General features: G+C 41.6%; 35 protein-coding genes and 1 other annotated feature. Of the genes, 15 read left to right on the top strand and 20 right to left on the bottom strand.

What is annotated here, in order from left to right; genetic code table 11:
• Positions 1-523: 523 nt before the first annotated feature.
• Entirely contained in the window at positions 524-1,468 is a 945-nt protein-coding gene (locus tag ACUW85_RS08780; RefSeq protein WP_149315300.1) for an aldo/keto reductase, read from the bottom strand.
• 117 nt (positions 1,469-1,585) lie between these two features.
• A complete protein-coding gene (locus ACUW85_RS08775; protein ID WP_182023605.1) occupies positions 1,586-2,398 on the bottom strand; it encodes a DUF1189 family protein in 813 nt (270 codons plus the stop codon).
• A gap of 156 nt (positions 2,399-2,554) precedes the next feature.
• Between ACUW85_RS08775 and proC the strand changes: the two genes are divergently transcribed.
• Together proC and ACUW85_RS08765 are read left to right on the top strand one after the other, a co-directional pair.
• Positions 2,555-3,364, top strand: coding sequence for a pyrroline-5-carboxylate reductase (gene proC, locus ACUW85_RS08770; protein ID WP_048728337.1), 810 nt, complete (start codon positions 2,555-2,557; stop codon positions 3,362-3,364).
• Between the two features lie 120 nt (positions 3,365-3,484).
• Entirely contained in the window at positions 3,485-4,576 is a 1,092-nt protein-coding gene (locus ACUW85_RS08765) for an FUSC family protein (RefSeq protein ID WP_048728339.1), read from the top strand.
• A 407-nt stretch (positions 4,577-4,983) separates the two neighbouring features.
• Here ACUW85_RS08765 and pulA read toward each other — a convergent pair whose 3' ends face one another.
• Positions 4,984-6,972 carry a type I pullulanase gene (gene pulA / locus ACUW85_RS08760; protein WP_149358784.1) on the bottom strand — a complete coding sequence of 663 codons (1,989 nt, stop codon included), beginning with the start codon at positions 6,970-6,972 and terminating at the stop codon, positions 4,984-4,986.
• 220 nt (positions 6,973-7,192) lie between these two features.
• Positions 7,193-8,476, bottom strand: a complete 1,284-nt coding sequence (locus ACUW85_RS08755) for a hypothetical protein (RefSeq protein ID WP_048728345.1) — start codon at positions 8,474-8,476, stop codon at positions 7,193-7,195.
• 190 nt (positions 8,477-8,666) lie between these two features.
• Here ACUW85_RS08755 and ntdP point away from each other — a divergent pair, with 190 nt between their 5' ends.
• Entirely contained in the window at positions 8,667-9,209 is a 543-nt protein-coding gene (gene ntdP / locus ACUW85_RS08750; protein ID WP_003141245.1) for a nucleoside tri-diphosphate phosphatase, read from the top strand.
• Positions 9,210-9,384: 175 nt separating this feature from the next.
• Here ntdP and mutY read toward each other — a convergent pair whose 3' ends face one another.
• On the bottom strand, positions 9,385-10,623 hold the full coding sequence (mutY, locus tag ACUW85_RS08745) for an A/G-specific adenine glycosylase (protein ID WP_149358783.1): 1,239 nt from the start codon (positions 10,621-10,623) through the stop codon (positions 9,385-9,387).
• 60 nt (positions 10,624-10,683) lie between these two features.
• Complete coding sequence (gene recX / locus ACUW85_RS08740; protein WP_048728351.1) at positions 10,684-11,841, bottom strand: recombination regulator RecX; 1,158 nt, start codon at positions 11,839-11,841, stop codon at positions 10,684-10,686.
• A 166-nt stretch (positions 11,842-12,007) separates the two neighbouring features.
• Here recX and ACUW85_RS08735 point away from each other — a divergent pair, with 166 nt between their 5' ends.
• Positions 12,008-12,205: a hypothetical protein gene (locus ACUW85_RS08735; protein WP_048728354.1), complete on the top strand. Its 198-nt coding sequence runs from the start codon at positions 12,008-12,010 to the stop codon at positions 12,203-12,205.
• 49 nt (positions 12,206-12,254) lie between these two features.
• Positions 12,255-12,503: a DUF2922 domain-containing protein gene (locus ACUW85_RS08730; protein WP_048728356.1), complete on the top strand. Its 249-nt coding sequence runs from the start codon at positions 12,255-12,257 to the stop codon at positions 12,501-12,503.
• A 567-nt stretch (positions 12,504-13,070) separates the two neighbouring features.
• Here the strand turns inward: ACUW85_RS08730 and ACUW85_RS08725 are convergent.
• The 3 genes from ACUW85_RS08725 to galE all read right to left on the bottom strand — a co-directional run bounded on the left by ACUW85_RS08725 (position 13,071) and on the right by galE (position 15,696).
• A complete protein-coding gene (locus tag ACUW85_RS08725; protein WP_003141237.1) occupies positions 13,071-13,325 on the bottom strand; it encodes a helix-turn-helix domain-containing protein in 255 nt (84 codons plus the stop codon).
• Between the two features lie 181 nt (positions 13,326-13,506).
• Positions 13,507-14,148 carry a LysM peptidoglycan-binding domain-containing protein gene (locus tag ACUW85_RS08720; protein ID WP_048728358.1) on the bottom strand — a complete coding sequence of 214 codons (642 nt, stop codon included), beginning with the start codon at positions 14,146-14,148 and terminating at the stop codon, positions 13,507-13,509.
• 531 nt (positions 14,149-14,679) lie between these two features.
• On the bottom strand, positions 14,680-15,696 hold the full coding sequence (galE, locus tag ACUW85_RS08715; protein WP_048728362.1) for a UDP-glucose 4-epimerase GalE: 1,017 nt from the start codon (positions 15,694-15,696) through the stop codon (positions 14,680-14,682).
• A gap of 687 nt (positions 15,697-16,383) precedes the next feature.
• Here galE and ACUW85_RS08710 point away from each other — a divergent pair.
• Together ACUW85_RS08710 and ACUW85_RS08705 are read left to right on the top strand one after the other, a co-directional pair.
• Positions 16,384-17,250, top strand: coding sequence for a prephenate dehydrogenase (locus tag ACUW85_RS08710; protein ID WP_182023604.1), 867 nt, complete (start codon positions 16,384-16,386; stop codon positions 17,248-17,250).
• Positions 17,251-17,582: 332 nt separating this feature from the next.
• The gene (locus ACUW85_RS08705; protein WP_048728368.1) at positions 17,583-19,220 is read left to right on the top strand and encodes a peptide ABC transporter substrate-binding protein; all 1,638 of its coding nucleotides are present in this window, start codon (positions 17,583-17,585) and stop codon (positions 19,218-19,220) included.
• Between the two features lie 120 nt (positions 19,221-19,340).
• Here the strand turns inward: ACUW85_RS08705 and ACUW85_RS08700 are convergent, their stop codons facing one another.
• Positions 19,341-20,495, bottom strand: a complete 1,155-nt coding sequence (locus ACUW85_RS08700; RefSeq protein WP_048728371.1) for an NAD(P)-dependent malic enzyme — start codon at positions 20,493-20,495, stop codon at positions 19,341-19,343.
• Positions 20,496-20,521: 26 nt separating this feature from the next.
• Positions 20,522-21,835 carry a 2-hydroxycarboxylate transporter family protein gene (locus ACUW85_RS08695; RefSeq protein WP_048728374.1) on the bottom strand — a complete coding sequence of 438 codons (1,314 nt, stop codon included), beginning with the start codon at positions 21,833-21,835 and terminating at the stop codon, positions 20,522-20,524.
• 186 nt (positions 21,836-22,021) lie between these two features.
• Between ACUW85_RS08695 and ACUW85_RS08690 the strand changes: the two genes are divergently transcribed.
• Complete coding sequence (locus ACUW85_RS08690; RefSeq protein WP_154837986.1) at positions 22,022-23,530, top strand: Spo0B domain-containing protein; 1,509 nt, start codon at positions 22,022-22,024, stop codon at positions 23,528-23,530.
• Positions 23,520-24,203, top strand: a complete 684-nt coding sequence (locus ACUW85_RS08685; protein ID WP_048728381.1) for a response regulator — start codon at positions 23,520-23,522, stop codon at positions 24,201-24,203. The genes ACUW85_RS08690 and ACUW85_RS08685 overlap by 11 nt, the downstream gene beginning before the upstream one ends.
• A 385-nt stretch (positions 24,204-24,588) precedes the next feature.
• On the opposite strand, the gene ACUW85_RS08680 is transcribed toward ACUW85_RS08685, so the two are convergent.
• From ACUW85_RS08680 to ACUW85_RS08650, 7 genes are all read right to left on the bottom strand, one after another.
• The gene (locus ACUW85_RS08680; protein ID WP_048728383.1) at positions 24,589-25,902 is read right to left on the bottom strand and encodes an LLM class flavin-dependent oxidoreductase; all 1,314 of its coding nucleotides are present in this window, start codon (positions 25,900-25,902) and stop codon (positions 24,589-24,591) included.
• A gap of 59 nt (positions 25,903-25,961) precedes the next feature.
• The gene (locus tag ACUW85_RS08675) at positions 25,962-26,771 is read right to left on the bottom strand and encodes a transporter substrate-binding domain-containing protein (protein WP_048728386.1); all 810 of its coding nucleotides are present in this window, start codon (positions 26,769-26,771) and stop codon (positions 25,962-25,964) included.
• 14 nt (positions 26,772-26,785) lie between these two features.
• Positions 26,786-27,457, bottom strand: a complete 672-nt coding sequence (locus tag ACUW85_RS08670) for an amino acid ABC transporter permease (RefSeq protein WP_048728389.1) — start codon at positions 27,455-27,457, stop codon at positions 26,786-26,788.
• Position 27,458: 1 nt separating this feature from the next.
• Positions 27,459-28,232 (bottom strand): amino acid ABC transporter ATP-binding protein, encoded by a 774-nt coding sequence (locus ACUW85_RS08665; RefSeq protein WP_107069897.1) that lies wholly within the window; start codon positions 28,230-28,232, stop codon positions 27,459-27,461.
• 752 nt (positions 28,233-28,984) lie between these two features.
• Positions 28,985-30,277: an LLM class flavin-dependent oxidoreductase gene (locus ACUW85_RS08660; protein WP_149256433.1), complete on the bottom strand. Its 1,293-nt coding sequence runs from the start codon at positions 30,275-30,277 to the stop codon at positions 28,985-28,987.
• Between the two features lies 1 nt (position 30,278).
• Positions 30,279-30,566: a glutaredoxin family protein gene (locus ACUW85_RS08655; protein ID WP_149256432.1), complete on the bottom strand. Its 288-nt coding sequence runs from the start codon at positions 30,564-30,566 to the stop codon at positions 30,279-30,281.
• 2 nt (positions 30,567-30,568) lie between these two features.
• Positions 30,569-31,561 carry an MsnO8 family LLM class oxidoreductase gene (locus ACUW85_RS08650; protein WP_149256431.1) on the bottom strand — a complete coding sequence of 331 codons (993 nt, stop codon included), beginning with the start codon at positions 31,559-31,561 and terminating at the stop codon, positions 30,569-30,571.
• A gap of 89 nt (positions 31,562-31,650) precedes the next feature.
• Positions 31,651-31,883 (bottom strand) — a binding site (T-box leader).
• Between the two features lie 605 nt (positions 31,884-32,488).
• Between ACUW85_RS08650 and ACUW85_RS08645 the strand changes: the two genes are divergently transcribed.
• Positions 32,489-34,000, top strand: coding sequence for an FAD/NAD(P)-binding protein (locus tag ACUW85_RS08645; protein ID WP_182023603.1), 1,512 nt, complete (start codon positions 32,489-32,491; stop codon positions 33,998-34,000).
• Between the two features lie 136 nt (positions 34,001-34,136).
• On the opposite strand, the gene ACUW85_RS08640 is transcribed toward ACUW85_RS08645, so the two are convergent.
• The gene (locus ACUW85_RS08640; RefSeq protein ID WP_286162728.1) at positions 34,137-34,337 is read right to left on the bottom strand and encodes a pyridine nucleotide-disulfide oxidoreductase; all 201 of its coding nucleotides are present in this window, start codon (positions 34,335-34,337) and stop codon (positions 34,137-34,139) included.
• A gap of 116 nt (positions 34,338-34,453) precedes the next feature.
• Here ACUW85_RS08640 and ACUW85_RS08635 point away from each other — a divergent pair, with 116 nt between their 5' ends.
• Positions 34,454-35,503: an ornithine cyclodeaminase family protein gene (locus tag ACUW85_RS08635; RefSeq protein WP_149315287.1), complete on the top strand. Its 1,050-nt coding sequence runs from the start codon at positions 34,454-34,456 to the stop codon at positions 35,501-35,503.
• Between the two features lie 152 nt (positions 35,504-35,655).
• On the opposite strand, the gene ACUW85_RS08630 is transcribed toward ACUW85_RS08635, so the two are convergent.
• Complete coding sequence (locus ACUW85_RS08630) at positions 35,656-37,602, bottom strand: heavy metal translocating P-type ATPase (RefSeq protein ID WP_182023602.1); 1,947 nt, start codon at positions 37,600-37,602, stop codon at positions 35,656-35,658.
• Between the two features lie 186 nt (positions 37,603-37,788).
• Here ACUW85_RS08630 and ACUW85_RS08625 point away from each other — a divergent pair, with 186 nt between their 5' ends.
• From ACUW85_RS08625 to ACUW85_RS08610, 4 genes are all read left to right on the top strand, one after another.
• Positions 37,789-38,013, top strand: a complete 225-nt coding sequence (locus ACUW85_RS08625) for a DUF2829 domain-containing protein (RefSeq protein WP_182023601.1) — start codon at positions 37,789-37,791, stop codon at positions 38,011-38,013.
• A 41-nt stretch (positions 38,014-38,054) separates the two neighbouring features.
• Positions 38,055-38,834 (top strand): 3-oxoacyl-ACP reductase, encoded by a 780-nt coding sequence (locus ACUW85_RS08620; protein ID WP_182023600.1) that lies wholly within the window; start codon positions 38,055-38,057, stop codon positions 38,832-38,834.
• Between the two features lie 139 nt (positions 38,835-38,973).
• Positions 38,974-39,522, top strand: a complete 549-nt coding sequence (locus ACUW85_RS08615; RefSeq protein WP_182023599.1) for a QueT transporter family protein — start codon at positions 38,974-38,976, stop codon at positions 39,520-39,522.
• A gap of 112 nt (positions 39,523-39,634) precedes the next feature.
• The gene (locus ACUW85_RS08610; protein WP_182023598.1) at positions 39,635-40,288 is read left to right on the top strand and encodes an SDR family oxidoreductase; all 654 of its coding nucleotides are present in this window, start codon (positions 39,635-39,637) and stop codon (positions 40,286-40,288) included.
• The last annotated feature ends 172 nt before the right edge of the window (positions 40,289-40,460 follow it).

Genomic DNA, 40,460 nt, shown 5'->3' with positions numbered 1-40,460 from the left:
GTAGTTCTCACTACTTTTAATTGTTGGAATCAAATGATTCCATACACAATTTTTGGTTTGTCTTCTTTGTTCAGTTTTCAAAGGTCTATTTCGTCACCTTGCAGCAACTCGTATATCATATCATCTTCATTCAAGAATTGTCAAGGGAAACTTTTAAAAAGTTTTTCAACACTTTGTTGAATACTTGTTTCCTTAATGAAGCGACTTGGCTATCTTACCTTACTAGTTGACGTCTTGTCAACAAGTAATTTAAGAAATATTTTTGTTTGTTTTGAGAGCTAAAATAGCGCTCCCGACAACTACTTAACAATACCATGATATAAATCAGAATGTCAATAAGTATTTTTCAAAAATATTTGCTCGAAATGTCCCTCTCAGAACTATTTCCGTAACAAGAATTATAGCAAGTATTCTATTTCTATACAAGCGCAAATTAAATAAAAATCCAAAAAAATTGTTTATTCAAATAATAAAAGAACGCCAACCCTTGATAGATTTGCGTTCTTTTATTATTTTATGCATTTTACGGCAGTCTATTTCCTGCACTCTGATAGATTTCATACCATTCTTGACGGGTAAATTGAATATCGCTCGCTTTGGCATAATTTAAAATCCGGTCGATATTGGTAGTTCCTAAGACAACTTGAGTATTCCCTGGAATTCTGAGTAACCATGCAATAGCTGCAGCTTCATTGTCTAGACCATAACGACCCCCGATTTCGCTTAGCTTATCATTCAAGCCTTTATAGGAAGGATCGCTGAATATTACCCCATTTTCTCCTTGAATTGGTGACCACGCTTGGATTGCCATATCGTGCAGCCTTGCATAATCGATTAGTTCCCCACCACGGTTCACCCCTTCGTCAGCTTTGGTATTTACACTGAAACCATAATCAAGCGCCAGTGTGTGGGCTGGAGATAATTGGATTTGGTTAGCAACTAAATCTTGTTTGACATATTTCTTCAATAGATCAACTTGAATTGGCGTATGATTACTTACACCGAAGTGGCGAACTTTACCGCTCGTTTCCAATATATCGAAGGCTTTCGCAATTTCTTCTGGTTCCCATAGAGCATCGTTACGGTGTAATAGTAGAATATCTAGATAGTCTGTTTGTAGTCTCTCTAAAGATTCATCTACTGAGTGTAAGATATGTTCTTTTGATAAGTCGAAGAAGTTTTGTTCATTGTTGTTATAGGTACCTGGAAGGTAAATCCCTACTTTAGATTGCAGAATGATATTTTCTCTTGGGATGTCTAAGCCAGCAAAGGCTTGGCCGAATAATTTTTCCGCCCCACCTCTTTCTCTTGCGTAAATGTCTGCGTGGTCGAAGAAGGTTAAACCTGCGTCATAGGATTGTTGGATTAAGTCTTGGACTTCTTCTACTGATTTACCTTCAATCCGCATACAACCTACTGCTAGATTGGGTGCTGTTAAACCATTTTGCCCTAATGAGATATGTTTCATATATTTACCTCCGATTCAGTTTAAGAAAACGTTTTCTTGTTACTGGTAAAATTATACTTGTTTTCTGGTCAAATGGAAACAAAAGCATCTGTTCCATCGAAATATCTGGTCCCAGACTTAAATGGTGTCTGTTCGGATAAATTTTGTTTGTCGGTAGGATAGGCAGAGCATGATAATCGTTCCAACCCATAAGATGGGGATCATCACACTGACACTTGTGGTATAAAAGCCGACAATAATAGCGATAATTGCAGGTAATCCCATGGCGGTTGCGACCATGCCTAAACAGTATTGGAAGGAGAATAAGTCATGGAATTTGTTTTTTTGTAAAATATTCAACCGTGAAACAATAATCGTTAAGCCCCCTAAACCAAGAATAAAGATGGTCAGCTGACGGGTCATGACCAGGATCTGCTTACTTTGGGTATTCACTTCCGTTTGATAGCTGACCCGTAAACTTTCGATAAAAGTCGCATTATCAGTCATATAGTCATTCAAGTCTAATGGTAGATTAGCTGTATAGCGCGTATCTTGGTCTGTTTGATAAACGAATTGGTCTGACAGGATCAAGAGTGACTTGTCATTCCCCTTTAAGTAGCCGTCTAAATTATCCGCACTGGGGAAAATGACTACTTGTAATTGGACACCGTCAATAACGATGTCCGACTGGTCTGATTGAAAGGCGCCATTGTCATAGGTAAAATTCGATAATTCGCTGACTGTTTCTTCTGGGATAATGGTCTGTAATTCTTCAAAGGCATTATTAACTGTCCCGTCTTCAACGGGCTCGAAACTTCTGGCAAAGGGCCAGGTCATGATAATCGACCAAACAACCATTACAAGGATTGACTTCCACCAGGTCATTAGGTGACGGTGGTAGAAGATATTAGCTGGACTGAACATGTCTTTCACATAGTGTATTGGAAACATTTAAATGAATCGCTCCTTTTTAGTGGTGACTCTATTATAACTGAACTTGGCTTTAACTAGGCAAGCTTTTACTTTGTCGTGTAGTGGCGGAACTTATGCTAAAATGAAAGTATTCTAATGTACAAAATTTTCAGTTAAAGAAGGAAGGCACAGTATATGAAACAAATAGATAAAAAGATTGCCATTATCGGACTAGGCAATATGGGAACAGCGATTTTAAACGGCTTGGTACAATCGGACGAGATTGATAACCAACTGATTGCTGGTTCACGGGCTAACCCTGAAAAAGCTGAAGCGGACTCAGCTAAGTATGGTTTCGCCATTTTGACAGATAATAAGGAGACGGCTAAGGGAGCGGACGTGGTTGTCCTTGCGGTAAAACCTTATTTAATCAAGGATGTGGTGGATGAAATCAAACCAACACTCACTGCGGAGACGATTGTGATTTCGGTTGCGACGGGCTACAGTTTGGCTGACGCGGCTGTACAGCTAGGGGATTCTGCGAAATTCGCTCGGGTGATGCCTAATATTCCAGCGCAAGTTGGGGAAGGAATTTCCGGTGTTGTCTATAATGAAAACTTGTCGACAGTGGATAAGGAGTTAATTATGCAAATTCTCCATACTTTTGGGTCAGCGGAACAGTTGACCGAGAACCAGTTGGACGCCTTTACAGGGATTGCAGGTTCGAGTCCAGCTATTGTCTTCATGATTATTGAAGCGATGGCGGATGCTGGTGTGGCAAAAGGATTAACTAGACCTCAAGCCTTTGCCTTTGCAAAACAAGCGGTTAAGGGGGCAGCTCAGTTGGCGATTGAATCGGACTTACACCCTGGCGCTTTGAAGGATGCGGTCTGTACACCAGGCGGAACAACAATTGAAGAAGTTCGTACTGCTGAATCAATGAACCTGCGCTCAACAATTATCGAAACGATGATTGCGGGTATTGAAAAGTCGGAAAGTTTATAATTTGTGTAAATTGCTGAAAACTTGCTTTTATTGCTAGCTTTCAGGGCCATTGCCTAGTAATATGGATAGTTGAAGAGATACTACAAAATGATGAAGAACATTAAAAAGGATTGAATAAAAATGAAACTTGGTGCCAGGATGTTTAAGACAGGTCTTGGGGTAATGCTCAGTATTTTAATTGCTGACTGGTTACCCTTTGTTGAACCTGTCATCCCTGCCTTTACTGCCATCATCGGTTTACAACAAACTGTTAGAGGATCTATCGATACCTTCTTCAACCGTGTTATGGCGGCGATACTTGGAGGTATCGTTGCTGTAGTCATGGTGAACTTTTTCGGTAATTCCCCTATTATTATTGGGGTGACCGTGACGATTTTTATTGGGATTTTGCGGGCGCTTAATATGGCCAACGTTATCTCCTTAGCGACCATTACCCTTGTTGTGATTATGCTGCGCGACCAAGATATGATTATCACCTCTGCCATCGCCCGTGTGGTTGAGTCATTACTTGGGGTGACCGTTTCCCTATTAGTAAACGTCTTTGTTTTGCCACCTAAATACGACGCCATTCTATACGAAGAAGTCAATAAAACCTCTAGTGAAATCTTAGTGCGTTTAAGAGCCATTCTTCGCAAAAACGGCGAATACTCTACCCTAACCTCAGATATCGCCTGGGCAGAAAATCGTATCGCACAAAGTCACAGCCTATATGCACTCCTAAAAGATGAGAACGTATGGTCTAAACGAAAACTACCCATGTTAAAACGAAAACTCGTTGTTTTCCGGGCTTTAATCGTTTCACTAGAACAAGCACTGGCCTTATTATCCGTCTTACATACCCATACCAATGTCATGTTCCAATTACCAGAAGAACTACGGATCCAAATCCGCGAACGGATTGAGACTCTATGTTCAGCTCACGAACAAATCTTCTTGAAATTTGACGGTCGAATCTCACCCTTAGAAGTGAATTTCTTCCAACCAACCCAAGGGTACCGGCAAGACTTAATGGACTCTATCTTCGAATACGCAGCCATTAAACAAACCGCTACCCAAGAAGAATTCGAGCGATCAAACGCCTTAATGTTAATCACCGGCCAATTGGTATCTTACGAAGAGTCATTAATTAAACTAAACACCCTGATTCGTTCATATAGAATCCACCATGACGAAGACGAATACCAAGCAGACTCACTAGAAGGCATCGAATAACTCACATGTCATCAAAACAAAATATGGGCCATTTTAAAAGGAGGGGTTGAGACAATAGTCTCAACCCCTCCTTTTTTTGAATGTGCAGTTAATTTCGTGGTCATAATATCCTTTTGAGCAATAAGAACCCTACTAAGGATGCGCTGAAGTATAGCAGTCAGTGGGAGCTCGCTCCCTCAGACTGAATCTTCAGACTAGAAATCAGACTTTGGCTGATTTCTAGTCCCCACTGCTAGTCGAGTTTTCAAGGCAAACAAGTGTCCATTTCAAAATAACTTGCGACACACATTGTGTGCCACGGCATTATTATTCCAGTGTCTCCTGTCTCAATGCCCTGGATCACATCTTAATTTTAAGACAATGATAAGATAACGTGGAAGCCGAAGTCTTCTTTTTAAAATTAGCTATTATTCCACTCTTTCTAAAATCAAGGTAGAAAGAACTGATACCTTAACATCCGCATTACCTTTGATTAAATCCGCAAAGGCATCGCCAACCATTTTGTTATCGCGGGCAATTGGTCGCCAGCCACCGTCTGGTATCCATACTTTTACATCATTCAATTGGCCGTTAAAAATCACTACTAATTCATGACCTAAGCCGTGGTAATGCACGCCTATGATTTGGTAGTCTGACTTAATCACGGTTACATTTTCAAAAATTTTTTGCTGGTTTTTCTCTGTAAAGAATGGGTATTTCTTCCGCAATGCCAATAACCCCTTAAAGTAGTTAACTGCATCATAATTTGAAGCCATTAAATCCCAGTCCATGCAGTTGATTTCGTCACCTGAGTTATAGGAATCCCTTACCCCATGCTTAGTCCGGAAGAATTCTTGACCAGAATGAAAGAACGGAATACCGGCTGACAAGGCGATAATCGAATTTCCTAATAGTTGTCGTCTTTTACGCAGTCTGACTGGTTCTTCGCCGTGAGACAAGGCAATTTTATCCCGTAAAGTATAGTTATCATGCACTTCAATATATTGGATTAGTTGTTGGGCTTGGGTCACGTTGGCATCACGCTTTGACAAGTTACCCCCACCTAAGAATGATGCAAGGACGGCTTGTTCTGTCATAAATTTACCCGTGATAAAACCTGGATCCGTTGCATCCCCGTAGTCCGATCCACGTACTTGATCGCGGAGTTGGTCATTAAAGTAAGAAATATGAGGGGTTTTATAAGCATTACGAAGGATAGCCTTTTTGTCAGAAGATAAAAGAGTTTCTAAGTCCCAACCTTCACCGTACATTAAAATGGATGGATCAATCTTATCCAGGGCCTCGCGGATCAAATTCAGGGTTTCAATGTCGTGAAGCCCCATTAAATCGAAGCGGAAACCATCAATATGGAATTCTTCAGCCCAGTAAGTAATGGATTCAATCATGTAACGGCGGAACATCAAACGAGTTGAATCCGTCTCATTTCCTACACCTGACCCATTCGATAAGTCGCCATTTTTGTTGTAGCGGAAATAGTAGTAAGGAACAGTTAAACCAAGCGGATGACGTTCATGTTCATAGACATGGTTGTAGACAACGTCCATCACGACGCGAAGTCCTTTGGCATGCAAGGCTTGGACCATTTCCCGCATTTCTTTCAATCTGGCTACTGGATCTCTTGGCGACATTGAGTAGGAACCCTCTGGCACATTGTAATGCATGGGGTCATAGCCCCAGTTGTAATTATCTGGTCGATCAGACAATTCATCTACCGTTACAAAATCAGCCATTGGCATTAACTGCAAGTGGGTAATCCCTAGATCAGCAATATAATCTAGGGCCGTGGCAAATTCGTTGGCTGATTTAGTGCCACTTAGCGCAAGGCCAGCAAATTTACCGCGTTTTTCCTTGGGTACACCGGAATTGATATTGGAGGTGAGGTCCCGGACGCTCGCTTCATAGATGATGGCATCACGTGCGTTAGCAAACGGTGGGCGTTTGTCATCTTCCCAGTCATCCGGGTAACCTTCATCTAAATCGACAATGACAGACCGGGCGCCATTAACGGTAACGGCTCGTGAGTACGGGTCTTGGGTGATTTCAACGGTTGAATTAGGGAAGAAAATCCGGTACATATAAGGAACATTTTTGTAATCACCTTCTAACCGAACGGCGTAGGTACCGGTTTCTAGTTCTTCTTCCATCTGGATAGCTTCATATTCGTCAGACGTGTCAGATTTGTATAAGAGTAATTCAACATCAATCGCTGTTGGGGTCCAAATACGTAAGAGCGTACTGGTTTTTGAGTAAGAGTAGCCGAGAAATCCGTCATAGTAATAAGCCTTATCAAAAGCATCCGACTCCATGGTTTCGCGCATGCGCAGACTAATTAATTCAGGATCTGCCGTTTCAATTAAATCAAAAATCTCTTGGATAGTTGCAATATCTTTTGCCATAATTGCCTCTTTTCTTCAGCTCGAAAAATGTCTGATTTACATTAAGTTTATCATCTTTATTTTATCGACTTTTCTACTAAAAGACTACAAAAAAACACCCTAGAAGGTGAATTCCCGTCCATTCAGTACAATATCACCATTTTTTGGTTATATCAGTGAATGTGGGTGCCCTTTTAAGGTGTTTTATCTTGTTGTATTACTTTAAATCATGCTGAATTGATTATTCTGAAACAGATGTTTCATCTGAAGTAGATTCTTCTTCAATAACACTCTCTTGAGATGTATCAGTTGCTTCACTTGATGATTCACTTGATGATTCACTCGACTCAGACCAACCGTAATCAGGTTCTGGTTCAGAGTAGTAGTAATCTTCTTCAGCCGCCGCATCTTCTGCTGCAATTGATTCTGAAATATATGCTGCTTCAGCTGCCGCCGATTCTTCCGCTGCGATTGATTCTGATTCGGCGATTGATTCTGATTCGGCAATAGAAGCATTTTCAGCATCGATTGATGCTTGTTCTTCTGCTGCAATTGATTCAGCTTCTGCATCTAATGATGCTTGTTCTTCCGCTGCGATCGATTCTGATTCTGCTTGAGCATCTAGTTCCGCTTGCATTTCAGCAACGTCTTCATTTGCACCGTCATAACCATCAGTGGCATTGATTTGCGTATCTTCAATTTGGGCCATTAAAGTGTTAGCCATTAATTGACTCGCTTCTTCAGAGAAACCTTCATCTGTAAAGCTATTTTCAAGGTTTAAGCTTTCTGAGTTATCACGTGCTTCGCTGTAAGCAGTGTTGACATCATAAACATTGTAGCCTGCTTCTTGCATAGCTGATAAAGTGTTGTCGTTATAAGTTACGTAGTCTTCGTCTTCAGACATTTCTTGACTTGAAGCTGGGTATTGCGCAAAGACGATTAAGGCAGAAGGCAAGTCCATACGAATAGTATTGAATAATTCTTCAATATTCGCTAAATGGTCTTCTTCAGAGATTTCAGCTTCATAATCTTCTTCTACGAAAGTTGGGATAATCAGTAATTGTGGGTTGGCTTCAGTTAAGTTACTAGAGTATTGTTCAACTGCATCGGCGGAAGTAATTTCTGTCCAGTCAACTGAGTTAACACTTGTGTCGTCAAAGCCAATTTCATTTAAACGGTCACTGATAGTTGTTGTCCAAGCTTCTTGGTCTGCTTGGGTACGGGCAATTGAGATGGTCGGCACTTGTTCTACACTTTGCAGGTAGTATAGGTAATGAAGCGCTGTTGTTTCCCCGCGGTTGTCCGTAAATGCTTGCACCATATCTTCTGCATTATATTCTTCTGGTGTTGATGGTGCTGTTTGGTTCATATCTACAGACATTGAGGAAAATGTGCTGGCTTGGTCCGCTAACATATTTTGTTGGCGTGAGCGATAAACAAAATAGCTACCTCCCACTAATACCAATGAAATGACAATAAAGACTGCTGTCAAGACCATTTGGTTACTATTTGATTTTCTATTCATGCTTGAGCTCCTTTATACAAACTTTTCCCATTGTTTATTCTATCATATAACAAAATTAAGCCAAACTGAATTAAATCTTTTAGGTTTTTTTAAGAATATGTGAGTAGGCAATTAGCCTACTTTTTCAATTTTCATTATGATATAATATTTTATGTTACAACCTAGCTAGGTGTAGAAAGTAGGTTTGGTGATGAGAAACCCTAAAGAAGGTGAATTCATCACAGTCAAAAGCTACAAGCACGATGGTTCCTTACATCGCACTTGGCGAGATTCTATGGTTTTAAAAACAAGTGACCAAAGTATCATTGCTTGCAATGACCATACCTTGGTTGTTGATTTTGACGGTAGACGATGGGTGACTAGAGAACCCGCCCTACTATATTTCCATAAGCACTATTGGTTCAATATTATTACAATGATTCGTCCGAACGGCATATCTTATTATTGTAATTTAGCATCCCCTTACGTATTGGATGATGAAGCCTTGAAGTATATCGATTATGATTTAGATATCAAGATTTTTCCTGATGGTAAGCGGAAGTTGTTAGACGTAGATGAATATAAAGACCACCGTCAGTTGATGGGGTACTCGTCTGATATCGATGCTATTTTAAAAGATAACGTTCAGGAACTTGTACGTTGGATTAATGAGGAAAAAGGGCCTTTTTCTAAAGAGTATGTAGATATTTGGTACGAACGCTATTGTCAGTTAAGTCACAAACGCAAAAAATAAATCATAGTAATAGACCATATGTAGATAAAGACTGTGGTGAAATAAAAGTGATGTGATTTTAAGCAAGCGGTGTGGGCCCTGGACCAACACCTATAAGACTTCATCCATCCTGAATATTCACGACAATTTAAACAAATGGCTACGACAGCAAAAGTCGTAGCCATTTGTTTTTTGATTATTTAATATTGTGGTGATTGTCTTTTTGATAATCTTCATAAGCTTGCCAGACTTTCATTTGCACAGTTGGAAAGGCATAATCTTCAAATTGATGGGGCGCTACCCAGGCATAATCCGCCTCGCCAGAGGTTATCATATCGTTGATTTTCTTTTCGTCCACAGGCTTTAATTGCCCGTAGGTTAATAGGATATGCCAAATCAAATGGGTGAAGACATGTTTGACTTGGCCGATTTCTTTACGCATGAATATTGGCGAAATGCCATAAGCTTCCTGAGTTTCAGCTAGTAAAAAGGCTGTTTTCTCATTTGCAGGCAGATTTTGATTGGCACTTGTACCCAAGTTGATTAAAGGCACTGTCCACAAGTTATTCAACAATTTGTGTTGCGTCCTTTTCTCAATCAATACTTGTCCTTTAGCATTTTGTAAGATAAGGGCCTGGTAATACACGGGTTTAGCCTTGGCTTTCTTACTTTTAACCGGGTAGTTGTCGGTGGTCCTGGTCAGGGTTGCCATTGTGAAATCGCGCAAAGGCGACAATTCGGGCATGGCTTTCTTCGGCGTTTCAAATGATGAACCGAGATCCATGATGGCCTGGTTGAAGTCTCCTGGACGGTCGGGATCCACTAAATATTGGCCTACCGCTTCAAAAATCTTCCGGTTGGCTGGCTTTTGAATGTCTGCATTGATCATAAACAAGCGAGAAATGACCCGCATGGCGTTGCCGTCGATAGCTGGCACGGGGATACCAAAGGCGATAGACCCGATGGCACCTGCTGTATAAGGCCCAATCCCCTTCAACTTTTTGATGTCAGCTAAATTATCTGGAAAAATCCCGTCGTGGTCCGCCATGATTTGTTGGGCCGCTGCCTGCATATTGCGGACTCTTGAGTAGTAACCCAAGCCTTCCCAAACTTTCAACAATTGGTCCTCTTCTGCTTCCGCTAAAGCTTTGATGGTCGGAAAAGCAGACAGAAAGCGGGCGTAATAGCCAATCACGGTATCTACCCGAGTTTGTTGCAACATAATTTCTGACACCCAAATCCGGTATGGGTCCTTAGATTCCCGCCAAGGTAGACGGCGACTTTCCTTGTCATACCAGTCTAGAAAAGTCTTTCTAAAGTCCTGGTTGGTAACTGGTCCCCAAACTTGAACACCTTCAATTACCGGCCCCAAGTCTTGGATAGCCGACTCATTCATATATAAAGACAGGTCGATATCTTGATTTACTTCAGTCACTACTATGCTTGCTCCTCTATTTCTGTTATATGTATTTCTCGTATTTACCTATTATAGCATTTACTCATTTTCTTCCTCGTAAATCTCAAGCGCTTGATTAATTAATTCTGACGGATACCCCTTATTGTAGAGCATCCCTTTCACTTTAAAGGTCAATTCTCGGCCCGAAAGTTTCTTATACCGGCGCATATATTTTTCCAAGTCTTTCTGTAAGACAGCCAATTCCTGGTCCTCATCATGGTAATGATCAGCCAGTTGCTGCATCAACTCTTGAATCAAATCACTGTCAAATCCCTTTTGCACCAAGTATTGTTTGGTCTTTTGACTAGCATTTCGGTGCGACGCTTTTCGCAACTGCTTGTGAAAATATTTTTCCGCAATCGCATAAGCATTTTCAACCTCAGTATCCCGGTCATATTCATTCATGGACTGTTCAATTTCATCTTGCCCAAGCCCCTTATTTTTCAACTCCCGAGCAATCACATTCGGTCCTTTTTTATTGATATTCATAGCCGTACGCGTATAGGCCTGACCGAACATAGTGTCATCGATCAGCTTGACCTCTTTCAATTTAGCAACCGCCTTCTCCATCACCTCAGGCTCAATTTCCTCCTCAGTTAACTTAGCCCGAACTTCCTTTTCAGACCGTAACTGGTGGCTCAAAAACCGGACCGCAAGCTGGTAGGCATAATCTTCCTTATCAATTCGCTGGATATCCGCAATAAAATCCTTATCCAACACCTGTCCCTTATGCAAGGCAAACTTGACCAAAGTATTCTCACTGACCCCAAAAGCGAATTGACCCTTAATATAGACATTGAATCGCTTCTTATTCTTTTTCTGAACCTCAATCAAAGTGATTTCCCCAGCAACCACCTCATCTTCCGGAGTTTCTGCCGGTAATTCCCCCTCTTGAAAAAGGGGGTTCGCTTTTTGAGCTCGCAACCCTTCAGCTTTGGCTAGTAAATCAGAGGCTAAATTATCGGCAGTTGAAGCAGAATCTTCAATATTCGCTGATGTTTGATGACGGGGCGTTTGTTTAACCCTTGCTTTTTTCTGGTAACTAGGGGATTGTCCCCCTCCACTAAGGCCATTATCTGAATGTTTTTCCCTTGTATAAGAGTCTTGCTTGCTTTTTTTATCGACCGCTGCTTTTGACGATTGCTTTGTATTACCAATGTCAGACAGCTTCATGGGGCCTCGTTTTTTTCCAGTCATGCACGCTTCCCTCCTCAAAAATCCTTGTATATGCTATATATTTTAGCACAGTAAAAGTTTTGGCAACAATTTCCGCTATTCTCTTGTCACTTTTCTCCTTGAGGTCGTTCTTATTTGTGTAAGTCATCCGGAGGGCTTACACAAACAAAACTTGGAGGGAATACCTATGAAAAACTTTGAAGCTGCCAAATTAGAATTAACTTACTTGAACGTGGAAACGGATAAAGAAACACGCATTACTTTAAATGGTTTAATTGAAAACCCAGATACAGATAAAGTAAATGCTTTAGCACTTGCACTTTCTGACTTAATCGAAGACGCCTTTACAGGTGCCGAAGCAGTTGAACGCTACACTGTTGCCTAGTCACTAATAAGCCATTTACATGTCCCTATTGTCCCAAAGGAGGATTCTTATGATTGAAGAAACAAATGTATTCGAATTAAAGTTTAAAACTGCTAACAACAAAACACGTACTGTTACTATTAAAAATCCTAAAGCAAACTTAGATGCTGCAACTGTAGAAGCAGCCTTAAGTGCTTTTATCGCTTCAGACGCTTTTTTGAACGAAGAAGGTTACAAAATCTTCCACTCAGCTGTTTCAGGACGCTATGTTAACCGTCAAGTTCAAGATATTTACACAACAGAACCAGTAGAAGCATAATCACACCGCAATAACACGAGGCTTGGGCAATTTGTCCAAGTCTCTTTTTTATACGCTAATTTTTATTGAATAATTTCTTTGATATTCTATTTTTGTTCAGCTCTTGCTCCAACGTTCATCTCTGAACAACTTTTGTCGCACCGCCAGCTTATGGGTCAGCCTCTCTTTTTCACTGCTCAGTCATGCTAGGAAAGCTCCCACCTATGGCTATAACAAAATCGTGCTAATAAATTGCTAACATTTACTATTTATCCAAGTTTGCATCCTACTAATAGAGTTGTCCTTAATTGTTAACCACAGGTGATTTTTGAACTCAAAGTTATCAATACTATTATTCTCAAGTAAACTGATGACCAGCATAAAAGCTTTACTTATATAAACCAAATTGGCTAAATATTAATTACTTGAAATTGAAGATACAAAAAAATCTATGTGATTGAGCGATCTAAGCTAATCACACATTCAAAAAAATAAATTTTGGATATAAAAACAGCCGCATTCGTTCGTGGAACTTCAGGGCCACAAACGAATACGACTTTTCTAAGTTATTCTATTAATCAGACAAGATTATAATTCAACTTTAACAACTAGGTTTCCGCCAACAGCGTCAACGATTTCTTGTAACGTTGCTAATGAAATGTTTTGTTGTCTTGATTCTACACGTGAAATGTAACTTTGTTTACGGCCAGAGATTTCAGCTAGCCGCGCTTGAGAAATGCCACGTTTGCTACGAATTTCTAAAAGGATCTCTGCTGCATTTTGTGTTGCTTTTTGACGAGCCGCTTCGCGTGGCTGTGCATTCGCAATTTTTAATTCTTCCATGTTCAGCCTCCTTACTTATATATATTGTACTATAAATTATTCGATATTAGTTATAAATCGCTTATAAATCTGACTTATTTGAAAAAACACCTATATAATGATACAACTTTTTCTCTATAATTGCTAGTGAATCCGCTCAATTGTTAATGTTTTTAACGAAATAAATTTACATAAAATTTACTTATTGTATACGAACTACTTCACCAGGGGTTACAGAAGCCTCAGTTTTACCGTTCATTGCTAAGAATTCATCTAATGTTAAACCATTGTTAGTTGCAATTCGATAAGCATTGTCACCTGATTGAACTGTATATGTTCCAGCTGACGGCATTTCACTACTTGAGCTAGAGCTAGCATCTGCTGTTGAAGAAGATGATGAGCTAGCACTTGAAGAAGCCGATGAACTAGATGAAACATTCGGCGCTGTATAAGATGGATCATTCGATCTTGACTGCGCTAATGATGCTGAGTTTGCTTCATATTCTGCTGTTAAACTTGCTAAATCTGTACTGTAGTCTGCATTTTTAGTTAATTCAACAGATGATGCAACCACTGACGATTCACTAGTTTCGACACTTGAGTCCCCTAAAGATACACCAGTTCCATTACCACTCACAGTTAATGGCTCAGCCGAATAATAATCTGAACCGCTCAATGGCTGTGAATCCACTTGTACACCTAAAGGATTGCCCTCTTCAGCAGACGCTCTCCACGGAATAATCATCAACACGATAGCAGCTATCACAACACCCACAACCGTAAATTGCGTTGATCGAGATTGTGCCTGCCACTTTTCTATAAATTCACCTAGCCATGCTGGCATAGTATTTCCCCCACCTTGTAAAAAGAAATTATGTGGCCAAATGTACAAGAATTCAACATTCTACATACCTTTTACCACATATCGTATACGCTTAAAATTAAGTTATCCCAACTATAATGCGCATATTCAAAATATAAGCGCGCCATAATCCAAAGCATTTCCCTCATATTATAACACAGAATACCCATATAATTTAACTTATAGATTACCCCTAGATTGCAGTTGTGTTACAAAAAAACAGGGTGTGAGCGAGACCGCTCAGCTCAACAACACTGGAAGACTTGTGCCGTAGCACACAAAGTGTGGTGCAAACTAGTTCTAACACATTTAACCGAGTAGGTGCTAAAGCACTGACTCGGTCATAAGCTGAAGTTGACTTCATCTGGTCGATAGAGCAACCCTTGGAACGTAGTGACATAGTGTTGCCTATGTGTCAGAAGCGAACTCGACTGCAAGGCGTTGAGTCGTTCCCCTGGCCAATTTAAAAGACAAACGATTTTCACGGTGGGCCTCATTTTAACTCATATTTTTTTAGTCTTGGTCGTAACCGTTTGGATTGTTTGATTGCCATTTCCATGAGTCACGGCACATATCAGCTAGATCATGTTCCGCTGTCCAAGACAATAATGTTTTGGCATATGTAGCGTCTGCGTAGTTGGCGGCGACGTCACCAGGACGTCGGTCTACTAGCTCGTATGGGACCTCTACGCCGTTTTGCGCTACAAATGTGTTGACAAGGTCTAGGACTGAGTAGCCAATCCCTGTTCCTAAGTTAACTGTTTCAACGCCTTGGTGGTCAAGTGCGTGTTTGATTGCGGCCACGTGCCCCTTGGCTAGGTCAACGACGTGGATGTAGTCGCGGACACCTGTACCGTCATGGGTTGGATAGTCGCTACCAAATACAGATAAGTGGTCGCGTTTACCGATGGCTACTTGAGTGATATAAGGCATTAGGTTGTTTGGAATATCTGTTGGGTCTTCACCAATTAGGCCTGATTCGTGGGCACCGATTGGGTTGAAGTAACGTAAAATCATGACTGACCATGTGTCGTCAGCTACTGCTAGGTCACGAAGGATTTGTTCGTTCATGACTTTGGTATAACCGTATGGGTTTGTTGCGCTTGTTGGTAGGTCTTCTGTTAACGGTGACTCGTTGTCCATACCGTATACAGTGGCAGATGAAGAGAATACAATTTTATTGACATTAAACTCTTGCATCACTTCAAGAACTGATACTAATCCACCTAGGTTGTTGTCGTAGTATTTAATTGGTTTGGCAACTGATTCACCAACTGCTTTGAAGGCTGCGAAATGAATCACTGCTTCAATATTTTCTACTTCAAAGATATGGGTTAATGCCTCTTTGTCCAATACGTTTGCTTCATAGAAGCGTGGACGCACACCAGAAATTTCTTCAATTCGTTCTAAAACGACTGGTTTACTGTTTGAGTAATCATCCACGATCACGACATCATAGCCGGCTTGGATTAATTCAATTGTTGTGTGGGAACCGATATAACCAGTACCACCTGTAACTAGAATAGCCATCTTAATTCTCCTTTGATCATGCAATATTCAGCAGATTGCTTATGACATTTATATACTTAAGTCTATTGTATCATAGTCGATAAAAAGGAGAATATTAACAATCTGATAAATTTTGAAAAAATGTTTTTCCCTCCTTAAAAGTGACTTAGGGAAAATGGCAATATTTGCAATATATAATTAAATAAAATTACATTATCAAGCTTCATCAAATTCCTATTACCAAAAATCCTACTACCATTTATGATTGTATTGTCTTAGAAAAAGACCTCACAAGGAATTCAATTCCAATGTACAAAAATGACAATTTTTTTGAACACTGGATTTTTTTATGCTTTGATCAGCGTCTAAATCAACTCAACAAAAAATATGCGAGGAAAAAAGTTACTAAAAGATTGTTTGACCTTAAGTGATAGAAAAGGCAATACTATATACAGAGTAGATATGTCGCGTACGTGTTCATCTCAAATTATTTATGACTCCCAATGCATCCAACTGTATTGGCTTTTTCTGTGTCAATAATTCAAGATAATCTAGTTTAAAAAGTGGTCAGCCATTTTGCCAAATCAATAAATATTTTTAAATAATGCAATAGTCTACCCGAATTTTTCAGAGAAAACCTAACAATTATAGGAGGCTACATGTTATCATGGAATAATAAAATATGAGAGAACAGTTAGGAGTATCGAGATGAAGATTGGGATAGTAGGATTAGGTGTAATTGGTGGTTCGTTTGCGGAGGCGTTACAAACTGCAGGTTATCATGACATCTACGGGATTGATAGTAACCAAGAAACGCTTGATACCGCAGTTGAAATGGGCTTGATTAAGAAAGGTTTTCTAACTGGTGAAAACATCTTAGGACAAGTGGACCTGACCATTATGGCCTTGTACCCGAAAACAGCTGTGCAATTTATTGCAGCTAACCGCGACTTCTTTAAAGATGGTAGCGTCTTAATGGATACAACGGGAACGAAAGAAAACTTTATGGCCGAGCTGGCGACCGTATTACCGGACAATATTGAAGTTGTCTACACCCACCCTATGGCAGGTCGTGAGAACCGAGGGATTGCCTACGCACAAGGGTCGGTATTTCAAGGCGCTAACTTCCTGATCACGCCAACTGAAGCCAATAATGAAGATACTTTGGGCAAAATAGAATCCCTAGCCACTGAGATTGGTTTTGGTAAAATCAACCGCGTTTCAGCTAGCTTCCATGATCAAATGATTTCATTCACCTCGCAACTGCCACATGCCATTGCGATTTCATTGATGAATTCAGACCATGAAGAACGCGAAACCGGTAAATTCACAGGTGACTCATACCCAGAATTAACCCGTATCGCCAAAATCAACGAAGACCTTTGGAGCGAACTTTTTATCGATAATAAGCATTACCTCTTACAATCGATTCAAGACTTTGAAGCCCAGTTAAACCTGATCAAAGACGCCATTCGAACCGACGACCGCGAGCAATTAAAAGAATTGTTCAGACATTCAACAGCTAATCGCTTGAAACTAGAAGCCGAAATGGATGAAAGGAAAAGACGAGGGTAAGAGCGAAACCGCTAAGCTCAACAATGTTGGAAAACTAAGGCCGTATCACACAAAGTGTAATGCAACTTAGTTTGAACCCGACAAGAGGGTGTAAAAGTCGACTTACCCTCTTTAAAGATTACTATTTATTATCCAGAGACGTGATGTGTTCGCGTCTCTTTTTCTATCTAACAACGGCTAGGAAATACGTCGGATCTCGCACCTTGATTTTTTCATATCAACCATGACCGTATTTTGGTAAGTCAGATTCTAGGCAATATATTCCTTTTTTCACAAATGATAAGTTATAATGATTGGGATAACTATACTAAATTGAAAAGAGGTTGAGATTTATGAAGAAAAAATTGGGTATTCTCTCATTAACGGCATTGTCATTGGTGCTTGCGGCATGTGGGAATGGTGGCACAACGGCGGATAATGAGGAAGCAGCTAAAAGCATCAAGGTGACGGTGAACGGCGAACTGGCGTCACTTGATAGTATTTCTTCAACGGATTCTCCAAGTCAAAACACCATTTCTAACGTAATGGAAGGTTTATACCGCCCCGCTGATAAGGGTAGTAACGAATTAGGGGTTGCAGCTGAGGAGCCAACCGTTTCAGAAGACGGTTTAACTTATACCTTCACCATCCGTGACGATGCAGACTGGTCAAATGGTGACCCGGTAACTGCACAAGACTTCGTTTATACCTACCAAAAAACAGTCACACCTGAAACCATTGGTGGAAATGCCAATAAATTCTACGTCATCAAAAACGCGGAAGCTATCGCAAACGGTGAAGCTGAACCGGATACGCTAGGCGTTAAAGCCATCGATGATAAAACATTGGAGATCACTCTTGCGTCACCAACTACTTACTTCACTGACCTACTTGCGACGCCTTACTATCTACCAGTCAACCATAACGTAGCAACTGAACTGGGTTCTGACTACGGAACTTCTTCAGAAAATGCCGTGTACAACGGACCATTTGAAGTGAGCGACTGGAATTCAACAGAAATTGAATGGACATTAACGAAAAACGATGAGTACTGGGACGCTGACAATGTTGATTTAGACCAAATCGACTGGGTAATGTCTAAAGAAAACTCAACAAACGTAAACTTGTTTGAAGGTGGCGAACTCCAATACACTGAAATTACTACTCCTTACGTTCAAGAATACCAAGACTCTGACGTCTTACACATTGAACCTAAAGGGATGATTGGTTACATGGAATTCAACTCCCAATCAAGCCCAACGAATAACGTCCACTTCCGTCGCGCCATCAGCCAAGCTTATGATAAAGAAGCCTTTGTTGACGCTATCCTTGACGACGGTTCACAAGCAGCAGGTGGCTGGATCCCATCAGAATTCGGTTCTGACCCAGAATCAGGCATCGACTTCCGTGAAGAAAACGGTGATCTAATGACCTTTGATTTAGAAGCTGCCCAAGAAGAATGGGCCTTAGCCTTAGAAGAATTAGGTACAGACACAGTTGAAATTGAATTGTTAACTTCTGATACAGACACATCTAAAGCAACTTCAGAATACTTACAAGCCCAACTTCAAACCAACCTACCTGGTTTAACCGTAACTGTTCGAAACGTACCTTTAAAATCTCGTCAAGCAATCACTGGAACTGGAGAATTTGATATCGTATACGGTACCTATAACCCGTCTTACGCCGATCCAACTGCCTTCCTTGATTACTTTGTAACAGGTTCATCACTATCATCAGGTGACTTCTCAGACGCTACTTACGATGAATTAATGACCGAAGGCAAAACAACTAACGCCCTTGACCCAGCAGCACGTTGGGACAACTTCCTAGCCGCTGAAAAATACCTAGTAGAAGACGCTGCAGCAGTCAGCCCAATCTACCAAGGAGCATATGCTAATTTAATTGATCCAAACTTAGATAATGTTATCAATCAACCAAATGGGGTTGCCCAATACTACCGTGCGGCTACTTACAATGTTGCTGAATAAGAAGTATCTCTATAAATAAAAACATACAAAAGCCCTAGATCTTATTACACTTAAGACCTAGGGCTTTAAACTTGCTATATATCATTGAGGTGAATATTTGAGCTTATAAACAAATGTAGTCTATTCTGCTGCTTCATTTACACTTTTAGCAACAATTTTAGAAACATTTGGGTTGAAAGCATTTGGGATAATATTTTCAACTGATAATTCATCATCTGGGATAATGCTAGCGATACCTTGTGCTGCTGCAATTTGCATTTCTTCAGTAATGTCACTTGCTCGTGCATCCAAAGCACCACGGAAGATACCAGGGAAGGCTAATACGTTATTGATTTGGTTAGGGAAGTCACTACGTCCAGTTGCAACGATAAATGCGCCACCTTCTTTAGCTTCGTCTGGCATAATTTCTGGTGTAGGGTTTGCCATTGCAAAGATAATCGCTTTTTCATTCATCGTTTGGATCCATTCTTTTTTGAAGACATTTGGCGCAGATACACCGATAAAGACATCCGCATCTTTCACAACTTCTTCTAATGAACCTTTTAAGTGGTCTGGATTTGAAATTGAAGCTAATTCTTTGTGACGTTCTTGTAATTCAGGATCGTCTTCAGAAATTGCCCCATCAATATCACATACAATCACATTTGTCGCGCCGGCATGAATCATTTTCTTAGCAATAGCAGTACCAGCTGAACCACCACCGTTGATCACAATTTTCACATCTTCAATCGTTTTTTCAGCTACTTTTAGTGCATTGATTAAACCAGCTAAGACAACGATTGCAGTACCGTGTTGGTCATCATGGAAAACTGGAATATCCAATTCTTCTTTTAGACGGCGTTCAATTTCAAAACAACGTGGTGCCGCAATATCTTCTAAGTTGATCCCACCAAATGATGGTGCAATAGCTTTAACATGCGAAATAATTTCTTCAACGTCTTGCGTGTCTAATGAAATTGGCACAGCGTCTACATCTGCGAAAGCTTTGAATAAGGCAGATTTACCTTCCATAACTGGAATTGCTGCTTCTGGTCCGATGTTTCCTAAACCTAAAACGGCAGAACCATCAGTCACAACAGCTACTAGATTCCGTTTACTAGTATAACGGTAAACATCCTCTTTATTTTCAGCGATTGCTGAACTTACAGCTGCAACACCTGGTGTATAAGCAACGGCTAATTCGTCCATGTTTGTGATTGGCACTTTTGAGATAACCTCAATTTTTCCGCCTTTTTCTTCACTTAATTGTAATGCTGCTTGTTTTACGTCTGTCATATTTATACGTCCTTTCTAAAAACTGTCTATGCGAATAAGTTTAATAAGGTAATCATGATGGAAATGGTAATCGCCCCACCAATACGGGTTGCTACTTGAGCAAATGGCATCAAGCTGTTACGGTCAGTAGTCGCTAGAATCGCTACGTTCCCGGTACCACCCATTGCGGACTGGTTGAGAGATAAAATAGCTGATTCAATTTGATACATGTTTAAGAATTTACCTAGGATAAACCCGGTTAAACCTAAAACAATCACCACTGCAAGTACCACCACTACATATTGCCAAGTTAAAACATCTAAGACTGCTTTTAAGTCTAAGTAGATAATCCCTAGACCAACCATTAATGGTGCAGTGAAGTTACTTGAAATAAAACCGTTTAATTGCTTAGCACCCTCTTCGATGCTAGCTGGTAATACTTGGAAGTATTTCATGATAGTAGAAGCAAAGATAACAATTACTGCTGCTGGTAAACCGATAACGCCTTGCATCAAATTACCGAAAATATATACTGCGACTAATAAGAATAAGCCAATACCGATACTTTGGAAATTGATCGGTGTTTTTTTCTCTTTATTCACTAATTCTTTTTCTTCAGTAGCTGATTGACGAACTAGAGTACCGTTTCCGGAAAGTTCTGGATGTTTCTCACCAAAACGGCCGACAATGGCTGCAACACCTATAGAGAAGAAGTTAGATAAGATAGAAGCTGGCGCTAAAATGGCTACCATAGCACCATAGTCAATATTTTGAACTTCGCTATAACCTTGAGCTAGTGGTAAAACACCTCCACCAATACCACCTGCCATAGCTGGTGTGACAATATTAAATAAAGTTTCCTGGAAGCCGATACCCACAAGTTGGCCAATTGCTGCTGGAATCAGCATCGCTAAAACCAAACCAACTGACATTGGAATCACCATGCGGGCGAATCCTTGTACCAATACTTGGCGGTTCATCCCAAGGATAGAGCCAGTTACCAAGGCAAAGACGTATAAGTCTAAGAAGTTGGCATCACTCATCAGCATAGTCACTGATTCTATGGCGTTATCTGGTAACAAGCCATAAAAAACCAAAACGGCGGGTACCAACATAGAAAGAATGGTTGAACCCCCAAATTTATTTAAGCCAGGAATGGTGTCCCCAATTTTCCCAAGGGCCCATCCAAGCGTTAGGATCACACCAAACCCTCCTAACATATCAACAGGTAGGCTTTCAGTTACTGCAGCCATTAAAATAATTGCTGCGAATAAGAGAAACCAAGTCAATGGCATGGGGCCGACTTTGACGCCCTGCCACGCTGACGCTGTTGATCTTTCATCCCGTGCAAGATCTGACATTGTATTTCCTCCTCATATATTTCTGAACGACTATAGTATATGCCTGATTTTTGAATTTTTCCCTTTATTTAAGTTTTTAAAGTCTTATTTGAACTTTATAAATTAAAGGGCTATACTGAAATTTGATAGGAAATGCGCTGAAAATATGCATGAAAATACGAGAAAAAATAAGGGAGGACAGCCAAGTTGATTAAATGGCATAATTTACGTCTCCTCACCAAACTCATGTTAATGATTATTTCAACGGTAGCAATCACAGTAGGCTGCCTTTATTTAATGACACGTCACTTAAATAAAGATGCCATCATTGAAACAGAGTCTAGCTATCTCTTGAACATGGGTGAAGACCTGGCAAATGAACCTGAAATCATCACTACCCTAGAAAATAACCAATCATCACAAACACTCACTGATTTTACCCATGCCTACGAAGACCAATATCACCTAGACTATGTGGTGGTCATTAATACCGATTCTATTCGCTTGAGCCACCCAGACCCAGACCTGATTAACCAGCCATTTGCGGGCGGAGACGAGGAAAAAGTCTTTACCGGTCAATCTTATGTCTCAACAGGGATTGGTACCCTTGGTAATTCCTTGCGGTCTTTTGCCCCAGTTATACAAAACGGACAAGTCATTGGAGCCGTTGTCGTTGGTAAAACTAACCACGCTATTGATATCTTCTCTGAAAAATATGACCAGCAAACAACTAGCGCCCTCATTGTTAGTATAGCTATCGGTGTAACGGTCGCGATTTTCGTTTCTTATACCATTAAAAAAGAGCTCTTTAATATGGAACCAAAGGAAATCGCTAAAGCCTTCGAGGAAAGATCAGCAATGATTGCCTACAGCCATGACGCCATTATTGTCACCAATCAATATGGTGAAATTACCCTAGCCAACAAAGAGGCGCTACGCCATTTTCCAATTCCGAAGAAAAAAAACAAGACACAATTGGATAAGGTGATCAGTCTACCTGAAATGAACGGCGATCACAGTGCGGTCTTCCACTATCAAGATAAGGAATACCTGATTTCACAAGCGGACATTCTGGTACAAGAAAACTTGGTGGGTCAAATTTATATCATTCGAGACACTAGCGAAATTTATGCCCTGCTGGACCAACTGCATTCAACTGCTGAATATGCCCAGTTGCTGCAAGTTCAAGCCCATGAATTCTTGAACCGCCTGCATGTGATTTACGGTTTAACAGATTTAGAAGAGTATGAAGCACTAGACCAATACCTGGCTTCATTGATTAAGGACGAGGAAGATTTGACGATTCGGCTGTCCATGTTGGTTAAAAATCCAACCATTGCTGGCCATTTAATTGGGGAACACCGGATTTTAAAACAAAGTTTGAAGGACTTACGACTTGAAATTCACAATGAAATTCCAAACACCTATGAAGCGACTACCAACCAATTATGGATGGAAACTGTCGCAGTTATTGATAAGGAATTACGTCAATTAGGTCAGAATTCACGCTTATGGCTATCACTTGATTTTGATACCGACCGTTGCCAACTCATCACCAACTACCGCCTACAAGGAGACGTCGACCACCTATATACATGGCTTTCTGACTACCCATGGCGGACTGAACAGGTCACGACCGAATTATCCATGCACGACCAACAACTGAACTTTTCATTCCGCATTGATTACCCACAAGGAGATGCCCATGAATTATAAGACACTACTTGTCGAAGACGATCCAATGGTTGTCATGATTAATCAGCGTTTCGTTGAAGCCCTAGACGACTTCAAAGTCACTGCCACCGCCCAAAACTTGGACCAGGCTAAAGAATTTTTACTTACCCAGCCCTTTGACCTCGTTTTAATAGACATTAATTTGAAAAATGAGTCAGGTCTCGACCTCGTTAAGTGGATTCGGGATCAGTCAATTCCCGTCGAATTCATTATTATTTCGGCAGCCAACCAAGCGGCTACTGTCGAAACAGCCTCGGCTTACGGGGCAGTTGACTATCTACTCAAACCATTTAATGCTGAGCGGTTGCACCAAAGCCTGCACCACTTTAAGCAAAAGCACCAAGTCCTGCATAATAAAGACCATCTAGACCAAGCCAGCCTAGACTCACTATACGGACAAGGCGTTCAAGGACTAGACCTAGATAACGAACCCCTGCAAAAAGGAATATCTAGAAAAACCTTACAGCATTTGATGACTGTTATTAGAGCAGCCGACGAGCCCTTTGACATTGAGGAATTGGTCAGTAAAACCACCCTTTCCCATGTCACCATCAGAAAATACATCCAATTCTTGGTCGACCACAAAGTATTAAAAGAAGAAACCAAATACGGGTCAATCGGTCGACCAACCACAGTATACTGGCTAGAAGTATAAAAAATGGTGCGACAAATGTCGCTTAGACTCGTAACTTCTAACGCATTTAAGCGAGTAAGCGCTAAAGTGCAAACTCTCTCATAAACTTATTTCTGAAATGGCACGAGTCTGATATTTGGAGCCGATTAAAGGTGAGAGAGCCAATTACAAGTTCTGGCACAAACTATTCATTACGTACTCAAAAAAAGAGGTCAGAATCATTCGACAACGATTCTGACCTCTTTCTTTTAATTAAAATATTAGACGCAAATCTGGAACCCACTCTAAAACGCCCAAATTACTGTTTTATCAACTATTCAAACACTTGTATCTAGCTCTAACTATCAAACGAAAAAGGAAGCTCTTGCGGTCAATCACCACAATCACTTCCTTTATTATTTACCTTCTATTTAGCATAGCGACTTTCTTTGAAGTCTAAGCCCAAGTGGTCACGTAATGTGTCCCCTTCATATTCGTATGAGTAGTAGCCACGTTCTGCAATCTTAGACAATACATTGTCGAAGAATTCGTCGTAAGCATCCCCAAATACTTGCTCATTTAACATGAATCCATCTGCTGCGTCATTTTCCAACCAGTAGATTAATTTGTCCGCTAATTCATCATATGTACCGTAGAAGTTTCCTTTTGGTGTAGCCGTTTGTAGGGCTACTTCACGTAAGGTTAAGTTCTCTTCTTTGGCTTGCACTTTGATCGCGTCACTTGTTGAACGGAATCCGTCAGATCCTACTTCTCCTAAGTCTGGGAATGGTGCATCCGGATCGTATTGTTTGAAGTCGTGGTGGTCGAAGAAGCGTGCTAAGTAATCTAGCGCTTCATCCAAGCTGATTAATTCTTGTAATTTCTCATAGTTAGCAGCAACTTCTTCTTCAGTCGCACCAGTAATTGGTGATAATGATGGCAAAATAACCACTTTTTCTGGGTCACGGCCGTTGGCTCTTACAGCGTCTTTAACAGCTTTGTAGTACTCTTGTGCTTTTTCCAAGGTGCCAGCTGCATTAAAAATCACTTCACCATGCTTAGCTGCAAACTCGATCCCTTTAGGACTTGCACCCGCTTGGAAAATAACCGGTTGACCTTGCGGAGTACGTTGGATGTTTAAAGGTCCTTTTGAATTGAAGAATTCGCCTTTATGGTTTAAAACATGTACTTTGTCTTTATCGTAGAAGACACCTGTTTCACGGTCACGAACAAAGGCGTCATCATCAAATGAATCCCATAATCCTTTAGTGACTTCTAAGTATTCGTTGGCCATATCATAACGTAAGTCATGCTCTGGATGGTTACCCTTGTTGTAGTTGCCTGCAGACCCTTGTAATGGTGAAGTTACCACATTCCAACCAGCACGCCCCTTGGAAATAATATCTAATGACGCGAATTGGCGAGCTACGTTATAAGGCTCAGAATAAGTAGTTGATAAAGTCCCAACTAAACCAATTTTCGAAGTAATTGGCGCTAGAGCTGATAATAAAGCGATTGGTTCAAAACGGTTTACAAAGTGGGGAATTGATTTTTCATCGATGTATAAACCATCTGCGATGAAGACGAAATCCGCCCCATTTTTCTCAGCTTTTTTCGTTAAATTGACATAGTGGTCAAAATTGATTGACGCGTCAGGTTCAACATCTTCAGACTTCCAAGAGTTCATGTGAGCGCCAGCGCCGAATAGTAATACACCTAGTTTTAATTGTTTTTTAGTCATGAAAATCTTCCTTTCTTTCTATTAAATGTCTTATAAAATAGCTTGATTAATCAAAAATCCTATTCCGCTTCTCTAGATTGGGTAATGTCTACCCCGAAGTATTCATTTGAAATCTCTGCCAAAGTTCCATCTTCACTTAAAGTTTGAAGGGCTGCATTAAAGTCCGCAATGATTTGTTGGTTTTCTTCCGTATCTTTGAATGGGAAGCCAACTGGTTTTTCACCGAAAGTTTCATCAATCATCCGTAAATCAAGGTCGCGATTTTTAATTTGCGCAGTCAATTCTTCGTAGCCATTGACATAACCTTTCACCTTGCCTGATTGAATATTGGCAACCGCAACTGCCATACTTTCTACAAATTCAAGTCCGATTTGATCTTCAGTATCATATTCTTTCAACACTTCCGCATAGTTAGACCCAACAACTGCATTCACAGATTCGCCCGCCAAGTCTTCAAGGGTGTTGGTTTCCGTATCATCAGATGCTACTGCAATCCCGGTAGACGCATAGAAGTAGTTATCTGTATACACATAAGACTCCCGACGTTCCGGCGTATTGGCGAAGTTAACAGCGGTATCTGCCTTTCCAGCTTGCAGTGCTGCAACAACACCAGACCAGTCAGACAAGGCCCATTCAATTTCGTAGCCCGCTTCCTCTGCTACTGCTTCAGCAACCTCTACAGAGAATCCTTTCAGTTCATCCCCTTCTTGATAATGTTGCGGATACCCATCTGGAGATGCTGCAATTGTCACTGTTTTATCTGCAGACCCGCTGTTTAAACTCGTCGCTTCTTCCCCTGCAGATGCCCCGCATGCAGCTAAGACCAAAGCCGAGGCCAATCCAATACCCAATAACTTAAACTTTTTCATCGTTTTTCCTCCTCTTATCTGGTATATGGTACGGCTAGGCGTTTCTCATACCAGTTTTGTAATAGTGAATATAGAATGGTGAGGGCCCAGTAAATCAAGGCCACTGCGAAATAGGCTTCAAAGAACTTCAATGAATTTGAAGCGAATAATTTCCCTTGGGCAAGCAACTCGACGACCCCAATGGTGAAGGCTAGTGACGAATTCTTCAGTAAGCCAACGAAGGTATTCCCTGTTCCTGGAATGGCGTTACGAACGGCTTGCGGTAGGACGATTCCTCGCAATGTTTGCCCGTAAGTCAAGCCCACCGTCATAGCCGCTTCCACCTGACCCTCGTCCACAGAAACCAAGGCAGCCCGGAATACCTCAGCTAAGTAGGCTGCTGTATTCAAGGAGAAAGTCAAGATTGAGGCCGCTTCAGCCGACATCCCTGTTGCAATAGGTAGAATCTGTGGTAACCCAAAGTAAATCAATAATAACTGGACAATGGGCGGCGTCCCTCGGAAAAAGGACATGATCACTTGGATAATCTGGGTCAGTACGGGCACTTTATTAACCAAAACCACCGCGAATATGCCCCCAATGACAACGGCAATCGCCATAGAAGCCAAGGTCAGGTACAAGGTAATGGGCAAATAGCCTAGTAAATCTGGCAATATTTCCAACATATAGGCAAAATCAAAGGTCATATTAGCCTCCTATTCTAACGGCATTACGTTGTAAAAATTGAATCGTCCGCTCATGTTGCGGATTTTCTAAGACGGCTTCAGGTACGCCTGATTCAACAATGTAACCGTCTGACATGAAGACGACTTTATCCGCCACTTCTTTAGCGAAATTCATTTCATGGGTCACGATAATCATCGTTGCTTGCTCGTCTCTGGCAATGTCAGAAATAACCTGTAGTACTTCAGCTACCCATTCCGGATCAAGCGATGAAGTTGGTTCGTCGAACAAAATAACTTTTGGATTGACCGCAACCGCTCGGGCAATACCCACACGTTGTTGCTGTCCTCCTGATAAAGTGACTGGATATTTGTCTGCCTTGTCTGCTAAACCTACTTTTTCAAGTAAAGCCAACCCTTTTTCCTTAGCAGCAACTTTTGAAAATCCTTGCGCCACCTCAAGGGCATAAGTCACGTTTTCAAGCACTGTTTTATTTTTAAATAAGTTGTAGTGCTGGAAGACCATCGAAGTTTGTTTTCTCAATTCAGCCACAGTTTTTTTCGTCGCCTTCTTAGTATCCACGGCCACATCCCCAATGCGAATAACCCCACCGTTCGGTTCTTCTAGGTAGTTTAAGCATCTAAGCAAGGTCGATTTCCCTGACCCTGATGGTCCGATAATGGCCACCACTTCGCCGGCTCCAACTTCAAAGGAAATATCCTTTAAGACCTGGGTCCCAGAAAAGTCCTTTTGTAAGTGTTCAATTTCAATCATATTATTACTATTATTGTTCGTCATATGTCGCTCATCCTCATTATTGTATGCATATTATCTTCGCTTGTGTTGACTGTTTAAGTCCTTTTTTGGGTAAAATAAAAACCCCTCCCAATAGGCACTAGTCCTATCAAGAAGGGATGACTGGTCAACAATCATGGTTCCACCCTTTTTCATATTGCCCTCGCAGACAATATCTCAGTCAGTAAATACTGACAGGCATAACGGCCCCACCCGTCCAACCAGCTTTCACTGGCAGGATGCTCCAAGCGCACTTCCATTACCTGTATCCATCTGCTCTCATCAACACAGACTTTCTGTCCAATACATGAGTAATTACTCTTCTCTTCATCGCATTTCGTGATTAAAAAAATGTCTTTTGCTTGAAGTCAATTTAACAAACCCGAACACCTTAGACAAGATTACTGCCTAGGGAAAACAAGCTTCGTTTAGCATTTTTATTTTTAAATCTAGATAAAAATGCGTCTTAAAAGCTGATATTTAGCGGATTCTAACCAAGTACACATAGACTTATAATCGTAAATAACTATCAAAAATGATTAAAAAGCTAGTCAAATGATCACGAAATTCATTGAATTTCAATACAATATTTGTATTAAATCCGTGAATGTAAGCCTTTAAAAGATGCGCATCCTTTTTTTCATTCCAACAAAAAACGAAACTACCCTAGTCTTTACCAGCAGTAGTTCCGTCAGTTTGTATTGGTTTTATGCAATCACAATGAGCACATTTTCAAAGGAATTGCCCTTTTGCCATTAAGGGACAATAGGCACCCCAATTTGTTCACGTAAGGTCGTACCTGGGTACTCGGTTCTGTAAATACCACGGTCTTGAAGGATTGGCACGACTTCATTGACGAACCGTTCAAAGGCACCTGGAATGTCGCCAGCAATGATAAAGCCGTCAACGGCATCCGCTTCAACCCAGCGTTGGATTTCGTCAGCGATGTCTTCAGCTGTCCCAATAAAGTTTGGACGAGTCACCGCTTGTTCCAAGGCTACTTGGCGTAAGGTCTGGTTTTCTTCCTTAGCGCGTTTCTTGATGTAGTCTGTTGTCGAACGGAAAGCGTCTTTTCCGATATCACCTAAATCTGGGAACGGCGCATCTAGGTCATAACCTGAGAAGTCGTAGTCATCGAAGTAGCGGGCTAGGTATTTCACTGCATTTTCAATTGGAATCAAGCTAGCAAATTCAGTGTAAGCTGCTTCAGCATCTTCTAAAGTATCCCCTACAAGTGGGTTGATGCCAGGATAAACCTTGACCTCTTCAGGATTACGGCCAGCTGCTTTAGCCCGTGCTTTAATGTCATCATAGAAGGCTTTTTCTTCTTCTAAAGAATTAGCATGGGTGAAAATCGCTTCCGCGTTCCCTGCCGCAAAGGCCCGCCCAGAATCTGATGATCCTGCTTGGAAAACGAGTGGTTCCCCTTGAGGTGAACGGCCAATGTTTAAGGGACCAGCTACTTGGAAATACTCTCCTTCATAGTTTAAACGGTGCAGTTTTTCCGGATCAAAGTATTGGCCTGTTTCCTTGTTTCTAGGGAAGGCATCCGGTTCCCAAGACCGCCATAAACCACGCACAACGTCTAAATGTTCTTGTGCGATTTTATAGCGTTCACCGTGAGGCGGTAGCGTCCGGTTGTTGAAGTTCTCAGCCACCCCTGCTTGTGGTGTCGTCACCAAGTTCCAACCAGCACGGCCATTAGACAAGTGGTCTAGCGATAGCAATTGACGTGAAATAGTGAAAGGATCTGTATAGGTTGTTGAGAAAGTCCCCACTAAACCAATATTTTCAGTCACAGCCGCTAAACTAGACAATAAAGTAATCGGTTCAAAACGGTTTAAGAAATGAGGAATTGACTTCTCAGAAATATATAAACCATCTGCGATAAAAACGAAATCAAATAGTCCTTTCTCTGCTAATTGCGCCCGAGTCTTATAAAAGTTTAAGTTGGTGCTGGCTGTTTCATCTACTTGCGGATGACGCCAACCATCTGTTGTGCCACCGATACCATGTAAAATTGCCCCAAAATGTACTTGTTTAGTCATATTACTTCACTCCTACTCCAGCTGCTTTTAGCCCATTCACCACATGTTCCAACCCTAAATCAATAATGCCTTGGTATTGCTTACTGTTTTTTTGACCAATTTCAACTACCGGCACATAAGAGACCCCGTATTTGGCATTCAAAATGTCTCTAAATTGGTCGTTTTCTGTCACGTCAATCAATTCATATGAAAGGTTTTCCTCTTGTAAGTAATCTTTGATTTCCTGGCAATAATGACAGCCTTGCTTAGCCCATAAAATGATATTTACTGCTTGTTGTTTGTCTGACATTCTTATCCTCCTTTAATTTCCCCTGCTAAGGCTTCAATAATCTCGAATTTCTTAGCGTAGGGGATGCCGATCGTATGAATCACAAAGTGGTCGGTATTAAATCTCTTTGAAAAATCGTCTAGTTGCGCTTTTACCTGACTGGCCGTACCAACAAAGGCGCCGACTTGTTTTTCAAGGATTTTTGCGTCCTCAGCTTGGTGCAAGTCAGCATATTCTTCAGCGGCTGCTTGTTTGTTGAAGTTGACCCTTTTGCCAGAATTCAAGACCACCGTATAGGCAGCTTGTTCAGCAAGATAGGCTTTACTTTCATCCGGGTCGTCCGTGATATAAACAATGATGGCAATTTTAAAGTCACCTGATCCTTGATAAGCGGCTCTCGTTTTGCCAAGCGCTTCAAGATCTGCATTGGCAAAGTAGGGATAGACTAGGCCGGTATCCTGAGTGGTCGCTAATTTGGCACTTTCTTGACTACCCCCAAGCAACTCGATGGTAAAGTCTGAACTTATTGCCGGTTGTAAGTCATAGTTTTCAGCCGCATAGGGATGGTCGGCCGGGAATTTATTGCGGATAAAACGGGTGACTTCGATAAATTTATCATCGAAAGATTGGACCGGTTTGATAAAGTCTCGTTGTAGGACCTCAACCGCCTCATCCTTACCACCTTGGGCCTTACCCAGACCTAAAATCACCCGACCTGGCGCTAGTTGGTGGAGGAGACTGAACGACTCCGCCACTTTATATGGGACGTAATGTTGCAACATGACTCCACCAGATCCTACGCGAATCTTGTCCGTCTTGGCTAAGATGTAACCCACCAAAATTTCTGGTGCCGCACTAGCAATCTCTTTAGTAAAATGGTGTTCCGCCACCACAAAGCTGTCATAGCCCAACGCTTCTGCCTTCTGGGCAAACGCAACCGTCTTCTTCAGCGTCGACTGAGCGGTTTCACCTTCATAAATAATGTTTTGATCTAATAAACTTAAACTTAAAGCCATTCACTTACCCCCAATTCTTTCTAACTACCACCGTGTGTCCTTTTTTTGAAAAATAAAAGCCCCTCCCTAATAAACAGTCTTGTCTATTAAGAAGGGGCGAAGAGTCAACGTTCGCGGTGCCACCCTTGTTCAAACTGCCCTCGCGAGCAATTTCTCATCCAGTAAATCTATACTAGAAAATTTAACGGTTCCACCCGTCTAACCAGCTTTCACTGGCTAGATGCTCAAAGGTCATTTTCATTACTGGTAAGCATCTGCTCTCATCAACTACAGACTTTCTGTGCCTTACCCCCATAATTACTCTACTCATCCACGCACTAGTTTATTTGAATATTTGCTTATATTTACTTATATTTGCTTTTATTGTTATCTGGACTTGCAATAAATTTGCTTGCACTCAATCTAACAAATTCCACTCACTAGCATCAACCTTACCGCCTAGCCCTAAAATTTCCAGATCTCTTTTTGGACAAAATGACTACACATCAAAAAATCTAGGAAAATCCTTTGATCATCAAGCTTTTCACATAAATTTAATTTTTCCATAATCGCTAACCACTATCATCATTGATATGGAAGTGGGACAGGCACTGACAAAAAATATGAAATTTAAATACAATCATTGTACAAAACGCCATTTCTCATCAAATCGAAAATTCTAACAATGTGATTAAATCAGCCTTTCTAATCAAATCAATTTAAACACGGCCCTAACCCTCTAGATATCATTTGACCGATTTTGATTTTCTGCATACAAAAATTCCCTTCTGCTGTTATCACTTTTATCGATAACCATTGATTGATAAATGCTTGAGCAAATTCCCCCACTAGAACCATCTACTCAGTTACAATTCTCTATAATGATTATGCAATTATTTAAATAGATACATAAACTAATCAACCAATTTCTAGAAATGAGGATGTCAGATGCGAATTGCCATAGTAGGTTTTGGGATTGCGGGTGCTAGCACCCTAATCCAATTAAGTAAACGGTTTGATTTAAATGCCGCTACCGATCAAGTAGATGTCTATGAAACACGCCCACGTTTAGGTGCAGGTGCCCCATATGCGGAGGATGACGACGCCACAGTCATCAACTCTTTCCCGCGATCATTGTCCCTTGATGACGACAACAACGAGGACTTTATCAACTGGACCAAGGTCAACTATCCGGCAATCGATATCGACAATGTCTTTGCCCCGCGAACCATTTACGGTGAGTACGTGGAAGAATATCTCAAACCCTATTTAGCCAAGGATTACGTCCGTCATATCCAAGCCAAAGTCACCGATTTTCAAGTCGTAGACGCAGACGGGACACCCCTATACCAGCGACCAATCGAAGATGGCTTAGCTTATCAAGTCTTTACGTCCGAAAATGGTTGGTCTCAGGTTTACGACGCGGTCTTTTTTGCCATTGGCCACCCGCCCTACCTAGACCCATATCAATTGGACGGCCAAGCCAACTACATTCAAGACCCTTACCCATTGCAGGAGAAATTTCAGGCAACTAAAGGCAAGCGTCGAATTGGGATTGTGGGCTCTGGATTAACAACTATCGACTTGATCAATTACTGCAACAAGTACGATTTATTTGCCGACCAAGAAGTGACGGTCTACTTTCGCCACGAACCCTTCCGGTCAGTGATCCAACCTGACGCTAACGAAGACTATATCCAGTCCATCGACGATGAATGGATTGAGACACAAAGAGTAGTCAACAAAGGGGCTATCCCGATTCAAGTCGTCATCAACCAAGTCAAGGCCGACTTAAAGGCCAACGGTATTGACTACAGCCGGGTATGGGCCAACTTCAATACAGGTTCAGTCGCTACTGTCACCAAGGCCATCCGCCAAGATGACCCTGACTACCGTCGTTTCCAAGGATTTTTCCGAGCTTTCTACCCAGTTCTCCACCAAATGATGGGGGCCTTAGATGCTGCCGGTAAAGACTATTTCTACAAGGATCTAGGCGCCTTCTTCCGCATGCTGTATTCACAAGCCCCAGCTGCTTCCATCAGCATGATTTTAGACTTAGTAGCCCAAGGCAAACTGAAATTAGTTTCTGGCTTATCTGATATCCAACCCTTGGAAAATGGCCAGTTCCACCTTTACGCTAACGGAATCCGCCACAAGGCAGATGTCTTAATCAACGCCACTGGCTTCAATAGTCGTTTAAGTCAGGCAAAAGACACTGACCCGTTACTGGGTAATTTGATCCGCCGTAATTTAATCCTGCCTGACAACCGGGACAATATTTTAGCGGCTTACCCAAGCGCGACGCCATTAAACCCTAACTACCAAATCCTAGACAATGTCTACTTCCTAGGTAGCTGGATTGCTTCAACCCAAGGGCCGAACACGTCCGTTGCCCTGGCCAAGAAACAAACCCAAATCGCCGTCACTGACTTCTATCAACAAGTCAATAGACACCAGTAATTTACTATTTTTCCATGCAAAAAGGACTTGCACCCTCAAGCTAAGTGAGCGGCGCAATCCTTTTATTGTGTTTCATATTTTATTGAGATTAGTCGGTTTTACTAAACAAGCTTATTAGTCAACCATTGCGAACAAGTCATTCAGCTAAAGTAAAATGGATATAGATTTGGTCACGTAAGGATGTGTATGGTAAGTGTGCCTTCATGGATACTGTGATGATTTTATGGGCACCTTCGCCGAATAAACGAAGCCATAAAATTTCATTGGTTTTCGCATCGATAACTGGTTTAAATACTCTAGTAGTTCGGCAGATTACTTTTACTTTTGAAATATTCACTACTGGCAATTAAATTTTACTTTTTGCAAATAAATCGCTATCATTATCTCATATGCATACAAAAAACGCCCGATGCACATAGATGGGCTTAAACAATGAAATAAGGGAGTGATTAGATGACATTATTACTGAATGTTAAAGACATCCGAGGGTTGGTCGATATGGCAGAGACCGTCAACATTGTCGAAAGAACCTATCATGAAATGGGTCAAGGCAAGGTTATCAACCCAAGTAAGGTGAATTTAGACTTAGGTGAAACGGGTAATTACCCCTTCTACGACGGCTTTATGAATGCCATGCCAGCCTATATCGACTGGTTAAACATGGCTGGAATGAAGTGGATTGGTGGCTTTTATGGCGGTCGCCGAGCAGCCGGATTCCCCTACATGACAGGGATGATCCTCTTGTTAGACCCACATGTGGGGCGGTTCCTATCCGCTATGGACGGGGCTTATATTACAAACCTTAGAACAGGTGCTCAAACCGCTGTCGCCCTATCATACTTTAACCTAGGTGAATCCATCTCACTGGGTATGTTTGGTGCTGGTACCCAGGCCAGAACCCAGGTGATTGCCATCACTAAACGTTACAAAATCAACCGTTTAGTCGTATGGAACCACCGCCGTTCAACAGCAGAAGCTTTTAAAGAGGACATCGCCCACCTTATCGATGGTGAAGTTATCATTGCGGATAAACCTGAAGACGCCACAGATAATGACGTGCTGATTACGGTCACAGGAGCTACCGCACCCTTTATCACAGGTGACATGATCAAACCGGGTACCATCATCATGCCAATGGGGTCACGTGGCGAAATCACAGACGATATCATCATTAACGCCGATCATATTTATGTAGACCACAGAGCTCAAGCCCTTCATCGAGGTGCTTTAAAGAGCCTAAATGATGCTGGCCATATCTCAGAAGCTAATATCACAGCTGACTTTGGTCAACTGGCAACAGGCGAAATCTCCCCTCAACACAATGACAAAACAACCACTATTGTCATACCAATCGGTATTGGCGCACTCGACGTCGCAGTCGCAGGGCACGTCTACCACAAAGCCATAATACAAGGTCTTGGTCAACATTTTGACTTTGACTTGCTTGGCGGAGACAACACCATCAATTACATGGAACCAGACTTGGAAAAAAATAACCACTAGTTAAGCTAGCAACCAAAAAGGGGCGTGACCAATCATCACACCCCTTTTTGTGTATCATATTTATTCAAATTCACATCTAACGTTGGGTACTCGCCCTTGTTCATGTGTCTTGTATTGCAATTTAAAACTTTTTTCTGACATAGCTTTAAATGTTATTCCTTTATCCCGCGCAACAAGCGTAAGCCATTCAAGATAACTAAAATTGTTGAGCCTTCATGGAAAAGGACGCCAAGAGCAATATCTGCAATGCCTATAAAATTCAAGATGACTAAAACGAGCACAACAAACATTGAAAAGGCCATATTCTGCCAAGTAATTCGGTTTAAATCTTTGGATACTTGGTGGGCATAAGTCAATTTGTCCAGGTCATTAGCCATCACAACAACATCAGCAACGTCAATTGCCACATCCGTTCCGTCACCCATAGCGAAACCAATATCTGCTTGCACTAGAGCTGGCGCGTCATTGACCCCGTCCCCTGTCATCCCAACTTGTCCGTATTCAGCTTGTAAGTCTTTAACAATTTGGGCCTTCTCTTCAGGTAAAACATTGGCCACAACTTGGTCAATCCCCACTTGATTAGCGACTGCCTGACCAGTTACTTGGTTGTCCCCAGTGATCATGACGGTATGAACGTCCGCTTGGTGGAGGTAGTCGATGGCTGCTTTAGCCGCATGATTTGGCGTATCCATCATAGCCATGTAGTCGATAACTGCATCGTCTTTTGCGATATAAACCACCGTTTTCCCGTCCGCCGACAATTCGTCTGTGTGCCTCTTGATTTTGTCTGGAACGGCCTCAAATATTGATGGCTTACCGATTTGATAAGTGTGGCCAGCGTAGGTCCCACTCAGCCCTTTTCCAAGGTCATTCGTCACTTCAATCGGGTCGGTTAAGGGTTTTGTGTGGGCTTTAAATTCTTGTAAAATGGCACGGGCCAAGGGATGGTTGGATTGACTTTCCATCGCGACAACTACTGGCAAGATTGCTTCGTCTTGGATCCCGTCAACAAAAAAGTAGTCGGTCACTTCGGGTTCACCCTTGGTCAAGGTGCCGGTTTTATCAAAGGCAATGGCTTTTAAATCAATCAGATTGGCTAGGTAAGCGCCACCTTTGAACAGGACGCCATGGCGTGCCAAGTTTGAAATGGCCGATAGGGTTGCGGGCACTGCTGAAGCGGCCAAGGCACATGGTGAGGCGGAAATTAAGAATATCAGTCCACGGTACCAAGCCTCTGCCCATTCCCAGCCGAAGATCCAAGGACCTAGAAGGACTATAAATGGGAAAATGGCCAGGACGGTTGTGACATAGATTGGTTCGATTTTCTTAATTTTAGTGGCAGCTGGTGTCAAATTGGCTTGGGACGCTTCCACCATTTGCAGGATTTTCGCAAAGACGGTTTCATCCGGATTCTTCGTGACTTCAACCACAATAGCGTGGTCCCCGTTAATGGTCGCCCCAAATACCTCGTCACCTACTGTTTTTTCTTTAGGCATTGATTCGCCATTGATAGAGGCTTCGTTGATGACAGTAGCCCCTTTGACAATTCGGCCATCAGTAGGGATTTGACCCCCATTTAAGACTTGGACTTGGTCACCGATTTGCAGTTGGTTAACTGCCACGTTTTGGGTTGAACCATCAGCCTGTAATAGTAAGGCTTCAGTTGGGTTCAAATTCATCAGGTTGGTAATTTCACGTCGCGACCGCCCTTCCGCATAATCTTCTAGAAAGTGAGCACCCGCGAAAATTAAAATTAATAGGGCTGCTTCATAGAAAGAGCCAATTAATAAAGCGCCAACTGCCGCCAGCCCCATCAATAAGTGGATATTGGGTTTGAATTTACCAGCGGACATGGTGTCTCGAATAGTATCACCAAAGCCCTCACCTAACACGTGGTAGCCAGAAAGGATAAGGGATAATACCATAAGGATATTATCTATAGAACTTTGCCAGTTACCGATGATTAATCCAAGTACAAAGGCAATCAATCCTAGTATATATAGTCTCGCAGCTAGTTTGGTATCATGTTCACCATGGTTATGACCATGGTGAACATGATTTTTTTCTTCCGTATGACAATCTCTATTTTCAGTCATCATGTCCGCTCCTTTTTTATCATTTCACTTACTATATACAAGCTTATATGAATACTCATTCATATACTTCGCTATCATTATACCACACCTATATGAAAAATAAATCATATTACATAGAAAATATATACTATAGGAGAATTGAAATTTGCTATAATAGTTGTTGACGCATTTTTGAGGAGGTGAAAATAAATGACATTTGAACAAATCTTACCTAAATTACGCGAAGGTGCCTTCATCATCCGTGATGGTTGGGGTGGCGCAGAAGAGTACGTAAAATTAGTTGACCCAAAAGAATTTGAAGGTCAAGCAATTACGCCCTATTTCCTAATTTCAGTTGCTGGCGAGGGCTTCTCAATGTTCCAACCAACTGTATGCGATATCCTTGCTGAAGACTGGTCTATCGTTTCTGACTAGTAACGCACACATAACTTACACAATAGAAAGGAAGCAGATACTTGGACACATCCTACACTGACTATCCTAAACTCCCCGCCCAATTAAAGGTTATCGTTACAGGAGGCATGTCTGGTATTGGTAGCAGTCAGGTACAACACTTTTTAGAAAAAGGCCATCGCGTTTTGGCTGTCGATCTTAAGGAAGATGCAGAGTTGGTTAATAAATGGACTACTAGCTACCCGGAAAACTTTAGCTTTCGCAAAGCGGATTGTAGCGATTTAATGGCAGTAACTATCCTTTTTCAAGAATTAAAAACTTCTTGGAACGTCATTGATGTACTATGTAATACAGCCGGCGTCCTTGACGATTACAAACCTTTAGATCAAACGGACCCAACAACCTGGCAAACGATTATTTCTAGTAATTTACAAGTTGTTTATAATATGACCTATACAGCTTTACCCATGCTATTAGCCAATCCTACTTCTCGCTTAATCAATATGGCTTCGATCGCGGGCTTAACGGCTGGTGGTGGCGGGATTGCTTATACAACAGCTAAGCATGCTATCATCGGCTTTACTAAACAGATGGCCTACGACTATGCGGGGCAAGGGTTAGTGGCGAACGCCATTGCGCCTGGTGCCATCATGACGCCAATGAACCAAGCTGATTTTGTGGGTGATAGTCCCATGGCCGACCAAGTGATGGCTCAAACACCCGCTAAACGGTGGGCAAGTCCTGATGAAGTGGCAGCCCTGACCCTATTTCTAGCCAGCGACCAGGCAGCTTACATGCAGGGCAATACCATACCTGTCGACGGCGGTTGGCTGATTCGGTAACTTTCTACATATATAAAATCACAAATCCAACATCACAAATTACACTAAAATTGCGACACTTCGGTAGAGTACTACTCACTGGTGTCAGTGTCCTTTGGTCGCAATTGCACACTAGGCCTAGCCTATAAAGGAGACTTAAATGAATAACGCAAATGATACAATCACCCCTTCACGTCTTACCACTCTAGATATGACTAAGATTGCCGTTGTGGCAGCCTTATACGTGGTCATCACCCTAGTCATCGCGCCGATTTCTTACGGCCCCGTTCAATTCCGGATTTCTGAATCTCTAAACTTCCTAGCCCTTCACAATAAACGCTATATCTGGGCAGTTTCTATCGGTGTTTTCATCGCCAACTTCCTGACTTACGGCCCAATCGACATGATCGTCGGCTCTGTTTCAACCTTTATCTTTCTATACATTGGTCGCTGGTTAGGTGATTATCTTGTCAAAATGGCCAAGCAAGCTCAATTTGACTTATTGCCTGACCAATGGATTCGCTATATTACTTTGACAGTCATTTTCGCCCTATCCATGTTCACAACCACTACAACAATCGTATTAGTCGGTGCCGACGCCGCCTTCTTACCGATATATTTCTCACTAGCCCTGTCTGAATTTGCGGCCATGACCCTTGGTATGTTCATTATGTACCCATTAAGCAAACGAATCGATTTCGACCGCTAACAAGCGGATTCTTTGAATTGCCCTTTTTTGACCTTTATACTATGTAGTAGACAAATGAATATAAAAATCTGATAGAGAAATGAAAGAGTCATTTGAAAGGAGCTTTTCAAACATGAGAGTACTTGTTATTGGTGCCAATGGTGGCGTATCCCGTCACTTCGCAGATTTTGTAAAAGATTCAGAAACAGTAGAAGAAGTTGCAGCTATTCGTAACTTAGACCAAGCCCCCTTCTTTGAAGAACGCGGGATTGAATCAGTTTACTTAGACTTAACTAAACACACACAAGCAGACATTGAAAAAATTCTGACCGACAACAATATTGATTCAGTGATTTTCTCTGCCGGTGCTGGTGGATCAGGTGACGACATTGTTATGATGGTTGACCTTGATGGCGCTATTAAATCTATGCAGGCAGCTGAGGCAGTTGGTATCAAGCGTTTCGTGATTGTATCTACATTTAGAACTGGTCGCGAGGAAATTGAGAAAGGTGTCCTACGCGTTTATACCACTGCGAAGACTTACGCAGACGAATGGTTGAAATCACGCACCAACTTAGATTGGACCATCGTTCACCCAGGTATCCTACGTGATGAACCAGGTTCTGGAAAAATCACTACTGAACCCCAGGCTGAAATCATTGACGTGGCCCGTCAAAACGTAGCCCAAACCTTACTAGCAGTTCTTGAAAATGACAATACTATTGGTAAAGAATTTGAAGTGGTAGATGGCGATACAGAAGTCACAACAGCCGTTCAAAATCTATAAGTATGCATAAGTAAATAATCAGTAAATAAGTAAAAGGTGCCCGCGAACAAAGTCGCAGGCACCTTTTACTTATTTAAATGGTTCTATAATAAATAGTGTTGGTGAGATTCAATTGAGTCTCATCGGCACTATTTTTGTGTACGCAAAAAGAAGGACATGATATCCTTATTTC

The sequence above is a fragment of the Aerococcus sp. 150760013-2 genome (genome assembly GCF_053627715.1).
Note: the sequence above shows the minus strand (reverse complement) of the source record. Positions and strands in the feature narration are given on the sequence as shown.

What these genes read in the sequence shown, in the direction of transcription:
- ACUW85_RS08670 (WP_048728389.1), bottom strand. Translation starts at nt 27,457, where the DNA reads ATGACCTTTGATTTTGCCTATATGTTGGAAATATTGCCAGATTTACTA.
- ACUW85_RS08710 (WP_182023604.1), top strand. Translation starts at nt 16,384, where the DNA reads ATGAAGATTGGGATAGTAGGATTAGGTGTAATTGGTGGTTCGTTTGCG.
- ACUW85_RS08775 (WP_182023605.1), bottom strand. Translation starts at nt 2,398, where the DNA reads ATGTTTCCAATACACTATGTGAAAGACATGTTCAGTCCAGCTAATATC.
- ACUW85_RS08615 (WP_182023599.1), top strand. Translation starts at nt 38,974, where the DNA reads ATGAATAACGCAAATGATACAATCACCCCTTCACGTCTTACCACTCTA.
- ACUW85_RS08650 (WP_149256431.1), bottom strand. Translation starts at nt 31,561, where the DNA reads ATGGCTTTAAGTTTAAGTTTATTAGATCAAAACATTATTTATGAAGGT.
- ACUW85_RS08665 (WP_107069897.1), bottom strand. Translation starts at nt 28,232, where the DNA reads ATGACGAACAATAATAGTAATAATATGATTGAAATTGAACACTTACAA.
- ACUW85_RS08680 (WP_048728383.1), bottom strand. Translation starts at nt 25,902, where the DNA reads ATGACTAAAAAACAATTAAAACTAGGTGTATTACTATTCGGCGCTGGC.
- ACUW85_RS08685 (WP_048728381.1), top strand. Translation starts at nt 23,520, where the DNA reads ATGAATTATAAGACACTACTTGTCGAAGACGATCCAATGGTTGTCATG.
- ACUW85_RS08720 (WP_048728358.1), bottom strand. Translation starts at nt 14,148, where the DNA reads ATGCCAGCATGGCTAGGTGAATTTATAGAAAAGTGGCAGGCACAATCT.
- ACUW85_RS08635 (WP_149315287.1), top strand. Translation starts at nt 34,454, where the DNA reads ATGACATTATTACTGAATGTTAAAGACATCCGAGGGTTGGTCGATATG.
- ACUW85_RS08735 (WP_048728354.1), top strand. Translation starts at nt 12,008, where the DNA reads ATGAAAAACTTTGAAGCTGCCAAATTAGAATTAACTTACTTGAACGTG.
- ACUW85_RS08625 (WP_182023601.1), top strand. Translation starts at nt 37,789, where the DNA reads ATGACATTTGAACAAATCTTACCTAAATTACGCGAAGGTGCCTTCATC.
- ACUW85_RS08630 (WP_182023602.1), bottom strand. Translation starts at nt 37,602, where the DNA reads ATGATGACTGAAAATAGAGATTGTCATACGGAAGAAAAAAATCATGTT.
- pulA (WP_149358784.1), bottom strand. Translation starts at nt 6,972, where the DNA reads ATGGCAAAAGATATTGCAACTATCCAAGAGATTTTTGATTTAATTGAA.
- ACUW85_RS08755 (WP_048728345.1), bottom strand. Translation starts at nt 8,476, where the DNA reads ATGAATAGAAAATCAAATAGTAACCAAATGGTCTTGACAGCAGTCTTT.
- ACUW85_RS08765 (WP_048728339.1), top strand. Translation starts at nt 3,485, where the DNA reads ATGAAACTTGGTGCCAGGATGTTTAAGACAGGTCTTGGGGTAATGCTC.
- ACUW85_RS08660 (WP_149256433.1), bottom strand. Translation starts at nt 30,277, where the DNA reads ATGACTAAACAAGTACATTTTGGGGCAATTTTACATGGTATCGGTGGC.
- ACUW85_RS08730 (WP_048728356.1), top strand. Translation starts at nt 12,255, where the DNA reads ATGATTGAAGAAACAAATGTATTCGAATTAAAGTTTAAAACTGCTAAC.
- ACUW85_RS08645 (WP_182023603.1), top strand. Translation starts at nt 32,489, where the DNA reads ATGCGAATTGCCATAGTAGGTTTTGGGATTGCGGGTGCTAGCACCCTA.
- ACUW85_RS08700 (WP_048728371.1), bottom strand. Translation starts at nt 20,495, where the DNA reads ATGACAGACGTAAAACAAGCAGCATTACAATTAAGTGAAGAAAAAGGC.
- ACUW85_RS08780 (WP_149315300.1), bottom strand. Translation starts at nt 1,468, where the DNA reads ATGAAACATATCTCATTAGGGCAAAATGGTTTAACAGCACCCAATCTA.
- ACUW85_RS08655 (WP_149256432.1), bottom strand. Translation starts at nt 30,566, where the DNA reads ATGTCAGACAAACAACAAGCAGTAAATATCATTTTATGGGCTAAGCAA.
- ACUW85_RS08705 (WP_048728368.1), top strand. Translation starts at nt 17,583, where the DNA reads ATGAAGAAAAAATTGGGTATTCTCTCATTAACGGCATTGTCATTGGTG.
- ACUW85_RS08695 (WP_048728374.1), bottom strand. Translation starts at nt 21,835, where the DNA reads ATGTCAGATCTTGCACGGGATGAAAGATCAACAGCGTCAGCGTGGCAG.
- proC (WP_048728337.1), top strand. Translation starts at nt 2,555, where the DNA reads ATGAAACAAATAGATAAAAAGATTGCCATTATCGGACTAGGCAATATG.
- ACUW85_RS08675 (WP_048728386.1), bottom strand. Translation starts at nt 26,771, where the DNA reads ATGAAAAAGTTTAAGTTATTGGGTATTGGATTGGCCTCGGCTTTGGTC.
- galE (WP_048728362.1), bottom strand. Translation starts at nt 15,696, where the DNA reads ATGGCTATTCTAGTTACAGGTGGTACTGGTTATATCGGTTCCCACACA.
- ACUW85_RS08610 (WP_182023598.1), top strand. Translation starts at nt 39,635, where the DNA reads ATGAGAGTACTTGTTATTGGTGCCAATGGTGGCGTATCCCGTCACTTC.
- ACUW85_RS08725 (WP_003141237.1), bottom strand. Translation starts at nt 13,325, where the DNA reads ATGGAAGAATTAAAAATTGCGAATGCACAGCCACGCGAAGCGGCTCGT.
- ntdP (WP_003141245.1), top strand. Translation starts at nt 8,667, where the DNA reads ATGAGAAACCCTAAAGAAGGTGAATTCATCACAGTCAAAAGCTACAAG.
- recX (WP_048728351.1), bottom strand. Translation starts at nt 11,841, where the DNA reads ATGACTGGAAAAAAACGAGGCCCCATGAAGCTGTCTGACATTGGTAAT.